Source organism: Nocardiopsis metallicus (assembly GCF_014201115.1).
GTDB classification, from domain to species: domain Bacteria; phylum Actinomycetota; class Actinomycetes; order Streptosporangiales; family Streptosporangiaceae; genus Nocardiopsis; species Nocardiopsis metallicus.
This window is the reverse complement of the sequence record NZ_JACHDO010000001.1, coordinates 922,042-979,712: the sequence shown is the minus strand read 5'-3', so window position 1 is coordinate 979,712 and position 57,671 is coordinate 922,042. Positions and strand designations below refer to the sequence as shown.

The following is a 57,671-nucleotide window of genomic DNA, read 5'->3' as shown; positions in this document are numbered from 1 at the left end:
GAAGAAACTCGGTGAAGGACGAGGTCCCCGCACTCATGAAAGCGGCCGACATCCGTCCGCCCTCGAAACCTTCGAACACGCGACTCCCTCCACTCGCGCCCCACCCCGTCTCGGGGGCGGGTGGGGCGCCTGTCGTCCGTCTGTCTGTGGTCTGACGGCCGGCGAGATGGCACCGGCCGATGAGTTTGACCCTAAACCCGTGCGCGCCGGGGCCGCTGGTGCCCGGGTGCGCTGTCAGCGAACCCGACGGTCACTGACCGCCCTTCTGCACGAACTGGCGCACGAAGTCCTCGGCGTTGCTCTCCAGCACGTCGTCGATCTCGTCCAGGATGTCGTCGACGTCCTCGTCGAGCTTCTCGTTGCGCTCCTGGGCCTCGGCCGAGGCCTCGGTCTCCTCGACCTCCTCGTCACGGCGTGACGAGTGCTTCTGGCCGCCGCTGTCGTTCGCCATATGTTGCTACCTCCCGTTCGGGGCTCTCGCCCTTATCTTGGCCCAACGGCACCCGGCTCAACCGTGTTCCTCAGGCCCGATACCCGCTAGTTACCTCGAAATCGTCCCGAGTGCGCGCACCCGGAGTGACACCGGACGCGGATCGGGCTCGGGCGTGTCCTCGAACAGGGGTGCGTTCGGGGATGCGCGCGGGTTCCGCGCGATACCGGCCGGCACCCCGGCGACGGTTGGTGACGGCGCACGCGGGCCCGGCTTCCACACCTGTTCGAAAACCAAACCTTTGTTCTCATCGCGCACATGATCTTCGCGCAACACACAACCCTGACCACGCGAATTACTTCTCCGTGTCCGTTCCATCACGGATGGTACGACGTACCAGCGTCCGGATCCGGCCACATTGGACCCCTTGACCTACTCGCGGGTTTGTGATCCGCATACAGTGCGTGACCGAACGAGGAGGTCAGGCGCCACGTCACCCAGAGTAAGACCCGCAATAGAGCCTTTCATCGGATGATCCTCTTGTCGCCTAAGTGAATTTGCGGCTTGCCCGGGCTTTCGCTGTCCAACTTGCGCACTTATGGTGGTGCCTCGTTTACCGGCTGTCTCGGTAAACCAAAGGGGCCCCTGGCGCGTCCGAGGGCCCCGACCCACGGGGCCGGACCCCTCTCCCCAGAGGATTCCGAACCCCAACCCCCGCCCATTCCCCAAGGAGAGTAGGGATCAATGCGACCCTCCCCCGTTATCTCCGCGATCGGCACGGGAGCGCTGGCCTTCGGGCTCGCGCTCTCGGTCGCCCCCGGTGCCTCTGCCGTGACCGTTCCCGCCGAGCCCTCACCGCAGGGCGAGGCGGCCACCATGCAGGAAGCCCTTGAGAGGGACTTCGGCCTCACCCCGTTCGAGGCCGAAACCCTGCTCGAGGCCCAGCAGGAGGCCTACGGGATCGACACGGCGGCGGCCGAGGCCGCCGGAGACGCCTACGGCGGCTCCGTGTTCGACACCGACACCCTGGAACTGACCGTCCTGGTGACGGACAGCGCCGCGGTGTCCGACGTCGAGGCCGCGGGCGCCGAGGCCGAACTGGTCTCACACGGCACCGAGGGCCTGGCGGCCATCATCGACGAGCTCGACGCGGCCGGGACCCAGCCGGGCGTCGTGGGCTGGTACCCCGATGTCGCCAGCGACACGGTCGTCATCGAGGCCACCGACACCGCCGGTGCCGAGAGCCTCATCGAGGCCGCGGGTGTGAACGCCTCCACCGTCCAGGTGGAGCAGACCGACGAGGCGCCCGAGCTGTACGCCGACATCGTCGGCGGCGACGCGTACTTCATGGGCGGCGGTCGCTGCTCCATCGGGTTCGCGGTCACCGACAGCTCGGGCAACGACGGATTCGTCACGGCCGGCCACTGCGGCACGGTCGGCACCCCCGCCGAGAGCGGGGACGGCAGCGGTTCCGGTGTGTTCGAGCGGTCCGTCTTCCCGGGCAACGACGCCGCCTACGTTCGCGCCACGTCCAACTGGACCGTCACCAACCTGGTCAACATGTACAGCGCCGGTGGCACCCAGACCGTCGGCGGCTCCAGCCAGGCGCCGATCGGCTCGGCCGTGTGCCGTTCGGGTTCCACCACCGGTTGGCACTGCGGGACCATCGAGGCCCGCGGCCAGTCGGTGAGCTACCCCGAGGGCACGGTCAACGACATGACCCGGACCAACGTGTGCGCCGAGCCCGGCGACTCCGGCGGTTCGTTCATCGCTGGCGACCAGGCCCAGGGCATGACCTCGGGCGGCTCCGGCAACTGCACCTTCGGTGGTACCACGTACTACCAGGAGGTCGGTCCGGCGCTGAGCAGCTGGAACCTCAGCCTCGTCACGAGCTAGGCGTCCAGCCGGCCCGCATCACACCGCGCCCCCGTCCGCCACCCGGCGGGCGGGGGCGTTCTCGTTTCCCGGCCCTCGTCCCCCAGCCGCCCAGGGCCCCGCACGACCGCCGGTGACGACGCGGCCACACCGGGGTAGGACCAACAGCGGCCGCGCACCGCGCGGACCGCAGCACCTGCTCCGCCCCCGTTTCCCTCTCAGGAGAGCAGAGGACATGCGCCCTTCCCCCGTATCCCCCGCCCCAAGATTCCCCGAACCCAGCCGCATCCGCCACGGCCGCGCCCTGTCCGTCGTCCTGGGCCTGGCCCTGGCCGGTGCCACCGCCCCTGCCCAGGCCGCCACCACCGAGACCCCCGAACCCGCGGCGGACGCCCCCGCCGCCACCGCGACCGAGGCACTGGCCCGCGACCTCGGGCTGGACCCCACCACGGCCGAACAGCTCCTGGAAGCCCAGGAAGAGGCCCTGGCGGTCCAGGAGAGCGCCGCCTCGGCCGCCGGACAGGCCTACGTCGACGCCCTCTTCGACACCGAAACCCTCAGCCTCACCGTCCTGGTCTCCGACCCCGCCGCCGTCGCGGCGGTCGAGGCGACCGGGGCGAACACCCGTGTGGTCGACGAGGACCCGGCCGCGACCATGGCCGCCCTCGAGAAAGTGCCCGTGCCCGAGGGCGTCACCGGCTGGTACCCCGACACCGAACGGGGCCTGGTCGTGGTCGAGGCGCTGGCCCCGGCCGCCGCCGACGCCCTGCTGGAGGAGGCCGGGACGGACTCCGACGCCGTGCGCGTGGTGGAGGTCGACCACGCCCCGACGCCCTACTCCGAGCTCATCGGCGGGCATCCCTTCCGCGTGGGGTCGGCCCAGTGCGTCATCGGGTTCTCCGCCGTCACCTCCGGCGGCCAGGGCGGTTTCATCACCGCCGGGCACTGCGGTCGGGTGGGCGCCACCGCGCTCGACTCCGAGGGCGCGGCCCTGGGGGTGTTCCAGCGCTCGCAGTTCCCCGGCTGGGACGGCGCCTTCGTGCGGGTGGGCCCGGAATGGACCCTCACCCCCTGGATCGAGCTCTGGAGTTCAGGGGGCTACCACAGCGTCACCGGCTCCCAGGAGGCGCCGATCGGCTCGGCCGTGTGCGCTTCGGCGCCTGTCAACGGGTGGCGCTGCGGCACGATCGAGGCGCGCGGGCAGACGGTCAGCTACCCGGCGGGGACCGTCACCGGACTGACCAGGACCACCCTGTGCGCGGAGCCGGGTGAGTCCGGGGCGCCCGTGGTGGCCGGTTCCCAGGCCCAGGGCGTCATCTCCGGCGGCTCCGGCAACTGCGCCACCGGCGGCACCACCTTCTTCCAGAGACTGAACCCGATGCTCACCTCCTGGGGGCTGACCCTGGTGACCGGATAGCGTCCGCGCGAGCCGCTCCCCTACACCATCGGGACCGACTCGTCACCCTCCCGCGTCCCCCTCGCGTCCCCGCCTCGCACCCGGATTCCGGGTACCGAACGTGGGGACGCCTTGCGTACAACAGGGGTGCCCATGGCAGACGTTTGACCACTGGAGTTACGCCTGTGTGTCCAGATGGTCACTTTTGGTACTCAGTACCGCTGTCCGGATGTGGCCAAATTTCCCCCCTTGCGCACCAAGATCAAATTCGGTCGGTAACGGAGCAACTCCGACAAACTCAAGGTGGCTGACCTCGTCGCCACGTTCAGCGACCAAGAAAAAACCCGTCATAGGTTGACCCGACCCCGTATTGAATGCTTCATCTCTCCGGCGCTCTTTCCCTCACCAAAACGTGCACCTATGGTTAGGCGTTGTTTACCGAATGTCTCGGTAAACGGCAGGGGTCGGCAGTAACCGGCCCCGATCCCCCGCTAATCCCCCTAGGAGAGTAGGGACCAATGCGACCCTCCCCCGTTGTCTCCGCAATCGGCACCGGAGCTCTGGCCTTCGGGCTGGCCCTGGCCGCCGCCCCGGGAGCCCTCGCGGCTTCCGGACCGCTCCCGCAGTCACCCTCCCCCGACTCCGACGTCGCGACCACCATGGCCGAGGCGTTGGAACGCGACCTGAACCTCACTTCGGCCGAGGCCCAGGAACTGCTCACCGCCCAGGAAGCCGCCTTCGAGGCAGACGAGGCCGCGGCGCAAGCCGCCGGAGACGCCTACGGCGGTTCGGTGTTCGACACCGAGACCCTGGACCTGACCGTCATGGTCACCGACGCCGCCGCGGTCCAGGCCGTGGAAGCCACCGGTGCCAAGGCCGATGTGGTCTCGTACGGCCTGGACGGGCTCGAAGCCGTCATCGACGACCTCAACGAGGCCGCCCACCAGCCCGGTGTGGTCGGCTGGTACCCCGAGATCACCTCCGACACGGTCGTGCTGGAGGTCCTCGAGGGGGCCGAGGCCGACGCTGAGGCCCTCATCGCCGACGCCGGCGTGGACGCCTCGACGGTCACCATCGAGACCACCACGGAGACCCCCGAGCTCTACGCCGACATCATCGGTGGCCTCGCCTACACCATGGGCGGACGCTGCTCGGTCGGCTTCGCGGCCACCAACGCCTCCGGCCAGCCCGGCTTCGTCACCGCTGGCCACTGCGGCAGGGTGGGGACCCAGGTCAGCATCGGCAACGGCCGGGGCGTCTTCGAGCGCTCCGTCTTCCCGGGCAACGACGCCGCCTTCGTCCGGGGCACGTCCAACTTCACCCTGACCAACCTGGTCAGCCGCTACAACAGCGGCGGCTACGCCACCGTCTCGGGCTCCAGCACGGCGCCCATCGGTTCGCAGGTCTGCCGCTCCGGCTCCACCACCGGCTGGTACTGCGGCACCATTCAGGCCCGCAACCAGACGGTGAGCTACCCGCAGGGCACCGTCCACAGCCTGACTCGGACCTCCGTGTGCGCCGAGCCCGGCGACTCCGGCGGCTCGTTCATCTCCGGAACCCAGGCCCAGGGCGTGACCTCCGGCGGCTCCGGTAACTGCCGCACCGGTGGCACGACCTTCTACCAGGAGGTCAACCCCATGCTCAACTCCTGGAACCTGCGCCTGCGCACCTGACACACCAGTAGTACGCGGTAAGCACCAACGGCGTCCCCGTCCGCTCCAGCGGGCGGGGACGTCCGCGTTCTCGCCCTCACCGCGCCCTGCCCTGCTCCGACCGACAGCGCACCCTGCCTGAACTGGACGAACAGGCGTACCCTGAAACGAGTGACGCGGAACGAGCCCGTTCGCCCCCTTCCTGGCGGATTCCGCCGTGAGGCAGTGAGGCACCCGTGAGGGGTGCCCTCACGACTTGCCGTGGGGAGCGGACATGGACAGGACCGTGTGGATCGCCGCCGCCTCGGCGGTCGCCGTGGCCTTGGCGCTGGTGTTCGGCTTCGGTGCGGGCTGGTTCTCCCACCAGCAGTACCTCAGGGAGAGCATCGAGTCAGCGTTCGAGGACTTCGACGCCGCGGATCCGGCACAGGAGAGCCCGGCTGAACCCACCGACGACCCCACTGACGAGCCAGCCGAGGAACCGGACGGCTCCGAGAGCCCGGACGGGAACGACCGGTGGCCGAATGCCACGCCCATGGGTGAGAGCGCCTCGGACGGCACCTGGGACATCACCCTGACCGGGGTGGAGCGCACCACCCACATCTCGGGTTCCTACTCCAATGCCACAGCGGCAGCGGGCCGGGAGTTCGTGGTGCTGGAGGCTGAGCTGACCAACGCCTCCAGCGGACCGCAGACCCCGGATGTGGACGGCTGCGAGCTGGTGGACGCCGACGGCAACCGGTACGCCTACGACCTCGACGCCCTACGGGTCCTGGACGAGAACGACGTCCTCTACTACGACGTCAACCCGGGCGCGACGGTGACCGTGTCCGTACCCTTCGACGTGGCGGAGGGCACGGAGGTGGATGTCGCCCTGATGACCGGGGTCTGGGGCGGGCCTGGGAGGGCCGAACTGGCCGTCGAGGAGGACTGAAAGCGGTGAGCGGGAAGGTCGGCGCGCCTACCCGGACGCGCCGACCTTGCCAGCCGTCACTGCCGATCAGCCCCGGCCGCCACCGGCCAGGGCCGCGACCAGGTCGGCGGCGGTCGCGGAGGCGTCCAGCAGGTTCCCCACGTGCTCCTTGGTGCCCCGGCGGGGCTCCAGGGTGGGCACCCGCTGCAGGGAGTCGTAACCCGGCAGGTCGAAGATCACCGAGTCCCAGGAGGCGGCCGCCACCTCGTCGGCGTACTTGGCCAGGCAGCGCCCCCGGAAGTAGGCGCGGGTGTCCTCCGGCGGTTCGGTGACGGCCCGCACGACCTCGGGCTCCTCGACCAGGCGCTTCATCCGGCCGCGGGCGGCCAGCCGGTTGTAGATGCCCTTCTCCGCGCGCACGTCGGAGTACTGCAGGTCGACCAGCTGGAGCCGGGGGTGGGACCACTCCAGGCCGTCCCGGGAGCGGTAGCCCTCCAGCACCTTGAGCTTGGCGACCCAGTCCAGCTCGGTGGCCAGGCTCATCGGGTCCGAGGCCAGCCGGGACAGCACCGACTCCCAGCGGTCGAGCACGTCCGCGGTGTCGGGGTCCACGTCGGTGCCGAAGCGGTCCTCCACGTACTTGCGGGCCTGGTCCAGGTACTCGCCCTGGAGTTCCAGCGCCGTCATCCGGCGCCCGTCGCGCAGCCGGACCCGGTGGGTGAGCCCCGGGTCGTGGGAGACCTCCCGCAGGTCCGCCACCGGGGTCTCCAAGGACAGGTCCGTGCTGAGGAAGCCGTCCTCGATCATCGACAGCACCAGCGCGGTGGTGCCCAGCTTGAGGTAGGTGGAGATCTCGCTCATGTTGGCGTCGCCGATGATGACGTGCAGGCGCCGGTACTGGTCCGGGTCGGCGTGCGGTTCGTCCCGCGTGTTGATGATGGGACGCTTCAGGGTGGTCTCCAGGCCGACCTCGACCTCGAAGAAGTCCGCCCGCTGGGAGATCTGGAAGCCGCTGCCCTGGCCGTCCGAGCCGATCCCGACCTTGCCCGAACCGCACACCACCTGCCGGGAGACGAAGAACGGGATCAGGTGCCGGACGATGTCGCCGAAGGGCGTCGACCGGTTCATCAGGTAGTTCTCGTGGCAGCCGTACGAGGCGCCCTTGTTGTCGGTGTTGTTCTTGTACAGCTGGATCGGTTCGATGCCCGGGGTGGCCCCGGCCCGGGCCGCCGCGTCGGCCATCACCCGCTCTCCCGCCTTGTCCCACAGCACCGCGTCCCGCGGGTTGGTGACCTCGGGGGCCGAGTACTCGGGGTGGGCGTGGTCCACGTACAGGCGCGCGCCGTTGGTGAGGATGACGTTGGCCAGCCCCAGGTCCTCGTCGGTCAGCTGGGTGGGGTCGGCCACCTCCCGCGCCAGGTCGAACCCGCGGGCGTCCCGCAGCGGGTTCTCCTCCTCGAAGTCCCAGCGGGCCCTCCTGGCCCGGGCAGCCGAAGCCGCAAGGTAGGCGTTGACCACCTGGGTGGAGGTGACCATCGCGTTGGCCCCGGGGTTTCCCGGCACGGAGATCCCGTATTCGGTCTCGATACCCATAATCCGCCGCACACTCATGTTGAAAGGTTATCCGCCACGGACCTGTCTTGAACGCTTCCGCGCCAATTGTGGCCTAAGCGCCGTCTTCCCGGGCGTTTCGAAAGGGCACCACCGGCCGTGTCCTCGCAGCTCACGGCCACTGAAGATGGATTCGCACGAAGAAAAAACAGGGCGGGGCGAACCCGGGAATCAACGGCACGTTTCACCCCTCCGGTCGAAGGGTATTCAGCCCCGCTCAGTAGACCAGCGGACCCCAACTGTCCCCGGAGACCCTGATCCCGTTGCCCATGGACTCCACCGTCAGTACCGCCACCCGGTTCTCCCGCGTGGTGACGCACAGCGTGGAGCCCACGGCCACCGGGGTCACCTGCACGCCGTGCCGGGTGATCTGGTCGACGCACTCCATGGGCGCGGGGGGATGCGCTTCCTCCCACAGGTACAGCCCGTAGCCCCGGTGCACGTCGATCTCGTTGCCGCCGGCGCACAGTCCGAACGAAGCGTTCTCGGCGATCGGGGTCCCGGGCTCGTCCAGTGTCCCGACACCGGTCGCTGAGGCCGGGACCGGCACCGAAGGTGAAGTCCACCTGCTCCGGAGTGCCCAGGTCGGCCTCGGCGACGGTGGGGCCAGGGGGTTGGGTCGGCTCCGAAGGCCGGTCCGAGGGTGCGACGGCACCCGCACCGTCACCCGATCGATCCCCGCTGGTGTTCAGGGCGAGCAGAACCCCACCCCCGAGAAGCAGACATCCCAGTGCACCCGCGGAGAGCCTCGTCCACACCGAACTGTGCGCGAGGACGCTGACCTTCCAGCCGCGGACCTCTTTCGCCACACTCAGCGCCACAAGGACCGCGCCGAGGATGAACAGTGCGAACAGGGCGACCATGATCGAGGGGTCGTGCTGGAACAGAGCGTCCATCGGCGCTCCTCTCGGTAGGGAGGCCGGGGCGGCCCCGGCCTCTGAGTATCCGTCCGAGTCCCCTATCGCACAGGCCTTTCCAATTCTTCGTTACCGTTCTGAGACTAGCCGGGCTCCGGTACCGCCGCCTCCGGACACAAGGCGATCCGGCCGCAATGGGCAGCCGCGGAAGCGGGCTCCCCGGACCACCGGGCACACGAAAGCGGGGCCCACAGGTGAACGCGGGCCCCGCTTCGGTGAGAGTGCTACGGACTGCTACAGGTACTGGCCGGTGTTGGCGACGGTGTCGATGGAACGGCCGGAGTCGGCGCCCTTCTTGCCGGTCACCAGGGTCCGGATGTAGACGATGCGCTCGCCCTTCTTGCCCGAGATCCGTGCCCAGTCGTCCGGGTTGGTGGTGTTGGGCAGGTCCTCGTTCTCGCTGAACTCGTCGACGCAGGCCTGGAGCAGGTGGGACACCCGCAGACCCTTGGACTGCTGGTCGATGAAGTCCTTGATGGCCATCTTCTTGGCCCGCGAGACGATGTTCTCGATCATCGCGCCGGAGTTGAAGTCCTTGAAGTACAGGACCTCCTTGTCACCGTTGGCGTAGGTGACCTCCAGGAAGCGGTTCTCCTCGCCCTCGGTGTACATCCGCTCCACGACCCGCTGGATCATGGCGTCCACCGTGGCCCGGGCGGACCCGTCGTGCTCGGCCAGGTCCTCCTCGTGCAGCGGCAGGTCCTCGGTGATGTACTTGCCGAAGATGTCACGGGCGCCCTCGGCGTCGGGCCGCTCGACCTTGATCTTGACGTCCAGGCGGCCGGGCCGCAGGATCGCCGGGTCGATCATGTCCTCACGGTTGGAGGCGCCGATGACGATGACGTTCTCCAAGCCCTCCACGCCGTCGATCTCGCTGAGCATCTGCGGGACGATGGTGTTCTCCACGTCGGAGGACACGCCCGAGCCGCGGACCCGGAAGATCGAGTCCATCTCGTCGAAGAACACGATCACCGGGGTGCCCTCGGAGGCTTTCTCCCGAGCGCGTTGGAAGACCAGGCGGATGTGCCGCTCGGTCTCGCCCACGTACTTGTTGAGCAGCTCCGGGCCCTTGATGTTGAGGAAGAAGCTCTTGCCGACGTCCTTTCCGGTGCGTTCGGCGACCCGCTTGGCCAGCGAGTTGGCGACCGCCTTGGCGATGAGCGTCTTACCGCAGCCGGGCGGGCCGTAGAGCAGCACACCCTTGGGCGGGGTGAGCTTGTGCTCCCGGAACAAGTCCTTGTAGAGGAAGGGCAGTTCGACCGCGTCGCGGATCATCTCGATCTGCCCGGACAGGCCGCCGATGTCGGTGTAGGAGATGTCGGGGACCTCTTCGAGGATGAGTTCCTCGACCTCGGACTTGGGGATCCTCTCGTACACGTATCCGGAGCGCGGTTCCAGCAGCAGGGAGTCACCCGGCCGGATCGGCTCGTCCAGCAACGGCTCGGCCAACCGGACGATCTTCTCGTCGTCGTGGTGCGAGATCACCAACGCCCGCAGGCCGTCCTCAAGGAGCTCCTTGAGCATGACGACCTCGCCGACGGTCTCGAACGACTCCACCTCGACGACGTTGAACGCCTCGTTGAGCATGACCTCCTGGCCGGGGCGCAGGTCGTCCATGTCCACGGAGGGACTGACGTTGACCCGCATCTTGCGGCCGTTGGTGAAGATCTCGACGGTCTCGTCGTCGCGGGACCCAAGGTAGACACCGAAGCCCGACGGCGGCTGCGCGAGCCGGTCGACCTCCTCCTTGAGTGCCACGATCTGCTCGCGCGCCTCCTTCAGTGTGGAGACGAGCCGTTCGTTCTGCCCGTTCGTGGCGGCGAGGTTGGCCTGGGCCTCCCGCAACCGCTCTTCCAGCAGGCGTACATGTCGGGGCGAGTCGGCGAGCTTACGCCGAACCACGCTGAGTTCCTTTTCCATGTAGGAGACCTGGGCCGTGAGTTCAGCGACTTCACGGTCCCGGTCGCTTTGACGCTCGTCTTCGCGCTCGGCCACGTCCGCCACCTCCCTTTGAGAAGGACGACTACTGGGGGTCCTACCTATCGCACACTATTCCTAACCACTCAGACTTTGGAAGTCTCGCGGGGATCGCTCGCTCGACTGACAAAGACACAGGTCACAGCGGCAGCGGATGACCCGACGTAATGAGAAAGTAACCTCTGCGGCAGCTCTGGGGCAAGTGCCGCCCCGGTGTTTCGGTGTTCATCGCCGGCCACAGCCGGCCGTTCCCAACGGCCCCGGGCGTCTTTCACGCCCCGCGAGGGTTCCGCGGACACGAAAGCAAAAAGGGCCCCGTTCCGGACACCATGCCCGAAAAGGGACCCTCGCTGTCACGCGCCGGGCGTGTCGCCCGGCAGGGTGTCGGCTACTCGCCGCCCTCGGGCGACTCGACCTGGGGCGCCTCGACGGCCCCGGCCTCGGCGCCGCTCTCCGTCGCGGTGACCGCGGCGGGCTTGGCAGCCTTGGCCCCGGCGTCGGCGGCGGCCTTGGCCGCCTCGTAGTCCTTGCCGTAGGCGCCCTTGGCCGGACGGCGACGGCGCTCGGGGGCCGCCACACCATCGGCCAGACGGCGCGCGACCACCAGGAAGCCGGTGTGTCCGATCATGCGGTGGTCCGGGCGGACCGCCAGACCCTCCACGTGCCAGGTGCGCAGCATGGTCTCCCAGGAGCGCGGCTCGTAGAAGCGGTCGTCACCGCGCAGCTCCTCCACCACACGGGAGAGCTGGGTGGTGGTGGCGACGTAGCAGCACACCAGACCGCCGGGGATCAGCGCCTCGGCGACCGCGTCCAGGCACTCCCAGGGCGCGAGCATGTCCAGGAAGACCCGGTCCACGTCGGTCTCGTCGAGCTCCTCGACCAGGTCTCCCACGGTGAGCTTCCACGCGGGGTGCGGACCCCCGTAGAAGTTCTCCACGTTCTTACGCGCGATCTTCGCGAAGTCCTCGCGGCGCTCGTAGGAGTGGACCATGCCCTGTTCGCCGACCGCGCGCAGCAGCCAGTTGGACATCGCGCCCGAGCCGGCGCCGGCCTCGACCACCCGGGCGCCCGGGAAGATGTCGGCCTCGACCATGACCTGGGCCGCGTCCTTGGGGTAGACGATGGTCGCACCACGCTTCATGGAGAGCGTGTAGTCGATGAGCAGGGGGCGCAGCGCCACGTAGGCCGTGCCGGTGTTGGAGGTCACCACACTGCCGTCGGGCTCGCCGATGAGGTCGTCGTGATCGACCTTGCCCTTGTGTGAGTGGAAGCTTCCGCCCTCACGCAGTGTGATGGTGTGCATGCGACCCTTGGGGTCGGTCAACTGCACGGTGTCGCCGTCGGTGAAGGGGCCGCGGCGGCCATGGATACCGGTCAACGTCGCTCTCGTCTTCCCACGTCGCGTTTGGTCGGGGCAATCGCCCAGCGTATCGGCCCCGGGCACCAGGACGAACCACCGCCGCCGCCGGTACGGCCGGGAACGGAGCCGAAGGCGTGCGAAAAACCGTCCCCTTGGGCAGTATCAGGCGTGGGGAACTTCAACGCACCCATCCAATCCACGAGGACTCCGGGAGACACGACCCATGTCACAGCAGACCACGGGCCTGGGAATCGACATCGGCGGCAGCGGAATCAAGGGCGCCCCGGTCGACCTGGTCTCCGGCGAGTTCCTCCGGGACCGCCTGAAGATCCTCACCCCAGACCGCTCGGACCCGACCGCGGTGGCCAGCATCGTCGCCGAGATCGCCGAGCACTTCCCCGAGACCGCCGGGGCTCCGCTCGGCGTCACCTTCCCCGGTGTGGTCCAGGGCGGGGTGGTGCGCACCTCCGCCAACCTCGACAAGGGCTGGGTGGACACCGACGCCCACGCCCTGTTCGGCGAGGCGCTCGGCCGACCGGTGCGAGTGCTCAACGACGCCGACTCCGCCGCGCTGGCCGAGGCCCGCTACGGGGCGGCCAAGGGGGTGGACGGCACCGTGCTGCTCACCACCCTGGGCACCGGGATCGGCACCGCCCTGGTCGTGGGCGGGCGACTGGTGCCCAACACCGAGTTCGGCCACCTGGAGATCGACGGGCACGACGCCGAGTCACGCGCCTCCTCCGGCGCCAAGGAGCGGGAGGGGCTCTCCTACCCCGACTGGGCCAAGGGGCGGCTCCAGCGCTACTACCGGACCATCGAGGACCTGGTGTGGCCGGACCTGATCGTGGTCGGTGGCGGGGTGAGCCGCAAGGCGGACAAGTTCCTGCCCCACCTGGACATCCGCACCCCGATCGTGCCCGCCGAGCTGCGCAACACCGCGGGCATCGTCGGCGCGGCCCTGTACGCCGCGCAGGCCCAGTCCGCCGCGGAGGTCTAGGGGTCCTCCGCGACGGACCCTCGGTGGGAGGGAACGGGGGTGAGGGGCGCCCGCCTCGACACGGCGGAGCCGGGTGCCCCTCGGGGAGCGGCCGGGGACGGCCCGCTTCGGGTGTCGAACGGGTCCAGGACCCGCACAGAGGGAGACTGGGCCGCGGGTTCGACCCCGGACACCGTTCCGACACCCGGGACTGTGCGCGCACAGCCCGTCCTGTGGTCCGGGCGCGGTCGGCACCCGGACGCCTCTGTCAGCTGCCCTTCGTCAGCCGCCCTCCGCCGACGCGGACAGGGCGCCCACGATCCTCCGGGCCGCATCGGAGGTCCGGGTGACCGGTGAGAGCGGGACCCCGGACAGCGCCGAGGGGACGCCGTCCTGACGGGGCCAGCGCATCCACCACCACAGGTCGCCCCGGTGGGGGCGCAGCAGGGCGCTCTGGGGCCTGGCGGCCGGTCCGGCGTCGACCACACCGGACACCCCGTCCTCACGGGCCTCCACCCCGCGGGCCCGCAGTTCCACCGCCATGCCCCGAAGGGCCAGGACGGCCAGGTCGACCGGGTACAGAGGTTCGGCGCAGGCGCGCGCACCGGGCTCAAGGGGGGTCTGCGCACCGAATTCGGTGCGGGTGGGCCCGCTGAACACGCCCGGCGAGTCGGCGCCGTGATCCGGGTGCCCGCCACCGGCCAGACTCGGGTTCCCCGCCGGTGGTGTCTCAACGGTCACGTGGCCTCCCCCTGCGCTTCCCGGGCCCGGCACACGCACGACCGGGACCTGCCGACCCCTTCACTGTGCCGCACTCGGAGACGGCCCGGGTACGGCTATGCGGATCACGCATCACGCCTTCTTTTTCACACATAGCCACCAAGAGCGCCTGGAATCCCTAACCTAAGCTGCATGCCCCAAGCAGACGGTGATCTTCCCGACGACCTGTGGACCAGACCGCGCATGGCCGCCGCCCTGGCCACCTGTGACATGCCGACGGTCATCGAAGGCGTGCGCACGGCGCGCGGCTGGTCCCAGAGCGAACTGGCCCAAGCGCTGACCTACTCGCAGAGCTGGGTCTCCCGGGTCGTCAACGGCCAGCAGACCCTCACCGTCAGCCAGGTTCAGGACCTCGCCCAACGGCTGCACGTCCCGCTCCACCTGCTCCGCTTCGGCGGCTCCGTGTCCGAGGCGGCCACGGCACCGGGGGCGGCTTCCACCAGGCAGGGGGTGAAGACCACGAGATTCCGCGACTTCGGCAAGACGGTCGCCGCGGGCACGTTCATGGCCACGGCGTCGCGCCAGGCCGCAGAGGCCGGCGCCTACCACGGGGTCGACGAGACCACCGCCCCCGCGCTGCGCTCCATCACCGGCGGGCAGCGCCGTATGGACGCCAACTCCCCCGCCCGCCACCTGCTGCCCAGCGCGGTGGCGCACGTGCAGCTGGCCGAGCAGATGCTCGGTAACGCACGCGGGACACCCTTCCACACCGAACTCAGCGCCTCGGCCAGTGAGGCCTCCGGCTTCGCCGCCTGGCTCAACGCCGACCTCGGCGACATGGGGTCGGCCCGCATGCACTACCGGACCGCGGTCGTGCGCGCCCGGCAGGCCGGGATGCGCCTGCTGGACGTCTACATGCTCGGCTCCCTGGCCGCCTTCGAGATCGACGTCGCCGAGGACCCGGAGCTGGGCCTGGGCCTGGTGAAGGAGGCCGAGCACGTCCTGGGCCCCTCGGCCCACCCCACCGCCCGCGCCTGGCTGGCCTGCATCGGGGCGCTGGCCCACGCGGGGATCGGCGACCGCGTGGCCGCGGCCCGGGCCATCCGGCACGCCGAACGCGAGATCGCCCGCCCGGACAACGCCGAACCGCCCTGGCCGTGGGTGTTCGCCTTCGACGAGGCCAAGGTCGCCGGATACCGCGCGCTGGTGGGGGTCCGGCTGCGCAGCCCGCACGAGGCCCGCGCCGCCTTCGCCGAGGCCGTGGCCCCCTCGCCCCGCAACGTCAAGCAGTCGGCCCTGCTCAAGGTGGAGCTGGCCTCGACCCACGCCGAGGCCGGGGACATCGACGAGGCCTTCCGGCTCGCGCAGGAGGCGCTCACCACCGGGGTGCGCTTCGACTCCGAGCGCGTGGTGGGCCGGGTGCGCTCCTTCCGAAAGCGCTACCGGGGCCCACGGGCACACTGCGTCGAGGACCTCGACAACAGACTTTCGTCCCTTGTTACCGGCCTTCCCGTGAGTGGGTAGAAAGCTGGCGAAGCGAGCAGCAGGGAGGTCGCGTGATTCGGATCGGAATCACCGGACACCGCAATCTGGACCCTGACGTGATCGGCGCCGTCGCCGGTCTGGTCAAGGCACAACTGGAACCGTACGGATGCGAGATGGTAGGGCTGTCCTGCCTGGCGGACGGAGCCGACGCCGTCTTCGCCGAGGCGGTCGTGGCCGCCGGTGCCCCGTTGGAGGCGATCATCCCGGCGGCCGGGTACCGGGAGGCCCTTCCCGCCGAGCACCACCCGGTGTACGACCACCTCCTGGAGCAAGCGGTCCTGGTCCACGAATTACCCCATCGCGAGTCCGCGCCCCGTGCCCACATGGCCGCAGGGCGCCTGCTCGTCGAGCAGTGCGACCACCTGGTCGCGGTCTGGGACGGTGAGCCCGCGCGCGGCCCCGGCGGCACCGCCGACGTGGTCGCCTACGCCCGCGCGCTGAACCGCCCCGTCACCGTCCTGTGGCCCGAGGGCGCCAAGCGCTGAGGCCGGGTCCGGGTCCGGGTCCGGCCACGCCCCGGGCTCCGGCCCGCCCCGGGTGCGGCTCAGCCGCGCCCCTCCTCACCGGCCACGTCCCCCGCGCCCTCCACCGTGCGGCCGGCCATCGCCGCGTTGACGTCCACGGCCCGCAGCACGCCCAGCAGGGTGCCGTCGGCCTCCAGCACAAGATACTCCGGCAGCGGTGACCTGGTGAGCTCTTGCAGGAGCTCCTCCCCCTCCAGGTCCGCGGCGACCGTCGAGTGCCCGGTCAGCGCCCGGGACACGTCCGCGACCGGGACCCAGTCGCGGCGCGCGCCGGTGATCGCCTCCGCGGCGGCGGGGTGCAGCACCGAGATCGGCGTGCCCCCGCTGTCGGTGACCACCACGGCCGCCGCGCCCGCTTCTTCGGCGCGGCGGTCGGCCTGGGCCAGCGGCAGGTCCGCCGGGACGGTCACGGCCGACCTGGCCAGGGCGCGCGCCCGCAGCCCCGGCACCCGGGCCCGGATGCGGGCGTTGCGCAGCGCCTCGCTGGCGCTCATCCACATGAACCCCGCCAGCACGACCCCCCACACGACCGCCCACGGCCCCGGAGTGCTCCCCGCGCTCCAGGCGAACAGGAACGGCAGGGCCACCACGACCAGGGCGAGCACCCTGCCGCCCCAGGCCGCGACCACACTGCCGGTGTGTCTGCGTCCGGTCAGCTTCCACACCCCGGCGCCCAGCAGGCGGCCACCGTCCAACGGCAGCCCCGGCAGCAGGTTGAACACGCCCACGAGCAGGTTGGCGACCCACAGTTGGAAGAGCAGTTCACCGGTGACGCTGAAGGGGTCGGCGAAGGCGGTCAGCGCGAACGTGGCGGCCGCAAGCACCAGGGACAGCAGCGGACCGGAGAAGGCGATCCAGAACTCACGGCCCGGGGTGGGCGCCTCCCGGTCGATCTCGGAGACCCCGCCCAGCACGTAGAGAACGATGCGGCGCACCGGCAGCCCGTACCAGCGGGCCACCACCGAGTGCGCCAGTTCGTGCACGAGCACGGAGGCGTAGAGCAGGATCGCGAAGACGAAGGCCAGCAGGTAGGCGGAGGGCCCCAGCGCGAGCCTGGACTGGACGATGCCACCGTAGACCAGCGTGATCAAGATGGCGACGATCCACCACGAGGAGGTGACGTAGACCGGCACCCCGAACGGGCGGCCCAGGAGTAACCCCGGCCGCTTCTTCCTCGCGCGGTCGTCGGTCGGGGGTCCGGTGCGGTCACTGCCTCTGCTCACAGGTCCACACTAGGTCCCCCACCTGGATGGTCTCCTCCAGGGTCGACGCCCCTCATCGGCTCGGGCATAGGCTCGGAGCATGACCACCGCGCCGCTGCCGACCGCTCTGTCGCCTTCCCGGGCCTCCGACTTCCTCCAGTGCCCGCTGCTCTTCCGGTTCCGCACCATCGACCGCCTGCCCGAGGCGCCCAGCGCCGCCGCACTGCGCGGCACCCTCGTGCACGCCTGCCTGGAGCGGCTCTACGAGCTGCCCGCCGACACCCGCACGCCCCGCACCGCGCTGAGCCTGGTCGACCCGCAGTGGGAGAGGATCCGTACCAGGAAGCCCGAGGTGGCCGAACAGCTCTTCCCCGGCGAGGAGGGGCTGGCCGACTGGCTGGAGTCGGCCCGCACCCTGGTCAAGCGCTACTTCGACCTGGAGAACCCCGAGCTCTTGGAGCCCCGCGAGCGCGAGATGCGGCTGGAGGTCTCCCTGCCCACCGGCCTGCGGCTGCGCGGCTACGTGGACCGGCTGGACGTGGCGCCGGGCGGACAGATCCGGGTGGTCGACTACAAGACCGGGAAGTCACCGCACCCCAGGTTCGAGGACAAGGCCAAGTTCCAGATCTTCTTCTACGCGGTGATGATCTGGCGCGACCTGGGCGTGGTGCCCGCCCGGCTCCAGCTCGTCTACCTGGGCGACGGATCGGTGCGCTGGTACGACCCCACCGAGGAGGAGCTCGCCGCCGCCGAGGCCGAGATCGGCGACATCTGGGCGCGGATCGAGGCGGCCGGGCGCGCCGGGAAGTGGGAGCCCAAGCGCAGCAAGCTGTGCGGCTGGTGCGAGCACCAGGCGCTGTGCCCGGAGTTCGGCGGGACCCCGCCGCCGCTGCCCACCGAGCGTCCCCCCATGTAACGAGGTCCCCCCATGTAACGAGCAGGGGTGACGAGCAGGTGGAGTGAACGCGGGTGGCGACCGGGTCATGACGGGCACCCGTGACGAGCGCCCCAGGTCGGGCGCCTCAGCCGGACGAGGCACTCCGGGAATGCGGGAGAATCGGCCCGTGCCCGCCTCAACCCCCGTCTCAGTCCTGCTCGTCGACGACCAACCCCTCGTCCGCGCGGGGTTCCGCATGATCCTGGAGTCCGCGCCGGACGTGTCGGTGGTGGGCGAGGCCTCCGACGGCCGCGAGGCCGTGCGCGCGGCCCGCGGCCTGCTACCCGACGTCGTCCTCATGGACATCCGCATGGCCGGTATGGACGGGATCGAGGCCACCCGCGAGATCGTCGAATGGGCCCGCCCGCTCGGCCACGGGGTGCGGGTCCTGGCCCTGACCACCTTCGACCTGGACGAGTACGTGGTCGGGGCGCTGCGCGCGGGCGCCTCGGGTTTCCTGCTCAAGGACACCCCGCCCGCCGAACTCCTCTCCGCGGTGCAGGTGATCGCCGAGGGCTCCTCCGTGGTCTCCCCCGCCGTCCTGAACCGTCTGCTGAACAGGTTCGCGACCCTGCTGCCGCTGCCCGACGCCGTACCCGATCCGCCCGAGGACACCCTCACCCCGCGCGAACGCGAGGTGCTGAGGCTGGTCGCCCGGGGCTGGTCCAACGGGGAGATCGCCGCGCACCTGGTGCTGGGCGAGACCACCGTCAAGTCCCACGTGGGCAGCATCCTCACCAAGCTGGACCTGCGCGACCGCGTCCAGGCGGTCGTGCACGCCTACGAGACCGGTCTGGTCCTCCCAGGACAGGCCGACGAGACGGGTGAGGGAACCAGCGGCAAGCAGCACGGTGAGGCTTCGGGCCCCTCGGTCTGAGGGCTCCGTGGAGCCCCTGGAAACGGCGCGTCGCCGCCCTCGGCCGACCGCGCGCCTTGGCAGGATGACCCGGTGACCGAACTCACCGGTGCCACCGCGCCCGGGGGGCGAACCCGGCAGGGGGGCGCGGCGTCCCCCTTGGGGTTGGCGAGGCAGTGCGTCGGCCATCATGGGTGCGGGCGACGGGGAGGAAACGGAGTACAGCGATGCCAAGCAAGCGGGAGCGTTCGGGGCCGCCGAGCGAGGAGTTCATGCTCAGTCGGATGCGCGACTGGCGGGCCGAGCACGAACGCGAGCTGATCCCGGACGAGCTGGAGGACGAGGACGTCAAGCTCCCGGACGCGCGGGCGATCAACCTGGTCCTGCGCGTGGGCGAGCTGATGCTGGCCAGCGGTGAGGGCACCGAGGCCGTCAGCGAGGCCATGCTGAGCCTGTCCGTCGCCTTCGACCTGCCCCGCTCGGAGGTGTCGGTCACCTTCACCACCATCTCCCTGTCCACCCACCCGGGCGGGGACAGCCCGCCGGTCACCGGTGAGCGGGTGGTGCGCCGCCGCACCCTGGACTACTTCCGCGTCAACGAGCTGCACACCCTGGTCCAACAGGCGGCGCTGGGGCTGCTGGAGCTGGAGGACGCCAACGCCCGCCTGGAGCAGATCCGCCGGGCGCGCATGCCCTACCCGAACTGGATGATCGCGGTGGGCTTCGGCCTGATCGCCTCCAGCGCCAGCCTGATGGTGGGCGGCGGCCCGATCGTGGCGACCGTGGCCTTCCTCGCCACGGTGCTGGGCGACCGTACCTCGGTGTTCCTGGCCAACCGCGGGGTCGCGGAGTTCTACCAGATGGCGGCGGCCGCGGTCGTGGCCGCCTCGATCGGGGTGGGCCTGCTGTGGGTGAGCACCGAGATGGACCTAGGCCTGCAGGCGGGCGCGATCATCACCGGCAACATCATGGCGCTGCTGCCGGGCCGTCCGCTGGTGTCCAGCATCCAGGACGGCATCAGCGGCAGTTACGTCTCGGCGGCCGCCCGGCTGCTGGAGACCTTCTTCATCCTGGGCGCGATCGTGAGCGGTGTGGTCACCGTGGCCTACACCGCCACGCGTCTGGGGGTGGACCTGGACCTGGAGAACCTGCCCTCGGCCGGGACCTCCCTGGAGGTTCCGGTGCTGGTCGGCGCGGCCGGGATCGCCATGGCCTTCGCCATCTCGCTGGCGGTGCCGCCTCGCATGCTGCCCACGATCGGCGCGATGGGCGTGATGATCTGGCTGATCTACGCGGGACTGCGCTTGCTGCTGGAGGTTCCGCCGGTGGTGGGCACGGTCGTGGGCGCGGTGGCCGTGGGCGTGGTCGGGCACTGGCTGGCCCGGCGGACCCGGCGGCCGGTACTGCCCTACCTGATCCCCTCCATCGCGCCGCTGCTGCCCGGCAGCATCCTGTACCGGGGGCTGATCGAGATCACCCAGGGAACGGCGGTCTCTGGGCTGCTCAGCATCGCCGAGGCGGTCATGGTGGCGTTGGCGCTGGGCGCGGGGGTCAACCTCGGCGGCGAGCTCATCCGGGCCTTCCAGCGCGGCGGTCTGGCCGGGGCGGGGATGCGCAGCCGTCCGGCGGCACGGCGTACCCGCGGCGGTTACTGATCTGGCGGGCCCGTTCCTGGCCGGACCCGGTCAGGAACGGAGCGGATCCAGCAGAACCAGTGGGCAGTGACGTGGGTCTCAGTTAGTACGAGCGAACAACAAGAAGGTCGTGTTGTTGTCGCCCAAACCGACAACACCATGTGATGTCAGACACTATTGTTGACCTCAGCTCAACGAGGAGCACTCCAACGAAAGGCTCTGTCATGTGTAGCCATTCACCATCCTGCCCGTCCTTCGAGGACACCGACCGCGAGGCCGCGCGTGTCCTGTCCAGCCATCCCGAACAGGGGTGGAGCCTGCTCTGCAACGGCGTCGTCCTTTTCGAGGACACCGGCGAGCTCCTCCCCGACGGGGCTGTTGTCGCCCCGCACCGTCCCAAGGCCGCTGCTTGAGCAGCGTGGACAGTGCTGCCTGAGACGTCTCAGCGGCCGTCGGGCCAGTTCTCGGGCAGCACGTCCTCGCCCATCGCGGCGCTGAGCCGGCGCCGGAAGTCGGCGTGTACGGCACCGCCCCACACCAGCTCGCTCGGAGTGCGCAGCGCCTCCTCCATGGCGGCACGCAACGCGGCCGGGCGGGCCTCGCCCTCCACCACCGGGACCGCCAGCAGGGCGTGCATCTGGGTGATGACCGCGAACAGCTCCCCGGCGAGTGCGGGCGCGCTGGATGTGGCCACGGCCTCCTCCAGGTAGACGTCCCACCAGGGCTCGGGGGGCTCCTCCCCGCCCTCCTCCGGGGGCTGGGCGAAGGAGCGCCGCAGCCGTTCGCGTACCGCCTCGGCCGTGTCCCGGTCGCGGCTGTCCAGACCCGCCCGCCAGACCTGTTCGGCCGATTCCGGTTCGCCGCGCAGTGCCAGCAGCCCGGCGAGCAGCTCCACCGCCGCACCCGAGGTGCGCGGCTCCGGGTGCGTGCCCTGCGCTTCTTCGTTGGCGGACTGGTCGGCGACGGCACCCACGTCCGCGATGGCCCGCTCCAGGTGGGTGGCGGCGCGCAGCAGCCGCAGACCGGGGTCGTCCCCCACGCTCAGCCCGCGTTCGACCGCCACGGCGGCGGCGTCGGGCCGCCCCCGCTCCAGCAGGCGGCCGGCGAGGTCGCGGGCGGCCTCCACGACCGTGGTGGCGTGCAGGCGGCTGATCGGCTGGTCGGCGGACGGCAGCTCGAGCACGGCCTCCCAGTGCTCCTCGGCCTCCTCCGGCTCACCGCGCAGCTCCGCCTCGCGGGCCAGTCCGTAGCGGGCCACCGCGGTGTAGGCGGGACCGCCCAGATCCAGCAGCCGGTGCCAGACCCGCGCGGCCTCGCCGTGCGCGCCCTCCTGTTCCAGGGAGAGCGCCAGGTGGTAGGCGGCGCGCGGGGCGTAGCGGGCGTCTCCGGTGGCCAGGGCGCGGCGCGCGGCCTCCCGGGCGGCGGCCAGGTCCCCGCGCTGGTCCTGCACCACGGCCAGCCCGAGCAGCGCCCTGGCCTGTACCGCGGGCCGGGGGTTGGCCGCGACCGCCTGCTGGTAGAGCTTGGCGGCCCGCTTGAGGTGGCCGTTCTCGGCCAGGTCCTGGGCCTGTGCGCACAGGTCGTCCGCCTCCCCGGCGACGGGCACCTCGGTGTCCCCTGCGTCGTCGGGATCGGTGGCCTGGGGCGTGGGGTCGGCGGGGCCAGAGCGCGCGGAGGGTCCGGACGTCGTGGTCATTCGTTCCGCTTTCCATGGGGGTGTCGGGTCCGGTCGGCGGGGAGCGCGGACCGTGCGGCTTGACCGCGGCCGGTGGGGATCCGCGGCGGTGCAACTCTAACGCGCCCTCCCCCGGGTGCCGGGGGCCCGCGGTGCGGGTGTCGGCTTCCGTGGTTCTTCCCGATCCGCCAGCGGCCTACTCCAGCACCGTCTTTACAGCGTAGATTCACTATGACCCAAGGGAAGGGCGCCGCCCCCTGCGGGACGGCGCCCTCTCACCTATGACCCGCCCAGGGCCTCCTTAGAGCTCGAAGGCCTCGGGCGGCGGGCAGGAGCAGACCAGGTTGCGGTCACCGTAGGCCTGGTCGATCCGGCCGACCGGCGGCCAGTACTTGTCCTGGCGCAGCGCCGACAGCGGGTAGGCCGCCTCCGAACGCGTGTAGCCGTGCTTCCACTCGTCGGCGGTGACCGCCTCGGCGGTGTGCGGGGCGCCGCGCAGCGGGTTGTCCTCCGCGTCCCACTCGCCCTCGGTCACGCGGTCGATCTCACCGCGGATGGCGATCATCGCCTCGATGAACCGCTCCAGCTCGGCGAGGTTCTCGCTCTCGGTCGGCTCGACCATCAGCGTACCGTTGACCGGGAAGGACATGGTCGGCGCGTGGAAGCCGTAGTCCATCAGGCGCTTGGCGATGTCCTCGTTGCTGATCCCGCTGGTCTTCTGCAGCGGACGGACGTCGATGATGCACTCGTGCGCGACCAGGCCGCCCGCACCGGTGTAGAGCACCGGGTAGTACGGCTCCAGGCGCTTGGCCACGTAGTTGGCCGAGAGCACCGCGGTCTCGGTGGCCGAGCGCAGGCCGTCGCCGCCCATCATCCGCACGTACGCCCAGGAGATCGGCAGGATCCCCGCGGAGCCGAACGGCGCGGCAGAGACCGGGCCGACCCCGGTGTGCGGGCCCGCCTCGGGCTGGCCCGGGTGGTTGGGCAGGAAGCCCGCCAGGTGCGAGCGGACCGCGACCGGGCCCACGCCCGGGCCGCCGCCGCCGTGCGGGATGCAGAAGGTCTTGTGCAGGTTCAGGTGGCTCACGTCCGCGCCGAACTCGCCCGGCTTGGCCCAGCCGACCAGCGCGTTCAGGTTGGCGCCGTCGACGTAGACCTGACCGCCCGCCTCGTGGACCAGGCGGCAGACCTCGGTGATGGTGTCCTCGTACACGCCCGCGGTGGAGGGGTAGGTGACCATGATGGCCGCCAGGTCCTCGCGGTGCTTGTCGGTCTTGGCACGCAGGTCGGCGAGGTCGACGTTGCCGTCCTCGTCGCAGGCCACCACGGCCACCCGCATCCCCGCCATGACCGCGCTGGCGGCGTTGGTGCCGTGCGCGGAGCTGGGGATGAGGCAGATGTCGCGGTGGGCCTCACCGCGCGAGCGGTGGTAGCCGCGGATCGCCAGCAGACCGGCGAGCTCACCCTGCGAACCGGCGTTGGGCTGCAGGGAGACCGCGTCGTAGCCGGTGACCTCGGCCAGCCACTTCTCCAGGTCGCGGATGAGCGAGACGCTGCCGGCCGCCTGGTCGAGCGGGGCCAGCGGGTGCAGGCCCGCGAACTCCGGCCAGGTGACGGCCTCCATCTCGGCGGTCGCGTTGAGCTTCATGGTGCACGAGCCCAGCGGGATCATCGTGCGGTCCAGCGCGAGGTCGCGGTCGGACAGGCGGCGCATGTAGCGCAGCAGCGAGGTCTCGCTGCGGTGGGTGTTGAATACCGGGTGGGTGAGGTAGTCGACGCCCCGAGCCAGGTCCGCGGGAAGACGGTCGGCGTCCTCGTCCACGGAGACCGGGCCGCGCTCGGCGCCGCGGTCGGCCTCGCCGAAGGCCGCCAGGACCTTGTCGAGGTCGGCGACGGTGGTGGTCTCGTCCACGCTCAGGCCGACCGTGGTCTGGTCGACGCCGAGCAGGTTGATGCCGGCCTCCAGGGCCCGCTCGACCACGCGGTCGGCGTTGGGCACGCGCACGCGCAGGGTGTCGAAGTACTCGCTGTGGAGCACCTCGAAGCCGCGCCGGGTGAGCGTGTCGGCCAGGGCGACGGTGCGGGTGTGCACCTGGCGGGCGATCGCGCGCAGGCCGTCGGGTCCGTGGTAGACGCCGTACATCCCGGCCATGACGGCGAGCAGCACCTGGGCGGTACAGATGTTGCTGGTGGCCTTCTCCCGGCGGATGTGCTGCTCGCGGGTCTGCAGGGCCAGGCGGTAGGCGGGCTTGCCCGCGTTGTCCACCGAGACCCCGACCAGGCGGCCGGGCAGCTGGCGGCGAAGCTTCTCGCCCACGGACATGTAGCCGGCGTGCGGGCCGCCGAAACCGAGCGGGACACCGAAGCGCTGGGTGGAGCCCACCGCGATGTCGGCGCCCAGCTCACCGGGGCTGCGCAGCAGGGTCAGGGCGAGGATGTCGGCGGCGACCACGGCCAGGGCGCCGCGCTCGTGCGCCTGGGCGATGACGGCGCTGGGGTCGCGCACCACGCCGCTGGAGGCGGGGTACTGGACCAGGACGCCGTAGAAGTCGCCCTCGGGCAGGCCCTGGGTGAGGTCGGCGACGACCACCTCGATGCCCAGGGGTTCGGCGCGGGTACGCAGGACCTGGAGGGTCTGCGGGAAGACGTCGGAGTCGACCACGAACACGTCGCTCTTGACCTTGGTCGACCGGCGGGCCAGGGTCATGGCCTCGGCGGCGGCGGTGGCCTCGTCCAGCAGGGAGGCGCCGGTGATGGGCAGGCCGGTGAGGTCGGAGACCATGGTCTGGAAGTTGATGAGGGCCTCGAGTCGGCCCTGGGAGATCTCCGGCTGGTAGGGCGTGTAGGCCGTGTACCAGGCCGGGCTCTCCATGATGTTGCGCAGGATGACCGGGGGCGTGAGCGTGCCGTAGTAGCCGCGGCCGATCATCGAGGTGTTGAGCTTGTTGCGCGAGGCGAGGTCGCGCAGCTCGGCCAGGGCCTCGGCCTCACCGATGGCCTCGGGCAGGTTGAGCGCGGCGCTCTGCCCGGGGGCGCTGAGGATGGACTCGGGCACCGCCGCGGTCATGAGCTCGGCGGTGGAGCCGTAGCCGACCGTCTTGAGCATCTCCGCGGTCTCGGCGGGCGTGGGGCCGATGTGGCGGTCGGCGAACACCCTGGCGGGCGCGCCCGAGGTGGGGACATTCGACGGGTCAGGCACGGAGACCTCCTGGTGACAGGGCCGATCGGGTCGGCGGTGTTCCTCACGGTCTCCCCCTCTGTCACCGGGCACGGCGGTGCCCAGGCTTCAGAGCGGCCTACTCCGCGCGGTCCATGGTGCCTGAGAGGTTACTGGGGAGTATTGCCCCGTCGGCGCCCCGTTGCCGAGGTCTCTCCCGCGCGGTATCAGCAGCCTGCTGACGCTCTGTATATGTGTACAAGCAGGGTTGATGTCGGTTTTCATCCCCGTTGCGACTACGACCGTACTCGATCGGCCCCGAGCCACGGAGCCAGGGCACACCTTTTCGGCGGATCGCACGGACGTCGTGGCTGGCCACCACCCGAACGAGTGACCGCCCTCACAGACACGTGCGGCGAGAGAACGCAGACCACCACTGTTCTGGCTCGACCGGACAAGCGAGTAGTGAGCCCGAGCGTCCTCGAGACGGCCAGTGAGCTAGAGCAAGCCCTTGCGACCGCAGTACAGGACGAGCACGGACATCTCCCGGTAACGGTCCGCCTCTCCTTCCAGGGCGCCCGTCATACCCAGATCACGGGCCAAGAAGCGGGCGGTCAGGGCTTCCTCGTCCAATTGCCCTCTCTGAGCCAACTCCGCACTGTGGGAGACCTCAGCACACCGATTCACCCTTTCCGGCTCCGTGGCCCCGTTCCACCAGGTTTCGGCCGCTCGCGTCGGCACCGGGTGCCTATCTCTGGCCTCAGCCAACGCGATACGAAACTGGACTTCGGAGACCACAGCGCGGATGGCGAGCAGCGCCAAGAGGGCAACGAGGACGATAAGGGCAGCCCGCACCCAAGCAGGCAGGGTTCTGAAACGTTTGAGGCCGGAGGCGAGCGGCGGATTCAAGGGGATGGGCCTTCTTGTGTGAGCGGAGCACATACGGCGCCCGCATACGTCTCTAGGAGTGAGCGCTTTCACCACTCGCCCCAAGACTACGCACCAGGATCGTCAGCGGCCCACCGGATACGCACCAAACTCGCCCATGTCCGCCCGCGCCCAAGCAGACGGAACCGGGGTCAGCCGGTACGCCGCTCCCTGCGGCGCTGGGCCAGCTCGTCCACGGGCTGGGGAGCCGCCGCCGGAAGGTCGGCCCGCTCCTCGGCGGGCACCACCCCCAGGGCCTCCTCCAGCTCACGGGAGACGTTGGCCAGGGCCAGGCCGAACATGCCCTGCCCGCGCTGCATGAGGTCGACGACCTCGTCGGGGGAGGTGCACTCGTAGACGCTGACGCCGTCACTCATCAGGGTGATGCGGGAGAGCTCGGCGGCGGGGCGCCCGCGCAGGTGGTCGACCGCGGTCCGGATCTGCTGCAGCGAGATCCCGGTGTCCAGGAGCCTCTTGGCCACCTTGAGCATCAGGATGTCCGGGAGGCTGTACAGAGGGGCGTTGTGGGCTCCAGTGCGCACACTCGGCTCCACCAGGCCGGTCCTGGCCCAGTAGTCGAGCTGTCGATAGGTGATCCCCGCGGCCGTACACGCCGCTGGGCCCCGATACCCGACGTCCGTAGGCAGCGCCATCACGTCCTCTTCGCACAGTAGGCCCTGCTGCCCCGCTAGCCGCAGCGCGGACCGCCTGTCATGGGGATCCCGTTTGCCGCTCGCTACCGCCACGCCGACCTCCGGCTTCTCGGCCCACGACGGCATCGACAGGGGAAGGTCCACTCAGGGAATGGGCGCGCCGTGGGGTTCACAGCACTGACCGTAGGACGGCCGCAAGGCAGCGTCAACGAAGCCGCTCGGCGCGTCGCCAAGTGCGTACGGCGACGCCGCCGCGGCACCGGAGCCGGCGGCGCGCGAACGCGCCCGGCGGTTTTCGGCTGCGCACTCCACGACCATTCCCTTCGCCTAATCTACCACTCACACAACTGACAAAGCCGCAGGTCACGGCCGTGTTCTTCGGGGCGCACCCCGAATCCGCCCGAACCACTCATTCCGGTCAAGAATTCCTTATCCCTACAGGACACAGGCTCCCCGGGAGACACAAGGCGGGGCCCGCGGTGCGCGGGCCCCGTCATGTCACGTGCTGCGTCGGCCGAAGTCCTCGGGCGAGATGTTGTCCAGGAACTCCCGGAACGCCTCGACCTGGTCCTCCTGCTCGTCCGGGATCGGCATCCCGGCCTCCTCGATCACGTCCTCGTGGGCGTAGATCGGGGTCCCCGTCCGTAACGCCAGGGCGATCGAGTCCGAGGGGCGCGCGCTGACCTCCACCCCGTTGCTGAAGACCAGCTCGGCGTAGAAGATGCCGTCGCTCAGGCCGGTGATGTTCACCGTCTCGAGCCCCGTGTCCAGTGCGTCCAGCACGTCACGGAACAGGTCGTGCGTGAGCGGGCGCGCGGGCGCCACGCCCTGCTGGGCGAGCGCGATGGCGGTGGCCTCCACCCCGCCGATCCAGATCGGCAGGTAGCGGTCACCCTCGGATTCCTTGAGCAGGACAATCGGTTGGTTCGAGGGCATCTCAACCCGGACGCCGACGACTTCCATGTGCTTCACAGCGGCTCCGTCCCACGAGTCGTCATGCCGGATGGGCGCTCGTCCCTGCTCCCCCGTCGGACCAGGACCCGAGGGCGAAATCGGCACCCTTCGTTACAAAGCTCTCCGGAGGCGGGGGGCCGCAAACCTCTTCGGCCCTCCCACCCCCGTCGACCGTGGTCAGCGCACCGTCATCGGCGCGGTTTGGTCAGCAGGACCATCCGGAACTTGCCGATCTGGATCTCGTCCCCCCCGCCCAGTTCGGCCTCGTCCACCGGTTCCCGGTTGACGTAGGTTCCGTTGAGGCTGCCGACGTCGCGGACGCCGAAACCGTTGCCGCGGCGGAAGAACTCCACGTGGCGGCGGGACACGGTGACGTCGTCGAGGAAGATGTCGCTGTTGGGGTGGCGACCCGCGGTGGTCACGTCGCTGTCCAACAGGAAACGGCTCCCGGCGTTGGGGCCTCGTCGAACCACCAGCAAAGCGGTTCCGGGGGGAAGGGCGTCGGCGCTGGCGGGGTCGTCGCCGCCGAGCTCGTCACCCGGCTCCTCCTCCTCGAGGGCCTGTATACCGGAGATGGAGATGGTGGAAGTGACATCTCCCCCGGCGTCGCCACCAGCGCTGGGCTGGGGACTCTGGGGTTCGGCCCTGCGGACGGGGGTCCCACAGTGGGAGCAGAAACGGGCATCATCCGCAACGGCGTGACCGCACTGCGTGCAGTAAACGCTCGACATAGGTCGGCTCGGCCTCCTACCGCACGGGGCGGTGCTTGATTCGGCTGATCGGTGGCGCGTCCCGGCCGATCGGCGGGCACCGGGCCCACCCGTCTTCCGGGACACGGCGGGACGGCCCGCTGTCGCGGCAGCGGTACGGCCCACACGGTCGGTCGCTAGGTCTCATCCCCCATGTTGTACAACTTGTCACCCCCCGTTGGGTGTCCGCCGTTGCCGGGATTCCCGGGGCGGGTGGTGACACGGTGCTTCAGGGAACACTCGACTTTAAACCATATCCCTGTCCAGACAGGGTTTTGCTCCCCCTCGGCCCGCCGCGAGCACCCTGGGGGCGCCCGCACTGTGGGGTTGGGCCGCGTCGACACCTGGGGCGCCGCCTCGGCCTCGGACAGGCCTCGTGGGAAACCAACACCTGTTCTGGAACAGATGCCCGGTCCGGGCGTTTGGTTCTCCGGATTCCCGAATAGATTTTCACACACCCCCAAACCATGCCCTGACCTGGTCTTTTGTTCACTTTACAGCTGATTTTTCCGGAACGGGAGACCAGGACAGAAACCTCCCTGCACGCGTCGGGCGGGTGCGGACGGCCCCACCGCCCGCACCCGCCCGGCACCTTCGTTAGCCCTCGGCCCGTTCCACCACGGCCGCCCACTCGTCGAGCAGGCGCTGCGCGCTGTCCGAATCAGGACCTTCGGCCCAAAGATGGGTGACCGCTTCGGCCGTGTCCGGCAGGACCAGGGCCCAGCTTCCGTCCGGCTCGATCACCCGGACCCCGTCCGTGGTGTCCAGTTCGCGCTCGCCCGCGGACTCCACGACCGCGCGCATGACGCTTCCCTTGACCGCCCACGGGGTGGGCACCGAACGCCGTAGCAGGTGCGCCTGGGGGATCGCACGGTCGATCTGGCCGATCGAGCGCCGGGTCCGCGCCACCAGCCCCAGCAGCCGCACGAAGGCGGCGATGCCGTCACTGGTGGGACTGAACTCGGGGAGGACGAACCCGCCCCGGCCGTCACCGGCGAAGATGATCTCCTCGCCCTCCGAGCGAACCGCCTTGGTCAGCTCGTCGGTGGCGGTGGCGGTCCAGAGCACCTCGACCCCGTAGGAGCGGGCCACCGTCTCGGCCACCCGGGTCGTGGTGACCGGAAGCGCCACCCGCCCGCCGCGGCGTTCGGCGGCGACCAGGTCCAGTACCACCAGGAGCGCTCGGTCGCCGTCCACCAGCTCGCCGTTCTCGTCCACGATGGCCAACCGTTCGGCCACCGGGTCGAAGCGCACCCCGAAGTCGGCCCCGGAGCCCGCCACCAGCTCGCCCAGCCGCTCCAGGTCCCGCATCTTCTTGGCCACGGTGTCGGTGGGCGAGGCCTCGTCCAGCCGGTTGTTGACCGTGAGCACGTCCACGCCGATCCGCCCCAGGAGTGAGGGCAGGATCAGCGAGCCCGTACCGCCCGCGCAGTCCACCACGACCTTCAGCTCGGCCTCGGCCACCCCGGAGGTGTCCACGGCCCTCAGGAGCTCGTGGGAGTAGTTCTCCACGTTGCGGGAGGGGAAGGTCAGCTCACCGATCTCGCCGGGGAAGGCGCGCCGGTACTCGGCCCGGGAGAAGACCCGGTCGAGTTTGCGCTGCGCCCCCGGGGAGAGGTCGGCGCCCTGGCCGTCCAGGAACAGGATGTCCACGGACTCGGGGTCGCCGGGGCTGGTGCGCACCATGATGCCGCCGCTCATCCCGCTCTGCGAGGTGTGGAAGCGCGCCACCGGCAGCGGCACGACCTCCAGGTCCCGGACGTCCATGGCCGCGGCCGTCAGCGCGCTGATGATCGCCCGCTTGAGCGTGCGCGCCGCCCGCGAGACGTCACGGGAGGTCGTGACCATCGCGCCCTTCTTGAGCGTGGTGGCGTAGGCGTTGGCCAGCCGGACCGCGAGCTCGGGCGTGATCTCGACGTTGATCAGGCCGGACACGCCCCGGGGACCGAACAGCGAACGCTGCCCGCGCGACTCCCAGACCACGTTGGTGTTGACCACCGCCCCGGCCTCGATGGTCTTGAACGGGTAGACCTTCACGTCGTTGTTGACGTAGGCCTCGGACTCGATGACGCAGTCCTCGCCGACGACCGCGCCCTCCTCGATCCGGGCGGCCGCCATGACGTCCGTGTTCTTGCCGATCACACAGCCGCGCAGGTTGGCGTTGCGGCCGATGAACACGTTGTCGTGCAGCACCGTGCGGTGGGCGAAGGCATCCGCCCGTACCACGGCGTTGCTGCCGACCACCGTGAACTCGCGCAGCTCGGCCCCGGCCTCGACCTTGGCGTAGTCGCCGATGTAGAGGGGGCCCTTGAGGACGGCGCTGGTGTCGACCTCCGCGCCCTCGCCGACCCACACCCCCGGGGACACCTCGAAGCCGTCGATCTCCACGTCGACCTTGCCCGAGAGCACGTCGGCCTGCGCGCTGAGGTAGCTCTCGTGGGTGCCCACGTCCTCCCAGTAGCCGTCGGCGACGTACCCGTAGAGGGGCTCGCCCTCCTCCAGGAGTTCAGGGAAGACGTCGCCGGACCAGTCGACCACCTCGCCCGCGGCCACCCGTTCGAGGACCTCCGGCTCCATGATGTAGATGCCGGTGTTGACGGTGTCGGAGAAGACCTGGCCCCAGGTGGGCTTCTCCAGGAAGCGCTGGATGCGCCCCTGCTCGTCCACGATGATGATGCCGAACTCCAGCGGGTTGGGGACCCGCTTGAGGGCGATGGTCACCTTGGCGCCGCGCTCCTTGTGGAAGCGGACCATGTCGGTGAGGTCGATGTCGGTGAGCGCGTCGCCGGAGATGACGATGAACGGCTCCCCGCGCAGGTGCTCCTCGGCGTTCTTGACGCTGCCCGCCGTACCGAGCGGGACCTCCTCGGCGACGTAGTGGAGCTTCATGCCGAGCTCCTCGCCGTCGCCGAAGTAGTTGCGGATGAGCGTGGCCAGGAACTGCACGGTGACCACGGTCTCGGTGAACCCGTGCTTGCGCAGCAGGAGCAGCACGTGCTCCATGATGGGCTTGTTGACCACCGGCAGGAGCGGTTTGGGCTGGTTGGCGGTCATGGGGCGCAGGCGCGTGCCCTCGCCGCCCGCCATCACCACGGCCTTCATCGGGGGGATCGCAGTGGCGTCGGGTGCGGCGCCGGACGCGGAATCGGTCGTACTCATCGCAGGGACCCCCGAACGGCGGTGCGGTCAACGCGGCCAAGGGGCGCGACGGGGGGTAGGTACTCGGAGCGCGCGGCCTCGCGCGCGATGGGACATGTTCTCATGGCGGAGATGACACTCCCTTTCGATCCGACAGGACTCTGGTGAGCCGGTCCGCCGGTTCGTTCAGTGGATCAGGGCCCGGTCCTGCCCTGATCCGGCAGGCCCGGTCCGTCCGGGCCTTCGGGTGCCGCGCCGGGACGACCGTCCGCGGTCGCCGGTGCGATCGGATCCGATCGGTCCACGCCGTGGCCGCGTGCGGGGTCGCTGTCCCGGGCACCCGCGTGGATACCCGCGTGATCAGCGCGTTCGTCGCGGCGGGTCTGGCCTATCAGGCGCAGTCCCTGTACGGCGTAGAGCAGTCCGGCCCACCAGTACAGAGCCGTTCCCCACAGGGCGAAGGCCCAACCCATAATCCTGGCCACATCTCCGACGATCGACGCGTAGCCCGCGATGAACAGGAGCGGGAACGCGTACAGAAGGCAGAGCGTGGCGGCCTTGCCCGCGAAGTTGACCGGCAGCGGCCCGTAACCGAAGTGGCGCAGCAGCGGCAGCGCGCCCAGGATGAGGACGTCGCGCAGGACCAGGAGGGCCATCAGCCACCACGGGACGATGCCGCGCACGACCAGGCCGAGCAGGGCCGCGAAGATGTAGAGGCGGTCGGCGAGCGGGTCGAGGATCTGCCCCAGTTTGGTGGCCTGGTCCCAGGCCCGGGCGATCTTGCCGTCCAACCAGTCGCTGAGCCCGGCCAGGGCGAGCACGAGCAGCGCCCACCAGTCCTCCTGCGGGCCCAGGATGAGCCAGAGGAACAACGGCACGCCCAACAACCGGAGCATGCTCAACAGGTTGGGAACCGTCCAGATGCGGTCACTGACCACCGGGCTGGCCACGCTGCCCCCCGCCTCGTGTCTGCCTTCTTCCGCGGATCGCCCCATGGCGCCAACGATAACCGGCGGGACCGTCGTTTCCCGCCACCTCGCGCTCCACCGGGCCCAGGATGCCCGGCGGAGGACCGCCCGCTCATCGTATCGTGTACGGATTTGTCCCTTCACTCGGTATCCACCTGGGCTTTCGGTCCCTTGGGACACCGGTGGGGCTCGTGGGGCGCCCGGGACGAGGGACGGCCTCCGCCCGCTTTGTGCTCACCAGCCCGTCGGCGGGGCCTCGACCGGGCCCCGCCGACGGGGGACGGACCCGTGGTCAGGCAGGCCCGTCGCTACCGGAAGCGTCCTCGGCCGCGGCCCGGTCCTGGCCGACCTCGTCAGGCGCGCCGCGGCGCGCGGCGAAGGCCTTGCGCAGGGCCACGGACGCCTCCACCATCATCCACACCGCCAGGCCGAAGATGACCAGGTCCAGCGGGGCGAGCACGAAGCGCTGCATCGGGTCGTCGCTCAACGCGAAGTCCCTCAGCTGCACCAGGAGCGCCCACGAGGTCATGACCGCGAGGAACACCAGGGGCACCAGGACCGCGACGGGGTTGCGCCCCTGCTTGGTCACCCACACGGCGATGACCGACAGCGCCAGTCCCGCGGTCAGCTGGTTGGTCGTACCGAACAGTTGCCAGAGGGTCCCGGCGGCGAAGTTCCCCGGGATGAGCGCCAGCCCGAAGGGGATCACCACCGCGACGAGCGTGGCGGCGGTGATGTTGCGGCCGAGGAAACGCGAGGAGCGTTCGAGCACGCCGCCATCGGCCGCCTTCTCCCTCACGATGGAGCTGATCTCCTGGATGGTGTAGCGCTGGAGTCGGACCGCGGTGTCCAGGCTCGTGGCCGCGAAGCTCACCACGACCACGGTGGCGAACACGAGCCCGACGCCCTCGGGGATCCCGATGTTGGACGCGAAACCGGCCACCCCCTCGACGAAACGGCCCGCGGGGTTGGTACCGGCGGTCGCCCAGTCGGCGTAGTGGTCGGTCCAGGCGGTCCCCTCGTTGGCGGAGAAGACCATGATGCCCGCGGTGCAGGCCAGGATCGAGCAGACGGCCAGCGTGCCCTCACCGAGCGAGCTCAGGTAGCCCACGTAACGTGCGTCGGTCTCCTTGTCCAGCTGCTTGGAGGTCGTCCCTGAGGCGACCAGGCTGTGGAAACCGGACACCGCACCGCAGGCGATGGTGATGAACAGCAGCGGGAAGATGGGCGGGCTTCCCTCGGGCAGGTCCCCGCGGAAGGCGGGGGCCTCGATCGTGTTCATGCCCACGATGATGCCGACCATGATGACGAGCAGGCCCACCACCATCTGCTGCTGGTTGATGTAGTCGCGGGGCTGCAGGAGCAGCCACACCGGCAGGCGCGAGGTGAAGAAGGTGTAGACGAAGATCAGCACCAGCCACACCAGCGCGGGGTCGGCGCCCAGCAGGTTCGCCAGCGGGTCCACGGTGATGGGGAACGCCTGCCCGAGCGGGATGCACGCGTACACGACCAGCAGGCTGATCAGCGAGGGGACGAGCGCGGCGGTGCGCCTGCGGTAGACGACCTGGCCCACCCCGATCGCCAGCGGAATGGTGACCAGGACCGGGAGCACCGCCTGGGGGTTGGCGATGAGCAGGCCCGTGATGATCACCGCGAACACCGCGTTGACCATGGTCACCAGGAAGAAGATGATCAGCAGGAACAGGATCCGGGCCCGGGTCCCGATCACGTCCTTGGCCAGGGCACCGATGCTCTTGCCCTTGTGCCGCACCGACACCACGATCGCCCCGAAGTCATGGGCGCCGGAGGCGAAGATGGTGCCCAGCACCACCCACAGGAGCGCCGGCCCCCACCCCCAGAAGACCGCGATGGCGGGGCCGACGATCGGCGCCGCGCCCGCCACGGAGATGAAGTGGTGGGCGAAGACGATGTGCTTGTTGGTGGGGACGTAGTCGATCCCGTCCTTGTAGGCGTGGGCGGGGGTGACGAAGTCGGGGTCCAGGGCGTAGACCCGCTTGGCGAGATAGGCCGAGTAGAACCGGTAGCCGAGGGCGAACAGCGCCAGGGCTCCGAGGAGGACTGCTAGGGCCGACATGGGGGTTCCTTCGAACTCGCGGCACCGGGTGCGGCTGGGAAAGGGGATTGGCGCCTGACTAGGGTGTATACAGTGCAGGCGAAATTAGCACGTGACGTTCGCCACGGTGAAGGGCGGGCGGCGGGCTTCTTGCCCGCCTCGGCGCGAGAGGGCTGCGCCGCCGGGCGGACGAGGGCCCGGGGAGCCGCCGCGGAACGGGGAGCGGCCCGCCGCGGCGCCCCGGCCGGCGCTAGTCCAGGGAGAGGATGCGCTCGGCCTCGCGCCGCCCGGACAGCAGGGCCCCGTGCACCGTGGCGGTGTGCTCGATGTCGGTGGCCTCCCCCGCGAAGAAGACCCGATCGCCGACGGGCGCGCCCAGCGCCCTGCGGTCCTCGTCCCCGGCCCCGACTGCGGTGAAGGAGAACCCGCCCCGTGCGAAGGGGTCGTCCATCCAGTGCGTCAGGTAGTGGTCGATCGGGTCCGGTGCCTTCTTGAACATGCCGCGCAGGGACGCCATGGCGTGCGCGACCACGTCGCCGTCGTCCATCCCGGCCAGGAACCGCGCGGCGTTGCCCCCGTTGCGGCTGACCAGGATGGGCTCGCCCAGGACGTTCTGCCCGGCGAACCAGTGGAACCAGGCGCCCTCCTCGGTGCCCAGGTGCACCAGCACCTCGGCGTCGCCCCAGAAGACGTCGTCGAAGCGCAGGAAGAGCTTCTCCAGCCGGCCGTTGCCCAGGCGCCGCACGGCATCGCGCTTGTCCGCGGGCAGCTCCGGGGTGAAGTCCACCTGCCCGGCCTGCAGGACCCCCAGCGGCAGGGTGACCAGTACCCGGTCGGCGGTCAGCGTCTCCTCACCGTCGGGGGTCTCCACCCGCACGCTGGCTCCGCGGTCGTCGTGGGAGACGCTCAGCACGACGTGCTCCATGCGCACGTCCAGCCCTCGGGCGAGGTAGTCGGTGAGCTGGCTCATCCCCTCGGGGAAGACCACGTCGTCACCGCTGAACTCGTGGACGGAGGCCACGGCGGAGAAGGCGACCTCCTCGGCGTCCGCCCCGTGGTCGGCCTCGGCGATGCGGTGCACGATCTCGGCGGCGTCCCTGGCCCGCGAGCGCACGAGGTTGACGTCGTAGAGGGCGTGCTTGATGCCATCCTCCATGGACTCCTCCGGGCTCGCGCCGACCGTGGCCCAGTACATGTGCTCGTGCAGGAGGTTGACGTCCTCCATGTTGCGGGTGTGCCGGTCGAACAGGAGCCTGCGGCCCTTGGGGTCGTAGGCGGTCTCGGTGGAGCGGTTGAACACGGCGGTGCGCGCTCCCACCTCGTCAACCAGCCGCGACAGCGGGTTGTTCTCCTGGCCGCGCATCCAGGAGGCCCCCGCGTCCAGGGTGGTGCCGTCCCAGGTGTGCACCGAGTGGATGCGCCCCCCGGTCCGGCTGCGCGCCTCGAGCACCGTCACGCGCTCGCCCTGTTCGGCCAGCCGGTCCGCGGCGGCCAGCCCGGCCATCCCGGCGCCTACGACGATGGTGTGCCCCCGTCCCGGGTCGGCCTCGCGTCCGCGCGGTTCGGGCTCGGCGCGGGTACCCGCCCCGGAGGCCTCCTTCCCGGTGACCTCCGCGCTCACGTCCTCGCTCATCGCACTCCCCCTCCGTGCCGGCGGCCCACAAGTGCGACCTTATGCGCACCAACTGCCCTCACCAGGGACGACACACCCACGGAGCTCTGCACGGGGCCGGAAGGAGGTCGGGGAGGGACCCTGCGGGCCCTCCCCCAGGGGGTCACGCGGGCCGAGGCGGACCGGGCCGTTGAGAACGGTACGGCCTCTGATCAGCATGTGGTCGGGCTCGGTGTCGACGGGGACGTCGTAGACGATCGTCATCTCGCCGCTCTCCCCTGGCGGCAGGGTGATCGCCGGGCGGGCCGGTCGTAGGCGCTGCCAGCGGCAGACGGCCAGGCGGTGCTCGGTCCCGGAGCTGCCGAGGGGGCTCTGGCCCGGAGAAGGCATGCGTTCCTCCTCGGCGCCGATGTTCTCGACCGTCATGTCGATCGCCAGGTACTAACCGCTGGGGTCGTTGTCGCCCCGGGAGTTGGCGAGCCTCCCAGGCCCCGTGACCACGGAGTCGAGAGTGAAGCGCGGGCCTTCGACCTGACCTGAACCGGTCACCCGGGAATCACTCCAAGCAATAACCTCGCGCACGAGGTATCTCCCGCGCGGCCTCCCGTTTCCCAGCTGGCCGGGGCGCCCGCGAGAAACAGAGGCGTCGGTTCCGCCCGAGCACGGAAAAGATCGCTGATGTACCTCCCCGCAGCAGGCCGCCCCGAGGGCCTCCCTCCCCCGTACGCCCCTGGGCCGTCTGCGGGACGATCGCCGCTCTGATGGCCGGCGGCGACCGCGACCCCTGCCTGGCCGGGCTGGAGGGCCCGGGGGCTCGATTGGCCGGGCCGGGGGTGGCGGGGTCAGGGTTCGACGTGGGCGGCGAGGTTGGCCAGCGACGAGCCGAGCCCGGCGGCGTGGTCCTCGGGTGTGATGCCCGGCGGCACCCCGGTCGCCTCGACGCTCACCCGGGTGCCCCCGTCGACCGGTGCGAGCCGCCAGGTCATCGTCATGGTCCCGGAGAAGTCGGGGTCCTCCGAAGCGAAGTCCACCCGCTGGACGATCCGTTCGCCGGGCAGCAGTTCGGCGAAACCGACCTCGGTGACGTCGGTGGACTCCGTGGTCTTGCCCTGCCCGGTTCCGGGATCGAGATAGGTCAGCGCCATCCGGAAGCCGCCGCCGGGTCGGAGTTCGAAGCGCTCGATCCGGCCGGTCATGCCCTCCGGGGGCAGCCAGGCCTCCAGTGCCCCGGGGTCGGTCATCGCCCGGTAGACCGTCGGCGGCGGCGCCGCGACGACACGTTCGGCGCGGTCGACCCGCGCGTTCCCCGCACCCTGTTCGCTTCCGTTCCGTTCTCGCTCCATGGGACCCACTCCGTTCAGACGATCCGTACCGGGGCCGGACGACAGGCAGGGCCCGACGATAACGCGGGCCGGGGACGCTCGGAGCGGCCGCGCAGCGGCGGGGCGGCGGTCGGCGCTCTTCACACCCACCGCCGCCCCCACATGCACGGGCGGTCCCGTCCTGACCGCCCGAACGTAGGAGCGGTCCCGTCCTGACCGCTCAGGGCACCCGGGTGGCAGGGCCCGGGTCCACGTCACCGCCGGGAGGCACGGCGTTGGCACCGCCTCCCGGGCGTTTGCCCATCCAGGAACCTAGTGCGCAAGGCTTTCAGATTTCTTCTGCCCCGAACCCTGCCGTGCGTTCCCGCTTCCGGGGCCTCGCGGCAGGGGATCAGCAGGTGTTGTCCTGGCTGCCGCGCCAGGTGATGTTGCGCAGGACGGTCCCCTCGGCGCAGGGCCGTTCGTCGATCGACGTGTCCACGACGGTCAGGTTCGCCAGGGTGATGCCCGAAGTGTTGGCGAACTCGTCCCGGGCGGCGATCCGGATGTCACCCGGGCCTTCGACCGTCCCTCCCGCGAGGGTGACGTTGTGGCAGTTCTCGATCAGGACCGCGTTGCCGCCGGTCCCGGAGATGTCCACGCGTTCGATGACCGCCCCGCCGCTCTCCGAGACGCAGAAGACCCCGCGGCCGCCGCCGCGCGCGCGGACCTCGCCGACCCGGATGTTGGCGGGGTAGGCGTCCCCGACCCTGCCGTTGCGGTTGGCCATGCGGAAGGCCGCGTAACCGGTGCCCGCCCCCGCGTTCTCCGCGTCCACCAGCCCGATGTCGGCGTTCTCCGTGTCGTTGAGCAGCAGCCCCGAGTATCCGGTGTCCCGGGCCGTGACGGTGCCCACCGTGAACCCGTCGACGCCGTAGGTCTCCACACCGTGGTTGTCGGTGCCCGAGACCCGGATGTCGTCGATGCTGATGTCGCGGGCCTGCCTGACGGCGTCGTTGTCGCGGCTGTCGACGCGCATTCCGTGGCCGCCGGACATGCTCAGGTCGACCTGTCCGAAGTGGACGCCCTGGGCGCTCTGCACGAACACCCCGAAGTAGGGCGATCCGCTCAGGGACAGGTGGGGAACGGACACGTCCTGGACGTGGCGGATGCGCACGACGGCGTGGTTCGCGCCCACCGCCCCGACTGCGTCGATGGTGCCGCACACCTCGAAGGACGTGTGGCTGGGCAGGTCGAGGGAGGCGTCCGCGGGCACGGTCCCCGATCCGCGGACGACCACGCTCTCCTGGGTGGTACGCCCGGGATCGAGGCTGTCGACCGCGGCGCGCATGGCGGCGAGCATGTCGGATCCCTCGTGGACGGCCTCCCCGCCGTTGCGCACGGTCCAGGTCGCCCCGTCCAGTTCGGCCTCCGCGTCGTAGCTGCCCGCCCCGCACCGGGAGGCGGCCCCGACGGGAGCCTCCGCGGCGGTCGAGGCGCCTTCGGAGGCCCTCTGGAGTTCGGGCTCCGGGGGCGGGGCCGACGGGACGAGGCTCGCCGCCGCCACCCCCAGCCCCGCGAGGACGGCCAGGGCCGCGGTGGGCGGGGCCCAGCGCGGACGTGTTCGGTTGCTGTGAGAACGCATACTGCTCCTCGTGTGCGGGCCCATGGGGGCTGGGGGTCACGAACACGGTGCGGAACTCATTCCGCACGGTGAGTTCCGGAAGCTAGCACGGAAAGCGTTTTCCCGATACCGCCCCAGCCATCGACTCCAACCCGCCTCGCACTGGCGCCGGGCAGGTGGTTGGATACCCTGCGTAGTCAGCCCGTAGCGAGAAGGAGCCCCGTGCGTCTGCCCCGAACCCCGTTGACCCTGGTCCTGGCCGCGGCCCTGACCCTGTCGCCCGTGCCCGCGGTCGCCGTGGCTCCCCCGTCCGGCCTGGACGCCCTGGTGGGCCTGTCCGCCGAGCGCCTGGCGACCGCCGAGGCCGTCGCCGCGGCCAAGTGGCACACCGGGGCGCCGGTCGAGGACCCCGCGCGCGAGGAGGCGGTTCTGGAGTCGGCGCGGGAGCAGGCCGCACGGTCGGCGACCGACCCCGAGCGCGCGGCGACGGTCGTCCGCGACCAGATCGAGGCGCACAAGACGGTCCAGCACGCACTGCACGCACGGTGGACCGTTCTGCCCGGCCGGGCCCCGGCCGAGGAGCCCGACCTGGGCGAGGTACGCCCCGCACTGGACCGGATCACCCTAGATCGTTGATGGGGGTTTGGTGTCCTGGTCAGTGGTCGTAGGCGATCAGGGACCGCTTGACCGGGGCACCGATCAACCAGTTGTGCCAGATCGCGGCGTTGAGCGCGCAAATCCTCTGACAGGTGCGCGCCCACAACCCTTCCGTGGTGCGGGCCGCGTGACGCTCCAACCCCAGCTGGTTCTTCAACGTCCAGATCACCGCCTCAACGCGTTGGCGCAGCCAGGAGGGGAACACCTTCACGTCGGGTTCGGGCTCATCCTCGCGGATCGGGCGGATGAGTAGATAACCCAGCTCAGCCGCATCAGCCTCGATCTTGGCTCCGGCGAAGCCCTTGTCACACACGATCGGGGCCGGCCCGGGAGCGCAGGCCTGAACGTGCAGCAGGTGCAGGGCCTGAGCACGCTCGTCCAGCTCTTTGGGATGAGCCAGGCTGAACGCGCACACCGCTCCCTCGGTGGTGGTGATGAGCATGAGCTTGGCGCCCCAGTAGAAGGCGTGGTGGGAGACGTCGCGTCCGTATCCGGCGATCTCGCCCAGCATGGAGCGGTTGACCGTGGTGCGCGAAGCACCGCAGCGCAGTGGGGTTCCGTCCATCAACCGCAGCCGCTCCCACCAGGTAGGCACGGCCCTGGCCAACCACATCGCTGCTGTGAACAGGGCCGGTGCCAGATCGCGCAGGTGGCGGTTGTACTCGGACTGGCCGGGCAGGCGGGGGAAGAGGTGGCCGATCCGGGCCGGTGCGGCGCGCAGCCAGTGGCGCTCTGAGTCATGGCGCAGCAGGACTTGGGCGATGGCCACGCACACGAGTTCTGGGTCGGTGAGCAGCCTTTTGGGGCCGCGTTTGCGGGGTTGTTCACGCGAAGGCAGGACGTGGTCGTCCAGATGGACGTAGAGTGCGGTCAGAAGGGCGTCAAGGTTGGTCGTCACACACCGATCCTTGACGCCCTTCGTCATGGGCGCAGGAGTTCCAGAAAACTCCCATCAACGATCTAGGTGTACTGACCTGAGAGGTTAGGAACACGAGAAGCGGGAGGGCCGCCAACGGCGGTGTGGAACCGGTGGTGATTGTACTCGTGCAACCACCCACCGAACGCCTCCCGCTTCTCGGTCTCTGATCGATAGGGGCGGGCGTAGGCCCATTCGTCGACCAGGGTGCGGTTGAACCGCTCGACCTTGCCGTTGGTCTGAGGCCGGTAAGGGCGGGTGCGTTTGTGCTTGATCCCGGCCTTGACCAGGGCGTCGCGCCACAGGTGGGACTTGTAGCAGGACCCGTTATCGGTCAGTACCCGCTCCACGGTGATCCCGACCGAGGCGAAGTAGGAGTTGGCTCGTTCCCAGAACCCGACAGCGGTCTCCTTTTTCTCGTCGGCCAGGATCTCGGTGTAGGCCAGCCGCGAGTGATCGTCCACGGCGTTGTGGAGGAAGGCATAGCCAACGTTGGCGCGGTTCTTGCGGCCTTGGGGCCGCCCCAGCGTCTTGTGGCCGCCGCCGTCGGGGATGTTGCCGAGCTTCTTGATGTCCACGTGCACGAGTTCACCGGGCCGCTCGCGTTCGTAGCGGCGCACGGTGCGGCCGGTGGCGCGGTCCAGGTGGGACAGGCGGGCGCACTTGTAGCGGGTCAGGACGCGGTGCACGGTCGAGGCGCACATGCCCAGGTGCCCGGCGATGCGGGCTGGTCCCCAGCGTTTGAGGCAGCGCAGTTTGATGACGCGGCGCTCACGGTGGGTGGGGGTACGCCGGGGTGAGTGGTGCGGGCGGCTGGAGGCATCGACCATGCCCGCCTCGCCATGGGCGCGGTAGCGGTCGGCCCAGCGTTTGGTGGTGCTCACGCTGGCCTGGAAGCGTTCCGCGGCCCTACGCAGTGTCCAGCCGTCTTCGACCACGCAGCGGGCCAACTCCAGGCGTCCGGCGGGTGTGAGACGGGCGTTGGCATGGGTAGTGTGGGCCACGGAGGGCCTCCTGACCTACTTCAGGTGTTGATCTAGACAATCCACACCTATGTCGGAGGCCCTCTCTTGCTGTCAAATCACTGCCGGGCCGTACTCAACCTCTGTGGTCAGTACATCTAGGCCTGGTCCGGGAGCTGGCCGCCACCGAGCGCGAACGCGCCCGCGCCGACTGCCCGGCCCGGCTGGCCCGAAGCACCGATCGGCACACACGCGAGGGGGGTTCGGACGGCGTGCACACCGACGCCCTCGCCCGCTCCCTCGTCTCCGTGTGCGGCTGAGGGAGCCTCAGACCAGGCGTCCCTCCCGGGCCACGACCCGGCCCGCGCGCACGACCGCATGGCGCTCGGGCAGGTCCACCACGACCTGGGGCAGGCATTCGCCTTCCACCAGGAGGAAGTCGGCGGGGGCGCCCGGCTGGAAGTCGGCCCGGTCCAGTCCGGCCAACGCCGCGCCGTCGTGCGCGCAGGTGAGGTAGGCGTCCCAGAGCTGCTCGTCGAGGCGGGCCCGCGACGCCTTGGCCAGCAGGTGCGCGCGGTGCAGCATGTCGGCGTCACCGAAGGGGCTCCAGGAGTCTCGGACACCGTCCGAGCCCACACCGAGCCGCACTCCGTGCTCGCGCAGCCGCGCCACGGGCAGGACCCGGGCCGGGCTCGGTGCCACGGTGGTGAGAGCGATCCCGGCCTCCCCCAGGGCCGCGGCGAGCACGTCGAAGTCCTCCTCCGCCCCGGTCATCCCGAAGGCGTGGCTGACCGTCACGTTGCCGCCCAGGTCGAGGGCCCGGGTGCGGTCGATGATCGCCCACATCGTGCGCGAACCGACGGGGCCGCCGTCGTGCAGGTGGATGTCGACCCCGACCCGGTGGCGGTCGGCCAGGCCGAACACGAGGTCGAGTTGGCCGTCGAGGTCGCCGTCGAAGCCCTCGGGGTCGATCCCGCCGACCAGGTCGGCCGCCCCGGTGCGCAGTGCCTCCGCCAACAGGGCGTCGGTTCCGGGCGCGCGCCGGACCCCGTGCTGGGGGAAGGCGACGATCCGCACGTCCAGGGCGTGCTCCAGCCGCTCGGCGGCCTCCCGGACCCCTTGGAGGCCCTCCAGCCCGTAGGCGGGGGCGATGTCGGCGTGGGCCCGCATCGCCCGGGTGCCGCGGGTGACGGCGTGGCCCATGAGCCGCTCCGCCCGCACGGCGACCGGGGTGGGGGTGTCCCGGAAGAGCTCGGCGTCCTGCTCGCCCAGCTCGGCGATCCCGCTGGCCGGGCGGCGCGAGTGCCAGGGCTCGCCCCAGGTGGTCTTGTCCGGGTGGATGTGCGCGTCGACGAGCGTGGGCAGGGCGATCCGCCCGCCGCAGTCCACCACCTCGGGACTCCCCTGCGCCCGCGCCGCCGACACCCGCCCGTCGACCACCACCAGGTCGACGGCGTCCCCGCCCATCGGTCGGACGTTCCGGAAGATCGTCGTGTGGCTCCGCTCGGCCATGGCAGCCTCCTCGCTTTTGGTATACCGCTAGAAGAGCATGCCAGAAGGAGAGTGGCCCCTCCACTCGGAGAGGCCACTCGGTGTCACGGGCGGACCGGTCGCGCCCCCGGCCCGGTCAGGACCTGGGCGGCTCCCCGTCCTCGTCCTCGAACTCGATCCGCTCCTTGCGGAGTTCGCCCTCGACGTGCTCCTCGCGGGTGACGTCGCGCTTGCGGACCCGGATCTCCTCGACCGGGACCTCCTCCTTGGAGACGACCGGGCGCTCCTCGTACAGGGTGAAGGTCTCCTCGTCCTCCTCCATGCGGCCCGTGTCCGTCACCTGCGAGGGGTCGGTGATGGGGCGGCGCTCCACCTCCAGCTCCTCGTGGTGCAGCGGGACCGTCTCGTCGAAGCGCTCGGTCTCCACGTGCTTGCGCATCCGGGCCTGCCCGCCCTCGCGCCGCTCGACGCCGATGTCCACCTGCTCCTCGTGGCGGAGCACCGACATGTCCTCGGTGTCGGCCCCAGCCGTTCCCCCGAGGCGCTCACTGGCGTGCTCGCCGGTGCGGTGGTCGGCGGTCTCATCGTGGGTCGCCGAAGGCATGGGGTGGGCCTGACCGCTCCCGGTCATGGCCTCTGCCGGATCGCTCCCGTGCATCTCCGGCTCGTCGCCCCGGCCCTCGCGCGGGTCCGCGAACTGACCGTGGCCCCCAGCCCCCGGGGACTCAGGCTCCTCAGCTCGGTCCCGGCTCTCCTCGGGAAGCCCCGGGCCACCCAGCCACTTGGGCATCTCCTGCCCGAGCGGGGCTCCCCGCGCGTCATCGGCCGCCTCTTCGGCGCCACCCGGAAGCCGCTGCTCTCCCTGCGCCTGCCGCGGGAAACCGCCGTTGCGGGCGAAGTAGTCGCGTACGAGCTCCTCGTCCTCGGGGGACACGTGCCGGTCCGCGTCGACGTTCGGCGCCTCCTTCACGGTGGCCTTGTCATAGGGGATCTGGATGTCCTCCTCCACCGGCTGGGCCCCCTGGAGCGGGATGAGGGTCTCCCTCATCCCGAACAGGCCGGTGTGGACCGACACCCAGCTGGGCCTGCCCGTCTGGTCGTCGAGGAAGACCTGTTTGATCTTGCCCACGTTGTGGCCCTCGGTGTCGAGCACACGGTGGCCGACGAGGTTCTCGGGTACGAATTCGCCTGTCACAGGACAGCCCCTTCCTGGTTCGCTGCGGTGAGAGCGTGCTCCCCCGGTTCGCTCCCCGCCTCTACCCGGTGACAAGCTCGGATACGGTCCTTCGCGCCACTCCGTGCACGAGCGAGTACCGACCCTAGACCCCCCGATGGAACTGCCCCTTCCCCCTTCATCAGCCAGTGGCGGACCCTTGGTCACCTGTTAACTCCGGGCGGGCCCCGCGAACAGCACGGAGCGCCCGCCCCCGAGAATCAGGGGCGGGCGCTCCAGTGTCCAGCTCGGTCGTGCGCGTTCACAGCACCCTGGGTCAGACCTTGCGGTGCTGGGGCACCCAGACGCCGTCCTCGACGGTGTAGTCGCCGAAGAGCGCCGGGGCCTCCGCCTTGAGGGTCTCGCCGATCAGGTTGAACAGCAGACGGATCTCCTCCTCCGCGCCGGGGGCGGTGCGGGCCTCCAGGGTGTGGCGCAGGGTGCGCACGTTGGCGGTCCACACCAGGCCGGTCGCCACGCCCTCGGGGGCGAAGCGGCGCATGAAGGAGGTCTTGTGCTTCTTCTCCGCGAACTTCACGCCCTCGTCGTCCAGCCCGAAGTGCTCGGCCATCCAGAACTGGAACTCCTCCATCTGCTGGAGCATCGCGGTGGCGCGCTCCATCAGCTCCGGGTCCTCCTCGGCCCAGTCGGGGAACCAGAACGGCAGGTCGCTCAGGCGCACGAAGCGCAGCGACTCCTGCGAGACGGCCACGCCGGGCCGGTGCCGGATGAGCTCGTGGGTGAGCACCCGGGAGACGTTGTGCAGCACGAAGCTGAAGCTGACGTGCTCCAGGACCGAACCGTGCAGGCTGGCCAGGATGTTGCCGAGGTAGGCGTCCTGGTCCTTGCGCACCCGGGTGACGTTCGGGTTCAGACCCGGCTCCCAGGAGCGGTAGCACAGGCGCCCGGCGAACTCGGCGAGGTTCTGCGGGTCGTTGAGGTGGGCGTCCAGGTCGCCCCGGTCGAAGCGCTCCAGCCACGCCTCTCCACCGACCTCCTTGAGGTAGTCGGCGATCGCGTCGTAGTCCACCTGCGGACGTGCAACCAGGCGGACCTGGGGCTCGACCTTCTTCACAGAAACCTCTTCTCGCAGCTCCCCGCCCCAAGGCACACGTCAGGGCCATGACCAGGGTTTTCCGGGGCACGGGAGCGTGTGTGGGGCTGGGCCGATTGACCTCCCACGAGGGTACACGTCCCGCTGGCACCCGATCACGGAACCGGGCCCGATCCCCGGGCGGGGTCGCGTGAGGGGCTAGAGGCCGAGGACGAAACCACCGGGTGTGAGGATGACACCGACGACGATGGCGACGATGCCCCACAGGAGCTGGCCGCGCAGCACGCCCAGGACGCCGGAGACGATGAGGATGATTCCGAGGATCAGCAGCAAAATACTCATGCACAACCCCTGTCCGCTAACGGATTGATCAAACTCCACCGATGGTGGAGTTTGTGTACGAAAATCCCCCAAGCAGGTGAGAGGTGTTCGATGCGCAGCAGATCACACCGGTGTGGCCCCGCGGAGCGCTCTCCGCGGGGCCACCGTCACCTGAAGTGCTCCAGGAGTTCCTAGAGGGTGATTCCGAAGGCCCAGCCAGCGAAGGCGTACATGGTGAACATGACCATGAAGACCGCGATGATGTTGAGCCAGACCCCGCCGCGCAGCATCTGACCGATCGAGACGTGTCCGGAACCGAACACCACCGCGTTGGGCGGGGTCGCGACCGGCAGCATGAAGGCCATGGAGGCGGCCAGCACGGCCGGGACCACCAGGGTCATCACCGGCAGGTCCATGCCCATGGCGATACCCGCGACCACCGGGAGGAACGTCGCCGTGGTGGCGGTGTTGCTGGTCAGTTCGGTGAGCAGCAGGACCAGCACGGCGATGCACAGCACCATGACCCAGGTCGGCACGTTCTCCAGGACCCCGACCTGGAGCCCGATCCACTCGCTGAGGCCGGTGTCGCCGAACTGCTTCGACAGGGCGATGCCGCCGCCGAACAACAGCAGGATGCCCCAGGGGAGCCGGACCGCGGTCTCCCAGTCCAGCAGGCGGTTCTGGCGGTCGACCGGGATGAGGAACAGGGCGACCGCGACCGCGATGGCGATGACGGAGTCGGAGATGTCGCCCAGGAAGGGCAGGGCGGAGGAGATCGTCTCGTTCCTGGCGAGCAGCGGGATGGCGATCCACGAGGTCGCGGCCAGCACGAAGACGACGGCGACCAGCTTCTCGCCACGGCTGATCGGGCCCATCTCCCGCAGTTCCTCGCGGATGAGGTCCTGCGCGCCCTCCAGCTTCTTGGTGGCGGGCGGGTAGACGAAACGGGTGATGACGACCCAGGCCACGACCAGGAAGGTCAGGGCCAGCGGGACGCCCACCATCATCCACTGGCCGAAGCCGATGGTGATGTCGTGGTTCTCGGCGAGGAAGCCGACCATGAGCGCGTTGGGCGGGGTACCGATGAGGGTGGCGACCGACCCGATGGAGGCGGAGTAGGCGATGCCCAGCATGAGGGCGGTCGCGAAGTTCGCGTCCTTCTTGCCGCCGCGCAGCTGGATGACCAGGCCGACCACGGAGATGCCGACCGGAAGCATCATGATCGTGGCGGCGGTGTTGCTCACCCACATCGTGATGAAACCGGTCGCGACCATGAAGCCGCCGATGAGGCGTACGGGGTTGGAGCCCACAGAGGCGACGATGGCCAGCGCCATGCGCTTGTGCAGGTTCCACTTCTGCATGGCCAGGGCGAGCATGAAACCGCCCATGAACAGGAAGATGACGTCCGCGCCGTAGGAGGGCGCCACGTCGGCGATGCCCACCTCGGGCAGCAGCATCGGGAACAGCAGCATCGGCAGCAGTGCGGTCACCGGGATGGGGAGCGCCTCGGTCGCCCACCAGGTGGCCATCAGCGCGGCGACGCCCGCGGTGATCCTTCCGCCGGTGCCCAGGGAGTCCGGGAGCAGCAGGAACAGGACCAGGGCGAGGACCGGGCCGAGGATCAGGCCGATCAACTTGGCTCGGGTGGGTTCGGGTCTGGCAGCCTGCTCGGTGGTCAGGGCGGGCAGTCCCGCCTTGCCGCGGGCTTCGCTGGTCACCATGGTGGGTCTTCTCCTTCGAGGGGATCCGGGAGGCGGGCGGAGCGGATGCCCGCCTCCGGAGAAAACCAGTGGCGACGACGTTGTTGCCGAGAAGTTTCCTGGTGTTTCTCCTTGATGCAGTGATGGTGGTCACCATGGCCCGCGTCACGCAATCAGGCGGAGAAGAGTTGAGATTGCCCTGACATTCGACAACCCCGGGTATCGGCGACGGATCACTGAGTGACGAACCCAGCGGTGCCACACCGGTGGCAAGGGTGTCCGCGCTGCGCGACGAGCGCTCACTGCCAGCGCGGCGCCCCCCATCCGCCCTGGTCCTGTCGCCGGTGGCCGCTCTGAGCCGTCGCGGGAGTCGGGGCCACAGGTCGTCGCGGCGGGTGTCGGGAGGGTTTCGGCGTGCGCCGCGGGCGGGCGCCGCCGGTGTGACCCCAGGGTCACACCGGCGGCGCCCGCGGTCAGCGGTCAGCGGTCAGGAGCGGGCCAGTCGCAGCACCCGGGCGACGATGCCCTCGCCGACGCCGGCGGTCAGGATCGACTCCGGGTGGAACTGCACCGCGTACCAGCGGGCCGCCGGGTCCTCGATCGCCATCACCACGGGCTCCTCAGCGGGCTCCCTGTCCAGGACCGCGGTGACCTCGAAGTTCTTCACCAGGTCGGGCGTGGAGTACGTGGAGTGGTAGCGGGCCGCCGGGAAGGCGCCCTCCTCGCCCATCCCGGACAGCAGGCGTCCACCGCGCACCCTGACGCGGCCGGGCTTGCCGTGCACCGGCTCGTCCAGGGTGCGCAGCGCTCCCCCCGCGTGCTCGACCATGCCCTGCAGGCCCAGGCACACCCCGAACACCGGCAGGCCGCGGGCGGACAGCGCGTCCAGCAGGTCCGACATCGCGAAGTCCACCGGCAGGCCGGGGCCGGGCGAGAGGACCACGAGGTCGGGGGCGAGCCGGTCCAGCAGCGAGGGGTCGAAACCGTAGCGGACGGTGGTCACCTCGGCCCCGTGGCGGCGCACGTAGTCGGCGAGGGTGTTCACGAAGGAGTCCTCGTGGTCCACCAGCAGAACCCTCATCCCCGAACCCGGTTGCTCGGCCGGGGCCGCGGACTCGGTTCCGGTCGCGGCCTCCTCCGCGGCGGGCCCCGCGGTGTCAGCGCTCTCTTGCGCCGCCAGGGCCTCCTCGCCCAGGGCGAGGGTCTCCAGGAGCGCGCGGGCCTTGAGGAAGGTCTCCTTCTCCTCCGCCTCGGGGTCGGAGTCGTAGAGCAGGGTCGCGCCCACACGCACCGCCGCCACCCCGTCGCGGATGTGCGCGGTGCGCAGGGTCAGGCCGGTGTTCATGGAACCGTCGAAGTTGATCACCCCGACCGCTCCGCCGTACCAGCGGCGGGGGCTGGTCTCGTGCTGCTCGATGAAGCGCATCGCCCAGGTCTTGGGCGCCCCGGTGACGGTGACCGCCCACATGTGGGTGAGGAAGGCGTCCAGGGCGTCGAAGTCGCGGCGCAGGGTGCCCTCGATGTGGTCCACGGTGTGGATGAGGCGCGAGTACATCTCGATCTGTCGGCGGCCGATCACCTTGACGCTGCCCGGCTCGCACACCCGCGACTTGTCGTTGCGGTCCACGTCCGTGCACATGGTGAGCTCGGACTTCTCCTTCACCGAGGAGAGCAGCTCCTGGATGTTCTCGGCGTCGCCGAGCGCGTCCTCACCGCGGCGGATGGTGCCGGAGATCGGGCAGGTCTCCACCCGCTGGCCGGTGCCGGGCTCACCGCTGACCCGCACGAACATCTCCGGGGAGGCTCCGACCAGGTACTCGCCCTCGCCCAGGTTGAAGAAGAACTCGTAGGGGGCTGGGTTGCGGTCGCGCAGCAGCTCGTAGAAGCGGGCCGGTGAGGAGCAGCGGGCGTAGGTGCGGTGCCCGGGGACCACCTCGAAGAGGTCGCCGCGGCGGAACTTCTTCTTGGCCTCGGCGACCACCTGGGCGTAGGAGCCGGGCCGGGGGCCGGGCGGAACCTCGGTGGCGACCACCGGCGGGGTGAGTTCGGTCTCGCGGGGCAGGCCCTCGGTGGTGGCCTCGGGGCGCGCCCTTTCACAGCTGGCACTGTCGCCCCCGGCACCGCCGCCCTCGGTTCCGGCGTCGCCGGGAACGGTGAACTCGTAGGTGTAGCGCACACAGGTCTCGCGCTTGCGGTCGCGGACCACGATGGCGTCGGGCAGGTGCAGCACCAGGTCGCGGTCGGTGGGGTCGCGGTCGATGTGCCGCTCCACCGGCTCGAACTGGAAGGCGAGGTCGTAGCCGAAGGCACCGTACAGGCCCAGGTTGGCGTCCTCGGGGCTGCGCAGGGCCGCGACCACGGCGCGCAGGGCGGTGAAGACGCTGGGGCGGCGGCTGCGCTCCTCCTCGGTGAAGAAGGCGTCGGGGTCGGGCTCGGGCACGGTGACGGCGACGCGGTCGGCGTCCTGTTCGCGCTCACTCGCCCCGGGCACGGTGTCCAGCGCCTGGGCCAGGACCGGGAGCAGGACGCGCCCGCGGGCGTTGAGGGCGGTGGCGGTGACCCGGCGCCCCCGGGTGCTGATCTCCAGGCAGGGGTCCACGTACCCCAGGTGCCAGCGGTCGTAGCGGCCCGGATACTCCATCCCCGAGGAGAGCACGCCGCCTCGGCGGTACTCGACCGAGCTGACGAGTTCGGTGAGGATCTCGGGGTCACAGGGGGTGGCGCTGCGGTGGACGGTCACGCCGCTCGGGGTGCGGTACGTGGTGGTCTGTGCGTCGCTGGGGTTCACGGCCGGTCCTTTTGGCGCTGTGCGGTCGGGGTGGTCATCACCGGCCGGGGCCGCCAAAAGCAAGAACGACCGCCGGTCCGGGGCGGTCGCTGCGGTGTTCGGGGAATGCGAACTGTCGGTGCGCCGCCTAGGAGCGGCGCCACCACTGTCCCCGAAGGGTCGGACTGGTTCGCATGGAGCCGAGTGTAACGCCTGGCGCGGGCCTCAGCCACCCTGACGCCGAACCGGCGGCGCGCCGCCGCCCTCAGCCCGACCAGTGATAGCGGCGTTCGGGCCGTCCCGCGGTGCCGTAGCGCAACCGGACCTCGACTCTGCCCGTCTCGACGAAGTACTCCAAATAGCGGCGGGCACTGACCCTGGAGACCCCGGTGGCGGCGGCGCATTCGGTCGCCGAGATCCCGCTGTCCCCGCCCGCCCCCGTCACGGCGAGGTCGCTCAGCGTTCTCTCCACGAGTTCGGCGGTCTGCCTGGTCAGTCCCTTGGGCATCGTCCCCGCGGTGCGTGCGGCGGGCCGGGCCGCGCCGAAGGCCCGGTCGACGGCGGCCTGGTCGGCGGCGCCCTCCCGCTCCAGGTCCTGTCGCAGCCTGGCGTACTCCCGCAGGCGCTCGGTGAGAGCGGCCGGCTCGAACGGTTTGATGAGGTACTGGACGGCGCCGCCGCGCAGCGCCTGGCGAACGGTCGCGCTGTCACGGGCGGCGGTGATGACCAGGACGTCGACGTCCGCGAGGTCCTCGCCCCGCGCTGCCCCGCGCAGGCCGCGCAGCACGTCGATGCCGCTCATGTCGGGCAGGTAGATGTCCAGCAGGACCAGGTCGGGCCGCAGGCTCCGGGCCATGTCGAGGGCTTGGGCCCCGCTACGGGCCTCGCCCACCACGGTGAAGCCGGGGACGCGCTCCACCAGGCCGCGGTGCACCCGGGCCACCATGAAGTCGTCGTCGACGATGAGGGTCCTCACCGGCATCAGTGCTCGTCTCCTTCAGAAGGGTTCTCGTACAGCACGGCGGTGAACTCCGATCCGGTGACGGTGGCCGCCCCGCCGCGTCGGGCGCACACCAGGCCGACGATCGCCAGCCCGAGGCCGCGCTTGCGGTCCGGGCCCGCCTTGGTCGTGTAGCCGTGCTGGAACACCCGGCCCTCGAGTTCGCCCGGAACGCCCGGGCCCGAGTCACGGACGGCGACCTCCACCGGACCGCCGCCACCGCCGACGGCCTCGACCTCCACCCAGGGAGGTTCCGTGTCCGCGGCGGTGTGCGCGACCGCGTCCAGCGCGTTGTCGATCAGGTTCCCGACGACCGTGACCAGGTCTTCGGACAGGTCCTCCGAGACCGGCCCCACCAGGGTCGCGGGCGCGATGCGCAGCCGGGTGCGCTGTTCGTCGGCCAGGCTGGTCTTGGCGATGAGCAGCGCGGCGAGCGACGGGTCCGCGACCCGGGCGGTGACATCGGCGCTGAGCTGGGCGCGGGCGCCTCCCACCAGGCGGACGTACTTGGCCGCCTCCTCGTGCTCTCGCAGCTCCAGCAGCCCGGAGATGACGTGCAGCCGGTTGCTGAACTCGTGGGCCTGGGCGCGCAGTGTGTCGGCGGTGTTCCTGCTGGTGTCCAGTTCGTGCTGGAGTTCGACCAGGTCGGTGCGGTCACGCATGGTGGTCACCGACCCGGCCGGGCGTCCGTCGCTCTCCAGGGGCATGCGGTTGAGGGCGACCAGCCGGTCGCCCAGGACCACGACGGCGTCGTGCCCCCGCACCCGGCCCCGCAGAACTTCCTCCAGGTCACCGGGCACGCCGAGCTCGGAAAGGGCGGCGCCCACGCTGTCGGCCGGCAGGCCGAGCAGGCGGACCGCGGCGTCGTTGACCAGGGTGACGCGGTCGTCGGCGTCCAGGCCCAGGACACCCTCCTTGATTCCGTGCAGCATGGCCTCGCGGTGTTCCACGAGCCGGGTGATCTGGTCGGGCTCCAGCCCGAGCGTCTGGCGTTTGACGCGTCGCGACAGCAGCAGGGATCCGGCCACACCGAGCACGCTGGCGATGCCCAGGTAGACCAGGAGGTTCGGGGTGGCCAGGACCAGCAGCTCCCCGGTACTGGGATAGTCCATGCCCGCGACCACCGCGCCGAGGACCTCCCCGCCCTCACCGATGACGGGTACGGCCGCGGCCACGGTCCGCTGTCCGTTGGTCTCGCTCACCCCGGACCAGGCCCGTCCCAGCAGCGCGGACGCGACCCCCGGGTCGCCCTGGGAGCCACCGGCCCTCGGCCCCGGGTCCAGGGTCAGGGCCTGCCCGTCCCGGTCGTGGATGACCAGGTGGTCGGCGCCGGAGAGTACCCGCACACCCTCTGCGGTCGGGGCGAGGACCTCCCAGCCGCCCGGCTCCCCCAGCCCGGCCCGGACGGTGTCGCGGGCGGCCGTGCTCTCGGCGACCGAGAGCATGCGCCTGGCCTCGGTCTGGCGCAGGCGGGCGTCGGACTGGGCCAGGGAGACCGCGGCCACCATCACCAGCACGATGACGACGATGCCCAGCTGCAGGGCGAGGAACTGCCCTGCCAGCGTCGTCCGACGCGCCGTGACCACGATTCCCACCCCGACTCCGGTGTGACCGCGAACACAACGACCACAACATTCCTTACCACCATTGCCCGCACAAAAGACACAACACTTCTCGCGGGGGTTTCCCTCTGATTGCCTGTGCGTTGCATCACACGATAACCGGAACATACCCGGCCAGATCCCCTACGGAGAAATCATGCTCCGCGTGACGAAGACGCACGTCAGTTCCCGTGCCACCGGTTCAGCACCCTCCCTTCGGACCCGGATGAGGGGCGCTGCCGCGATCGGCGCCGCCCTGCCGGTGCTGCTGGCCGCCTGCGGCTCCTCCGACGGGGTGGCCGAGGACGGGACCTGGGCGCCGACCAAGCCGATCGAGATCACCGCGCCGGCCGCCACCGGCGGCGGCTGGGACACCCTGGCCCGCACCAGCGCCCGGCTGTTGGAAGAGCAGGAACTGATCGACCAGTCCGTCCAGGTGGTCAACAAACCCGGCGCGGGCGGCGCCATCGGCTGGGGCTACATCGCCAACAACGCGGGAGACCCGCACAAGCTGTTCGTGACGAGCCCGCCCATCCTGCTGGTTCCGATGGCCGGCGACTCCGACCACGACCACGACGACTTCACCCCGGTGGCGCGCCTGGCCACCGACTACATGGTCTACCTCGTGGCGGCCGACTCACCCGTCGAGACCTTCGGCGACCTGGCCGCGGAAGTATCCGCGGGGGGCTTCAGCATCGGCGGGGGCTCCGGGCCCGGCAGCATGGACCACGTCGCGCTGGCGGGGGCGCTGGAGGCGGCCGGGGCCGATCCGGCCGAGGCCAACTACATCCCCTTCGACGGTGGCGGTGAGGCCATGACCGCCCTGTTGGGCGGCCACGTGGAGGCGGCCGTGACCGGCGCGGGCGAGGCCCTGGGCATGATCGAGGCGGGCGAGATGCGCGCGGTCGGGATCTCCTCGCCCGAGCGCAGCGAGGCCCTGCCGGACGTGCCGAGCCTGGTGGAGCAGGACATCGACTTCACGTTCGACATCTGGCGCGGCGTCATGGCCCCGGCCGAGCTCGAGCAGGCGCAGGTCGCCTACTACGAGGAGCTGTTCGGGGACCTGGTGGAGACCGAGGCCTGGCAGGAGGAGTCCGCACGCCTGGGCTGGACCGACGCCTACATGGGCAGCGATGACTTCGGCGCCTTCCTGGACGAGACCCGTGACGAGTTCGCCGAGATCCTGACGGAGGTCGGCCTCCAGTGAGCGAAGAGACCACGGCGCGCTCCGGTGGCGCGCCCGAGGAGGGGGCGGCCGCGCGCCGCCCCCGGCGCCTCTGGACGCCGGGCCGCGCGGTCGCGCCCGAGAAGGCCTTCCGGTTCTCCCCCCGGACCCTGGGTGTCGCGATCGGGCTGTTCGCGGTCGGCTACCTGGTCCTCGCCTTCCAGATGCCCGACTACACGGCGGTGAGCGTCCCGGTACAGCCCTCCACCCTGCCGCGCTGGCTGGGTGTCGTCCTGCTGTTGTTGGCGGTGCTGCTGCTCTTCCAGCGCGCCCCGGCGGAGGACACGGTGGCAGACAGCGCGACCGAAGCCGACGGACCAGCGGCGGGCACCGCGTCCGAAGCCGACGGACCGGCGGCGGGCGGTGCGGTCGGCGGGGCGGGGGCCCGGCTCGGCCGCCTGGAGGACCCCCGTTGGGAGACCGGCCTGTTCGTCGGCGCCCTGTGCCTCTACGTCGCCGTGTTCGAGCCCCTGGGGTTCGTCCTCTCCACCGCCCTCTACCTGGGGTCGATGACCTGGTACCTCGGTTACCGCCGTCACCTCGTCACGGCCGCGGTCGCCCTCGTGCTCCCCTTCGCCCTCTACGCGGGGATGACCTGGGGCCTCGGCGTGTCGCTGCCGAGCGGACCGCTTCCCTTCTGACCTGACCCGAACCAAGGATCCCCTCCCATGGGCATGTTCGACCAACTCCTGCACGGCTTCAGCATCGCGCTGACCCCGGAGAACCTCCTCTTCGTCTTCATCGGCGTCCTGGCCGGTACGGTCATCGGCATCCTGCCCGGCCTGGGCCCGATGAGCGCGATCGCGCTGATGATCCCCATCGCCTACGGCATGGACCCCACCTCGGCGATCATCATGCTGGCGGGGGTCTACTACGGGGCGATCTTCGGCGGATCGACCTCCTCCATCCTGCTCAACGCACCGGGGGTGGCCGGGACCGTCGCCACCTCCTTCGACGGCTACCCGATGGCCCGACAGGGCAAGGCGGGCAAGGCACTGGCGATCGCGGCGCTCTCGTCGTTCGTCGGCGGCACCGTCGGCGTCATCGGGCTGATGGCGATCGCGCCGAGTCTGGCGTCCTTCGCCGTGAGCTTCGGGCCCGTCGAGTACTTCGCGCTGATGATTCTGGGGCTGACCGCGGTGGTGACCCTGGGCGGGCGCAACCTGGTCAAGGGCCTGGTCTCGGCCGTGGTCGGAGTAATGATCGCCCTGGTGGGCATCGACTCCCAGACCGCCATCGTGCGCTACACCTTCGACCTGCCCGAGCTGTACGAGGGCGTGGAGTTCCTCATCGTCGCGCTGGGCGTGTTCGCGCTGGCCGAGGTGCTGGTCATGCTCAACCGGCGCGGCGAGGGCGGAGCGCGCGGCGGTGTGACCTCGCTGCGGCTGTCCGGCCGCGAGCTCGGCCGGATCACCCCGCCGACGCTGCGCTCGTCGGTACTGGGCTTCTTCACCGGGGTCCTGCCCGGGGCGGGGGCCACGGTGGCCTCGTTCCTGTCCTACTCGATGGAGAAGAAGCTGGCGCGCGACGGCGCCACCTTCGGCAAGGGCAACCCGAAGGGCGTGGCCGCGCCCGAGGCCGCCAACAACGCGGCGGCGGTGGGCTCCTTCGTGCCGTTGATGACCCTGGGGGTACCGGGCTCGGGCACGACCGCGATCCTGTTGGGCGCGCTGTTGGTGCTGGGCGTGCAGCCGGGGCCGATGATGCTGACCGACAACCCCGACATGTTCTGGGGCGTGGTCGCCTCGATGTACGTGGGCAGCGTGGTCCTGCTGGTCCTCAACCTGCCGCTGATCCCGGTCTTCGCCAAGGTCCTGAACACCCCCAAGGCGGTGCTGGTTCCGCTGGTGGTCGTATTCTGCGTGGTGGGCGTGTACGGGCTCAGCTTCAGCGTGTTCGACCTGGGTCTGCTGGCGGCGTTCGGCGCCATCGGCTTCCTGATGCGGCGCAACGACTTCCCGGCCGCGCCCCTGATCCTGGGGCTGATCCTGGGCGGCCTGATGGAGACGAACATGCGTCGGGCCCTGCAGATCTCCGGCGGTGACTGGTCGGTGTTCGTCAGCGGACCGATCTCCGCCAGCCTGCTGGCGCTCGCCCTGCTGTCGGTGACACCGGCGCTGGTGCGGGCCCTTCGGGGGCACGGGCGCGCGAACCGCTCCGGAGAGCGCGAACGGGCGGGTTCCGCAAAGGACTGAGGAAGAGTGACGCCGGGGCACCCGGGCGGCCGCGACGGCGGGAACGCCCGGGCCGGGGAACGGGGGACGCGATGAGTGGCATGAGCCGGCGCGCCTTACTGGCGGCCGGCTTCGTGCTGCCCCTGGCCGGCTGTCTGCCCGCGAGGCGGCTGCGCTCCCTGCGGATCATGGTGCCGACGCCGCCCGGCGGCGGCTTCGACCACACCGCCCGGACGATGGCCTCGGTCCTGGAGGAGAGCGGTTCGGTCACGGACACCACCGTCTTCAACCTGCCCGGGGCCTCCGGCACGGCGGGGCTGGCGCGGTTGCTCTACGAGCGCGGTACACCGGACCTCCTGCTCCAGATGGGTCTGGGAGTGGTCGCCAACACCCACGCCGCCTCCGCTTCGCAGTCAGTGACGGAGGCCGAGCCGCTGGCGCGCCTGCTCCAGGAGCCGGAGGTACTTCTGGTGACGCCGGACTCACCCTTCCGGTCGATCGAGGACCTCCTCGAGGCATGGCGCGAGAATCCGGAGGACATCACGGTGGGGGGCGGCTCGACACCGGCCGGACCCGACCACATGGTGACGATGCTGCTGGCCGAGAAACTCGGCATCGACCCGCTGGCGGTGGACTACCGCTCCTTCGACGGGGGCGGGCCCATGCAGGCGGCGCTGATCAGCCGCGAGGTGGACTTCGCTGCCGCAGGGCCGGGCGAGCAGCGCTCGGCGATCGACGCCGGCCAGTTGCGGGCCCTCACGGTGACCAGCTCCGAGCCGGATCCGGGCACCGACGCGCCGACCCTGATCCAGGCGGGTGTGGACCTGCACTTCATGAACTGGCGGGGGCTGCTCGCACCACCGGGTCTTGCCGCGGACGACCTGGGGCGGCTCCGGTCCATGGTGTCGGACCTGCACGGATCGGCGCAGTGGCGGGCGAGGCTGGAGCGCAACCGGTGGACGGACGCGTTCTTGGAGGGCGAAGACTTCGCCGACTTCCTGAGCCAGGAGGACACCCGGATCGGCGCCGACCTGGAGCGGCTGGGCCTGGCCTGAGGGCGCTGCCGCCGGGCCCCGGGACGTCGCGGGGCGGGCCGGTCGCACGGAGCGGGTTCCAACGGGTGCGGGGAACGGGTGGGGGCCCGGGAACAACAAAACCCCCACCCCTGGAGGGTGCGGGTCCTGGTCACGCGGATTGGCGAATGGTGCACGCATCCTGCTAGGCTGCGGTTCC

Annotated in this window: 47 protein-coding genes and 1 riboswitch (1 of these 48 running past the window's edge); of the genes, 16 read left to right on the top strand and 31 right to left on the bottom strand. The window is 70.5% G+C overall.

Translation table 11 applies throughout. From position 1 onward, the window contains the following. Together prcB and HNR07_RS04135 are read right to left on the bottom strand one after the other, a co-directional pair. Positions 1 to 79, bottom strand: the 5' end (the start) of a protein-coding gene (prcB, locus tag HNR07_RS04140) for a proteasome subunit beta (RefSeq protein ID WP_184362133.1). Its footprint begins 770 nt before the window's first position; only the first 79 of its 849 coding nucleotides appear in the window; the start codon lies at positions 77 to 79; its stop codon lies off the left edge, out of view. Positions 80 to 250: 171 nt separating this feature from the next. Beyond that, positions 251 to 451: a ubiquitin-like protein Pup gene (locus HNR07_RS04135; protein WP_184362130.1), complete on the bottom strand. Its 201-nt coding sequence runs from the start codon at positions 449 to 451 to the stop codon at positions 251 to 253. 723 nt (positions 452 to 1,174) lie between these two features. Between HNR07_RS04135 and HNR07_RS04130 the strand changes: the two genes are divergently transcribed. From HNR07_RS04130 to HNR07_RS04115, 4 genes are all read left to right on the top strand, one after another. Continuing rightward, on the top strand, positions 1,175 to 2,326 hold the full coding sequence (locus HNR07_RS04130; RefSeq protein ID WP_184362127.1) for a S1 family peptidase: 1,152 nt from the start codon (positions 1,175 to 1,177) through the stop codon (positions 2,324 to 2,326). 214 nt (positions 2,327 to 2,540) lie between these two features. After that, on the top strand, positions 2,541 to 3,722 hold the full coding sequence (locus HNR07_RS04125; protein WP_184362124.1) for a S1 family peptidase: 1,182 nt from the start codon (positions 2,541 to 2,543) through the stop codon (positions 3,720 to 3,722). A 497-nt stretch (positions 3,723 to 4,219) separates the two neighbouring features. After that, positions 4,220 to 5,374, top strand: a complete 1,155-nt coding sequence (locus HNR07_RS04120; protein ID WP_184362122.1) for a S1 family peptidase — start codon at positions 4,220 to 4,222, stop codon at positions 5,372 to 5,374. A gap of 253 nt (positions 5,375 to 5,627) precedes the next feature. Continuing rightward, the gene (locus HNR07_RS04115; protein WP_184362119.1) at positions 5,628 to 6,287 is read left to right on the top strand and encodes a DUF4352 domain-containing protein; all 660 of its coding nucleotides are present in this window, start codon (positions 5,628 to 5,630) and stop codon (positions 6,285 to 6,287) included. Positions 6,288 to 6,353: 66 nt separating this feature from the next. Here the strand turns inward: HNR07_RS04115 and dop are convergent, their stop codons facing one another. The 4 genes from dop to HNR07_RS04095 form a co-directional block, all read right to left on the bottom strand. Then, positions 6,354 to 7,877: a depupylase/deamidase Dop gene (gene dop, locus HNR07_RS04110; protein WP_344074868.1), complete on the bottom strand. Its 1,524-nt coding sequence runs from the start codon at positions 7,875 to 7,877 to the stop codon at positions 6,354 to 6,356. Positions 7,878 to 8,094: 217 nt separating this feature from the next. After that, positions 8,095 to 8,427, bottom strand: coding sequence for a hypothetical protein (locus HNR07_RS04105; RefSeq protein WP_184362116.1), 333 nt, complete (start codon positions 8,425 to 8,427; stop codon positions 8,095 to 8,097). 601 nt (positions 8,428 to 9,028) lie between these two features. Next, positions 9,029 to 10,798, bottom strand: coding sequence for a proteasome ATPase (arc, locus tag HNR07_RS04100; protein ID WP_184362113.1), 1,770 nt, complete (start codon positions 10,796 to 10,798; stop codon positions 9,029 to 9,031). 361 nt (positions 10,799 to 11,159) lie between these two features. Next, a complete protein-coding gene (locus tag HNR07_RS04095; RefSeq protein ID WP_184362110.1) occupies positions 11,160 to 12,149 on the bottom strand; it encodes a tRNA (adenine-N1)-methyltransferase in 990 nt (329 codons plus the stop codon). 205 nt (positions 12,150 to 12,354) lie between these two features. Between HNR07_RS04095 and ppgK the strand changes: the two genes are divergently transcribed. Next, positions 12,355 to 13,128, top strand: coding sequence for a polyphosphate--glucose phosphotransferase (gene ppgK, locus HNR07_RS04090; protein WP_184362107.1), 774 nt, complete (start codon positions 12,355 to 12,357; stop codon positions 13,126 to 13,128). Positions 13,129 to 13,389: 261 nt separating this feature from the next. Here the strand turns inward: ppgK and HNR07_RS36035 are convergent, their stop codons facing one another. Further along, entirely contained in the window at positions 13,390 to 13,848 is a 459-nt protein-coding gene (locus tag HNR07_RS36035; protein ID WP_376769901.1) for a hypothetical protein, read from the bottom strand. Positions 13,849 to 14,070: 222 nt separating this feature from the next. Between HNR07_RS36035 and HNR07_RS04080 the strand changes: the two genes are divergently transcribed. Both HNR07_RS04080 and HNR07_RS04075 read left to right on the top strand, forming a co-directional pair. Further along, positions 14,071 to 15,351, top strand: coding sequence for a helix-turn-helix domain-containing protein (locus HNR07_RS04080; RefSeq protein WP_184371427.1), 1,281 nt, complete (start codon positions 14,071 to 14,073; stop codon positions 15,349 to 15,351). 32 nt (positions 15,352 to 15,383) lie between these two features. Next, positions 15,384 to 15,857, top strand: a complete 474-nt coding sequence (locus HNR07_RS04075; protein ID WP_184362104.1) for a hypothetical protein — start codon at positions 15,384 to 15,386, stop codon at positions 15,855 to 15,857. A 59-nt stretch (positions 15,858 to 15,916) separates the two neighbouring features. Here the strand turns inward: HNR07_RS04075 and HNR07_RS04070 are convergent, their stop codons facing one another. Further along, a complete protein-coding gene (locus HNR07_RS04070) occupies positions 15,917 to 17,119 on the bottom strand; it encodes a site-2 protease family protein (protein WP_184362101.1) in 1,203 nt (400 codons plus the stop codon). Positions 17,120 to 17,198: 79 nt separating this feature from the next. Here HNR07_RS04070 and HNR07_RS04065 point away from each other — a divergent pair, with 79 nt between their 5' ends. The 4 genes from HNR07_RS04065 to HNR07_RS04050 all read left to right on the top strand — a co-directional run bounded on the left by HNR07_RS04065 (position 17,199) and on the right by HNR07_RS04050 (position 20,938). Next, positions 17,199 to 18,014, top strand: coding sequence for a RecB family exonuclease (locus HNR07_RS04065; RefSeq protein ID WP_184362098.1), 816 nt, complete (start codon positions 17,199 to 17,201; stop codon positions 18,012 to 18,014). Positions 18,015 to 18,144: 130 nt separating this feature from the next. Further along, complete coding sequence (locus tag HNR07_RS04060) at positions 18,145 to 18,912, top strand: response regulator (protein WP_184362095.1); 768 nt, start codon at positions 18,145 to 18,147, stop codon at positions 18,910 to 18,912. Between the two features lie 206 nt (positions 18,913 to 19,118). Beyond that, positions 19,119 to 20,546 (top strand): threonine/serine exporter family protein, encoded by a 1,428-nt coding sequence (locus HNR07_RS04055; RefSeq protein ID WP_246420072.1) that lies wholly within the window; start codon positions 19,119 to 19,121, stop codon positions 20,544 to 20,546. Between the two features lie 203 nt (positions 20,547 to 20,749). Continuing rightward, a complete protein-coding gene (locus HNR07_RS04050; RefSeq protein ID WP_184362093.1) occupies positions 20,750 to 20,938 on the top strand; it encodes a DUF5999 family protein in 189 nt (62 codons plus the stop codon). Between the two features lie 29 nt (positions 20,939 to 20,967). On the opposite strand, the gene HNR07_RS04045 is transcribed toward HNR07_RS04050, so the two are convergent. The 13 genes from HNR07_RS04045 to HNR07_RS03990 all read right to left on the bottom strand — a co-directional run bounded on the left by HNR07_RS04045 (position 20,968) and on the right by HNR07_RS03990 (position 39,378). After that, entirely contained in the window at positions 20,968 to 22,221 is a 1,254-nt protein-coding gene (locus HNR07_RS04045; protein ID WP_184362091.1) for a tetratricopeptide repeat protein, read from the bottom strand. Between the two features lie 280 nt (positions 22,222 to 22,501). Then, on the bottom strand, positions 22,502 to 25,399 hold the full coding sequence (gene gcvP / locus HNR07_RS04040) for an aminomethyl-transferring glycine dehydrogenase (RefSeq protein ID WP_184362089.1): 2,898 nt from the start codon (positions 25,397 to 25,399) through the stop codon (positions 22,502 to 22,504). Between the two features lie 97 nt (positions 25,400 to 25,496). Beyond that, positions 25,497 to 25,587, bottom strand: a riboswitch (glycine riboswitch). A 268-nt stretch (positions 25,588 to 25,855) separates the two neighbouring features. Further along, positions 25,856 to 25,990: a hypothetical protein gene (locus HNR07_RS35430; RefSeq protein WP_281386363.1), complete on the bottom strand. Its 135-nt coding sequence runs from the start codon at positions 25,988 to 25,990 to the stop codon at positions 25,856 to 25,858. A gap of 446 nt (positions 25,991 to 26,436) precedes the next feature. Further along, positions 26,437 to 26,937, bottom strand: coding sequence for a MerR family transcriptional regulator (locus HNR07_RS04035; protein ID WP_184362087.1), 501 nt, complete (start codon positions 26,935 to 26,937; stop codon positions 26,437 to 26,439). A gap of 498 nt (positions 26,938 to 27,435) precedes the next feature. Beyond that, on the bottom strand, positions 27,436 to 27,909 hold the full coding sequence (locus HNR07_RS04030; protein ID WP_017583139.1) for a bifunctional nuclease family protein: 474 nt from the start codon (positions 27,907 to 27,909) through the stop codon (positions 27,436 to 27,438). A 170-nt stretch (positions 27,910 to 28,079) separates the two neighbouring features. Further along, a complete protein-coding gene (locus tag HNR07_RS04025) occupies positions 28,080 to 28,622 on the bottom strand; it encodes an FHA domain-containing protein (RefSeq protein ID WP_184362085.1) in 543 nt (180 codons plus the stop codon). Between the two features lie 615 nt (positions 28,623 to 29,237). Further along, a complete protein-coding gene (locus tag HNR07_RS04020; RefSeq protein WP_184371421.1) occupies positions 29,238 to 31,742 on the bottom strand; it encodes a mannose-1-phosphate guanyltransferase in 2,505 nt (834 codons plus the stop codon). Positions 31,743 to 31,972: 230 nt separating this feature from the next. Then, complete coding sequence (locus HNR07_RS04015) at positions 31,973 to 32,728, bottom strand: CDP-alcohol phosphatidyltransferase family protein (RefSeq protein WP_184371418.1); 756 nt, start codon at positions 32,726 to 32,728, stop codon at positions 31,973 to 31,975. A 310-nt stretch (positions 32,729 to 33,038) separates the two neighbouring features. Then, complete coding sequence (locus HNR07_RS04010) at positions 33,039 to 34,841, bottom strand: carbon starvation CstA family protein (RefSeq protein ID WP_184362083.1); 1,803 nt, start codon at positions 34,839 to 34,841, stop codon at positions 33,039 to 33,041. 229 nt (positions 34,842 to 35,070) lie between these two features. Beyond that, a complete protein-coding gene (locus HNR07_RS04005) occupies positions 35,071 to 36,453 on the bottom strand; it encodes a flavin monoamine oxidase family protein (protein ID WP_184362081.1) in 1,383 nt (460 codons plus the stop codon). 39 nt (positions 36,454 to 36,492) lie between these two features. Continuing rightward, positions 36,493 to 36,858: a hypothetical protein gene (locus HNR07_RS04000; RefSeq protein WP_184362079.1), complete on the bottom strand. Its 366-nt coding sequence runs from the start codon at positions 36,856 to 36,858 to the stop codon at positions 36,493 to 36,495. Positions 36,859 to 37,274: 416 nt separating this feature from the next. After that, entirely contained in the window at positions 37,275 to 37,775 is a 501-nt protein-coding gene (locus HNR07_RS03995) for an SRPBCC family protein (RefSeq protein WP_184362077.1), read from the bottom strand. Positions 37,776 to 38,145: 370 nt separating this feature from the next. Beyond that, positions 38,146 to 39,378: a right-handed parallel beta-helix repeat-containing protein gene (locus HNR07_RS03990; protein ID WP_184362074.1), complete on the bottom strand. Its 1,233-nt coding sequence runs from the start codon at positions 39,376 to 39,378 to the stop codon at positions 38,146 to 38,148. A gap of 201 nt (positions 39,379 to 39,579) precedes the next feature. Here HNR07_RS03990 and aroQ point away from each other — a divergent pair, with 201 nt between their 5' ends. Then, positions 39,580 to 39,993: a gamma subclass chorismate mutase AroQ gene (gene aroQ / locus HNR07_RS03985; protein WP_184362071.1), complete on the top strand. Its 414-nt coding sequence runs from the start codon at positions 39,580 to 39,582 to the stop codon at positions 39,991 to 39,993. A gap of 19 nt (positions 39,994 to 40,012) precedes the next feature. Here the strand turns inward: aroQ and HNR07_RS03980 are convergent, their stop codons facing one another. The 10 genes from HNR07_RS03980 to HNR07_RS03935 all read right to left on the bottom strand — a co-directional run bounded on the left by HNR07_RS03980 (position 40,013) and on the right by HNR07_RS03935 (position 53,024). Further along, positions 40,013 to 40,912, bottom strand: coding sequence for a transposase (locus HNR07_RS03980; protein WP_184362068.1), 900 nt, complete (start codon positions 40,910 to 40,912; stop codon positions 40,013 to 40,015). Between the two features lie 62 nt (positions 40,913 to 40,974). Further along, a complete protein-coding gene (locus HNR07_RS03975) occupies positions 40,975 to 41,934 on the bottom strand; it encodes an IS481 family transposase (RefSeq protein ID WP_184362065.1) in 960 nt (319 codons plus the stop codon). A gap of 285 nt (positions 41,935 to 42,219) precedes the next feature. Next, positions 42,220 to 43,404, bottom strand: coding sequence for an amidohydrolase (locus HNR07_RS03970; RefSeq protein WP_184362062.1), 1,185 nt, complete (start codon positions 43,402 to 43,404; stop codon positions 42,220 to 42,222). A gap of 115 nt (positions 43,405 to 43,519) precedes the next feature. Next, positions 43,520 to 44,578 (bottom strand): PRC and DUF2382 domain-containing protein, encoded by a 1,059-nt coding sequence (locus tag HNR07_RS03965; RefSeq protein WP_184362059.1) that lies wholly within the window; start codon positions 44,576 to 44,578, stop codon positions 43,520 to 43,522. Positions 44,579 to 44,873: 295 nt separating this feature from the next. Continuing rightward, positions 44,874 to 45,671: an FAD-dependent thymidylate synthase gene (gene thyX, locus HNR07_RS03960; protein WP_184362055.1), complete on the bottom strand. Its 798-nt coding sequence runs from the start codon at positions 45,669 to 45,671 to the stop codon at positions 44,874 to 44,876. Between the two features lie 177 nt (positions 45,672 to 45,848). Next, on the bottom strand, positions 45,849 to 45,992 hold the full coding sequence (locus HNR07_RS03955; protein WP_184362051.1) for a GPGG-motif small membrane protein: 144 nt from the start codon (positions 45,990 to 45,992) through the stop codon (positions 45,849 to 45,851). A 170-nt stretch (positions 45,993 to 46,162) separates the two neighbouring features. Beyond that, entirely contained in the window at positions 46,163 to 47,692 is a 1,530-nt protein-coding gene (locus tag HNR07_RS03950; RefSeq protein ID WP_184362048.1) for an SLC13 family permease, read from the bottom strand. 466 nt (positions 47,693 to 48,158) lie between these two features. Beyond that, complete coding sequence (locus tag HNR07_RS03945; protein WP_184362045.1) at positions 48,159 to 50,459, bottom strand: anthranilate synthase component I; 2,301 nt, start codon at positions 50,457 to 50,459, stop codon at positions 48,159 to 48,161. 244 nt (positions 50,460 to 50,703) lie between these two features. Continuing rightward, complete coding sequence (locus HNR07_RS03940) at positions 50,704 to 51,420, bottom strand: response regulator (RefSeq protein ID WP_184362042.1); 717 nt, start codon at positions 51,418 to 51,420, stop codon at positions 50,704 to 50,706. Then, positions 51,420 to 53,024 carry a sensor histidine kinase gene (locus HNR07_RS03935; protein WP_312893575.1) on the bottom strand — a complete coding sequence of 535 codons (1,605 nt, stop codon included), beginning with the start codon at positions 53,022 to 53,024 and terminating at the stop codon, positions 51,420 to 51,422. Before HNR07_RS03935 ends, HNR07_RS03940 begins: the two co-directional genes overlap by 1 nt. Before the next feature lie 172 nt (positions 53,025 to 53,196). On the opposite strand from HNR07_RS03935, the gene HNR07_RS03930 reads away from it, so the two are divergent. The 4 genes from HNR07_RS03930 (at position 53,197) to HNR07_RS03915 (ending at position 57,493) form a co-directional block, all read left to right on the top strand. Then, a complete protein-coding gene (locus HNR07_RS03930) occupies positions 53,197 to 54,246 on the top strand; it encodes a tripartite tricarboxylate transporter substrate binding protein (RefSeq protein WP_184362034.1) in 1,050 nt (349 codons plus the stop codon). Continuing rightward, a complete protein-coding gene (locus HNR07_RS03925; protein WP_184362033.1) occupies positions 54,243 to 54,905 on the top strand; it encodes a tripartite tricarboxylate transporter TctB family protein in 663 nt (220 codons plus the stop codon). Before HNR07_RS03930 ends, HNR07_RS03925 begins: the two co-directional genes overlap by 4 nt. Before the next feature lie 27 nt (positions 54,906 to 54,932). Then, complete coding sequence (locus HNR07_RS03920; RefSeq protein WP_184362030.1) at positions 54,933 to 56,459, top strand: tripartite tricarboxylate transporter permease; 1,527 nt, start codon at positions 54,933 to 54,935, stop codon at positions 56,457 to 56,459. A gap of 71 nt (positions 56,460 to 56,530) precedes the next feature. Beyond that, positions 56,531 to 57,493 (top strand): Bug family tripartite tricarboxylate transporter substrate binding protein, encoded by a 963-nt coding sequence (locus tag HNR07_RS03915; protein ID WP_184362027.1) that lies wholly within the window; start codon positions 56,531 to 56,533, stop codon positions 57,491 to 57,493. Positions 57,494 to 57,671 lie beyond the last annotated feature (178 nt).

What these genes read in the sequence shown, in the direction of transcription:
- HNR07_RS04135 (WP_184362130.1), bottom strand. Translation starts at nt 451, where the DNA reads ATGGCGAACGACAGCGGCGGCCAGAAGCACTCGTCACGCCGTGACGAG.
- HNR07_RS04130 (WP_184362127.1), top strand. Translation starts at nt 1,175, where the DNA reads ATGCGACCCTCCCCCGTTATCTCCGCGATCGGCACGGGAGCGCTGGCC.
- HNR07_RS04125 (WP_184362124.1), top strand. Translation starts at nt 2,541, where the DNA reads ATGCGCCCTTCCCCCGTATCCCCCGCCCCAAGATTCCCCGAACCCAGC.
- HNR07_RS04120 (WP_184362122.1), top strand. Translation starts at nt 4,220, where the DNA reads ATGCGACCCTCCCCCGTTGTCTCCGCAATCGGCACCGGAGCTCTGGCC.
- HNR07_RS04115 (WP_184362119.1), top strand. Translation starts at nt 5,628, where the DNA reads ATGGACAGGACCGTGTGGATCGCCGCCGCCTCGGCGGTCGCCGTGGCC.
- dop (WP_344074868.1), bottom strand. Translation starts at nt 7,877, where the DNA reads ATGAGTGTGCGGCGGATTATGGGTATCGAGACCGAATACGGGATCTCC.
- ppgK (WP_184362107.1), top strand. Translation starts at nt 12,355, where the DNA reads ATGTCACAGCAGACCACGGGCCTGGGAATCGACATCGGCGGCAGCGGA.
- HNR07_RS04080 (WP_184371427.1), top strand. Translation starts at nt 14,071, where the DNA reads ATGGCCGCCGCCCTGGCCACCTGTGACATGCCGACGGTCATCGAAGGC.
- HNR07_RS04065 (WP_184362098.1), top strand. Translation starts at nt 17,199, where the DNA reads ATGACCACCGCGCCGCTGCCGACCGCTCTGTCGCCTTCCCGGGCCTCC.
- HNR07_RS04060 (WP_184362095.1), top strand. Translation starts at nt 18,145, where the DNA reads ATGCGGGAGAATCGGCCCGTGCCCGCCTCAACCCCCGTCTCAGTCCTG.
- HNR07_RS04055 (WP_246420072.1), top strand. Translation starts at nt 19,119, where the DNA reads ATGCCAAGCAAGCGGGAGCGTTCGGGGCCGCCGAGCGAGGAGTTCATG.
- HNR07_RS04050 (WP_184362093.1), top strand. Translation starts at nt 20,750, where the DNA reads ATGTGTAGCCATTCACCATCCTGCCCGTCCTTCGAGGACACCGACCGC.
- HNR07_RS04045 (WP_184362091.1), bottom strand. Translation starts at nt 22,221, where the DNA reads ATGACCACGACGTCCGGACCCTCCGCGCGCTCTGGCCCCGCCGACCCC.
- HNR07_RS04035 (WP_184362087.1), bottom strand. Translation starts at nt 26,937, where the DNA reads ATGGCGCTGCCTACGGACGTCGGGTATCGGGGCCCAGCGGCGTGTACG.
- HNR07_RS04025 (WP_184362085.1), bottom strand. Translation starts at nt 28,622, where the DNA reads ATGTCGAGCGTTTACTGCACGCAGTGCGGTCACGCCGTTGCGGATGAT.
- HNR07_RS04020 (WP_184371421.1), bottom strand. Translation starts at nt 31,742, where the DNA reads ATGAAGGCCGTGGTGATGGCGGGCGGCGAGGGCACGCGCCTGCGCCCC.
- HNR07_RS04010 (WP_184362083.1), bottom strand. Translation starts at nt 34,841, where the DNA reads ATGTCGGCCCTAGCAGTCCTCCTCGGAGCCCTGGCGCTGTTCGCCCTC.
- HNR07_RS04005 (WP_184362081.1), bottom strand. Translation starts at nt 36,453, where the DNA reads ATGAGCGAGGACGTGAGCGCGGAGGTCACCGGGAAGGAGGCCTCCGGG.
- HNR07_RS04000 (WP_184362079.1), bottom strand. Translation starts at nt 36,858, where the DNA reads ATGACGGTCGAGAACATCGGCGCCGAGGAGGAACGCATGCCTTCTCCG.
- HNR07_RS03995 (WP_184362077.1), bottom strand. Translation starts at nt 37,775, where the DNA reads ATGGAGCGAGAACGGAACGGAAGCGAACAGGGTGCGGGGAACGCGCGG.
- HNR07_RS03990 (WP_184362074.1), bottom strand. Translation starts at nt 39,378, where the DNA reads ATGCGTTCTCACAGCAACCGAACACGTCCGCGCTGGGCCCCGCCCACC.
- HNR07_RS03970 (WP_184362062.1), bottom strand. Translation starts at nt 43,404, where the DNA reads ATGGCCGAGCGGAGCCACACGACGATCTTCCGGAACGTCCGACCGATG.
- HNR07_RS03955 (WP_184362051.1), bottom strand. Translation starts at nt 45,992, where the DNA reads ATGAGTATTTTGCTGCTGATCCTCGGAATCATCCTCATCGTCTCCGGC.
- HNR07_RS03950 (WP_184362048.1), bottom strand. Translation starts at nt 47,692, where the DNA reads ATGGTGACCAGCGAAGCCCGCGGCAAGGCGGGACTGCCCGCCCTGACC.
- HNR07_RS03940 (WP_184362042.1), bottom strand. Translation starts at nt 51,420, where the DNA reads ATGCCGGTGAGGACCCTCATCGTCGACGACGACTTCATGGTGGCCCGG.
- HNR07_RS03930 (WP_184362034.1), top strand. Translation starts at nt 53,197, where the DNA reads ATGCTCCGCGTGACGAAGACGCACGTCAGTTCCCGTGCCACCGGTTCA.
- HNR07_RS03920 (WP_184362030.1), top strand. Translation starts at nt 54,933, where the DNA reads ATGGGCATGTTCGACCAACTCCTGCACGGCTTCAGCATCGCGCTGACC.
- HNR07_RS03915 (WP_184362027.1), top strand. Translation starts at nt 56,531, where the DNA reads ATGAGTGGCATGAGCCGGCGCGCCTTACTGGCGGCCGGCTTCGTGCTG.